Origin of the sequence: Methanohalophilus sp. DAL1 (genome assembly GCF_001683555.1) — an archaeon.
GTDB lineage: Archaea > Halobacteriota > Methanosarcinia > Methanosarcinales > Methanosarcinaceae > Methanohalophilus > Methanohalophilus euhalobius.
Window position 1 is genome coordinate 1 of the sequence record NZ_MAFX01000002.1, and the last position, 57,038, is coordinate 57,038.

At 40.6% G+C, this 57,038-nt stretch carries 63 protein-coding genes and 2 pseudogenes; 29 read left to right on the forward strand and 36 right to left on the reverse strand.

The features are described from left to right. Window positions 1-193, forward strand: a pseudogene (locus A9957_RS00360) (ISH3 family transposase); the annotation flags it as partial. Between the two features lie 240 nt (window positions 194-433). On the opposite strand, the gene A9957_RS00365 reads toward A9957_RS00360, so the two are convergent. Both A9957_RS00365 and A9957_RS00370 read right to left on the reverse strand, forming a co-directional pair. Beyond that, window positions 434-775, reverse strand: coding sequence for a hypothetical protein (locus A9957_RS00365; protein ID WP_096711314.1), 342 nt, complete (start codon window positions 773-775; stop codon window positions 434-436). A 257-nt stretch (window positions 776-1,032) separates the two neighbouring features. Then, window positions 1,033-1,173 carry a hypothetical protein gene (locus A9957_RS00370; protein WP_013037521.1) on the reverse strand — a complete coding sequence of 47 codons (141 nt, stop codon included), beginning with the start codon at window positions 1,171-1,173 and terminating at the stop codon, window positions 1,033-1,035. Between the two features lie 303 nt (window positions 1,174-1,476). Between A9957_RS00370 and A9957_RS00375 the strand changes: the two genes are divergently transcribed. The 3 genes from A9957_RS00375 to A9957_RS00385 all read left to right on the forward strand — a co-directional run bounded on the left by A9957_RS00375 (window position 1,477) and on the right by A9957_RS00385 (window position 2,907). After that, on the forward strand, window positions 1,477-1,788 hold the full coding sequence (locus tag A9957_RS00375; protein WP_105460193.1) for a cupin domain-containing protein: 312 nt from the start codon (window positions 1,477-1,479) through the stop codon (window positions 1,786-1,788). A gap of 30 nt (window positions 1,789-1,818) precedes the next feature. Then, entirely contained in the window at window positions 1,819-2,439 is a 621-nt protein-coding gene (locus A9957_RS00380) for a GTP-binding protein (RefSeq protein ID WP_292342815.1), read from the forward strand. A gap of 84 nt (window positions 2,440-2,523) precedes the next feature. Further along, window positions 2,524-2,907, forward strand: coding sequence for a hypothetical protein (locus A9957_RS00385; RefSeq protein WP_096711311.1), 384 nt, complete (start codon window positions 2,524-2,526; stop codon window positions 2,905-2,907). 44 nt (window positions 2,908-2,951) lie between these two features. On the opposite strand, the gene cysS is transcribed toward A9957_RS00385, so the two are convergent. Together cysS and rtcA are read right to left on the reverse strand one after the other, a co-directional pair. Continuing rightward, the gene (cysS, locus tag A9957_RS00390; protein ID WP_292342816.1) at window positions 2,952-4,367 is read right to left on the reverse strand and encodes a cysteine--tRNA ligase; all 1,416 of its coding nucleotides are present in this window, start codon (window positions 4,365-4,367) and stop codon (window positions 2,952-2,954) included. Between the two features lie 60 nt (window positions 4,368-4,427). After that, window positions 4,428-5,483, reverse strand: a complete 1,056-nt coding sequence (gene rtcA / locus A9957_RS00395; RefSeq protein WP_105460190.1) for an RNA 3'-terminal phosphate cyclase — start codon at window positions 5,481-5,483, stop codon at window positions 4,428-4,430. Window positions 5,484-5,596: 113 nt separating this feature from the next. Here rtcA and A9957_RS00400 point away from each other — a divergent pair, with 113 nt between their 5' ends. Then, window positions 5,597-5,806, forward strand: a complete 210-nt coding sequence (locus A9957_RS00400; RefSeq protein WP_096711308.1) for a DUF1059 domain-containing protein — start codon at window positions 5,597-5,599, stop codon at window positions 5,804-5,806. 66 nt (window positions 5,807-5,872) lie between these two features. Then, a complete protein-coding gene (locus tag A9957_RS00405) occupies window positions 5,873-6,172 on the forward strand; it encodes a carboxymuconolactone decarboxylase family protein (RefSeq protein WP_096711307.1) in 300 nt (99 codons plus the stop codon). Between the two features lie 117 nt (window positions 6,173-6,289). Here the strand turns inward: A9957_RS00405 and A9957_RS10620 are convergent, their stop codons facing one another. Both A9957_RS10620 and A9957_RS00415 read right to left on the reverse strand, forming a co-directional pair. Continuing rightward, on the reverse strand, window positions 6,290-6,439 hold the full coding sequence (locus A9957_RS10620; protein ID WP_241646002.1) for a hypothetical protein: 150 nt from the start codon (window positions 6,437-6,439) through the stop codon (window positions 6,290-6,292). A 62-nt stretch (window positions 6,440-6,501) separates the two neighbouring features. Next, window positions 6,502-7,305 (reverse strand): hypothetical protein, encoded by an 804-nt coding sequence (locus A9957_RS00415; protein ID WP_128754602.1) that lies wholly within the window; start codon window positions 7,303-7,305, stop codon window positions 6,502-6,504. 220 nt (window positions 7,306-7,525) lie between these two features. On the opposite strand from A9957_RS00415, the gene A9957_RS00420 reads away from it, so the two are divergent. The 8 genes from A9957_RS00420 (at window position 7,526) to A9957_RS00455 (ending at window position 18,915) form a co-directional block, all read left to right on the forward strand. Next, a complete protein-coding gene (locus A9957_RS00420) occupies window positions 7,526-10,282 on the forward strand; it encodes a DEAD/DEAH box helicase family protein (protein ID WP_096711305.1) in 2,757 nt (918 codons plus the stop codon). A gap of 39 nt (window positions 10,283-10,321) precedes the next feature. Continuing rightward, entirely contained in the window at window positions 10,322-11,806 is a 1,485-nt protein-coding gene (locus tag A9957_RS00425) for a hypothetical protein (RefSeq protein WP_132130882.1), read from the forward strand. Beyond that, window positions 11,784-13,772, forward strand: coding sequence for a restriction endonuclease subunit S (locus tag A9957_RS00430; RefSeq protein ID WP_096711303.1), 1,989 nt, complete (start codon window positions 11,784-11,786; stop codon window positions 13,770-13,772). Before A9957_RS00425 ends, A9957_RS00430 begins: the two co-directional genes overlap by 23 nt. Window positions 13,773-13,799: 27 nt before the next feature. Beyond that, on the forward strand, window positions 13,800-16,034 hold the full coding sequence (locus A9957_RS00435; protein WP_096711302.1) for a DUF262 domain-containing protein: 2,235 nt from the start codon (window positions 13,800-13,802) through the stop codon (window positions 16,032-16,034). A gap of 30 nt (window positions 16,035-16,064) precedes the next feature. Then, window positions 16,065-17,600: a class I SAM-dependent DNA methyltransferase gene (locus A9957_RS00440; RefSeq protein ID WP_096711301.1), complete on the forward strand. Its 1,536-nt coding sequence runs from the start codon at window positions 16,065-16,067 to the stop codon at window positions 17,598-17,600. A gap of 263 nt (window positions 17,601-17,863) precedes the next feature. After that, entirely contained in the window at window positions 17,864-18,052 is a 189-nt protein-coding gene (locus A9957_RS00445; RefSeq protein ID WP_206631055.1) for a hypothetical protein, read from the forward strand. After that, complete coding sequence (locus A9957_RS00450; protein WP_206631056.1) at window positions 18,039-18,281, forward strand: C-GCAxxG-C-C family protein; 243 nt, start codon at window positions 18,039-18,041, stop codon at window positions 18,279-18,281. The genes A9957_RS00445 and A9957_RS00450 overlap by 14 nt, the downstream gene beginning before the upstream one ends. A gap of 196 nt (window positions 18,282-18,477) precedes the next feature. After that, window positions 18,478-18,915 (forward strand): universal stress protein, encoded by a 438-nt coding sequence (locus A9957_RS00455; protein ID WP_096711300.1) that lies wholly within the window; start codon window positions 18,478-18,480, stop codon window positions 18,913-18,915. A 319-nt stretch (window positions 18,916-19,234) separates the two neighbouring features. On the opposite strand, the gene A9957_RS00460 is transcribed toward A9957_RS00455, so the two are convergent. From A9957_RS00460 to A9957_RS00470, 3 genes are all read right to left on the reverse strand, one after another. Continuing rightward, on the reverse strand, window positions 19,235-19,471 hold the full coding sequence (locus A9957_RS00460; protein ID WP_096711299.1) for an amphi-Trp domain-containing protein: 237 nt from the start codon (window positions 19,469-19,471) through the stop codon (window positions 19,235-19,237). A gap of 574 nt (window positions 19,472-20,045) precedes the next feature. After that, a complete protein-coding gene (gene polX / locus A9957_RS00465) occupies window positions 20,046-21,758 on the reverse strand; it encodes a DNA polymerase/3'-5' exonuclease PolX (RefSeq protein ID WP_096711298.1) in 1,713 nt (570 codons plus the stop codon). A gap of 79 nt (window positions 21,759-21,837) precedes the next feature. Then, on the reverse strand, window positions 21,838-23,442 hold the full coding sequence (locus A9957_RS00470) for an ATP-dependent DNA ligase (protein ID WP_241646005.1): 1,605 nt from the start codon (window positions 23,440-23,442) through the stop codon (window positions 21,838-21,840). Between the two features lie 254 nt (window positions 23,443-23,696). Here A9957_RS00470 and A9957_RS00475 point away from each other — a divergent pair, with 254 nt between their 5' ends. From A9957_RS00475 to A9957_RS00485, 3 genes are all read left to right on the forward strand, one after another. Beyond that, a complete protein-coding gene (locus tag A9957_RS00475; protein ID WP_096711297.1) occupies window positions 23,697-24,041 on the forward strand; it encodes a PRC-barrel domain-containing protein in 345 nt (114 codons plus the stop codon). Between the two features lie 627 nt (window positions 24,042-24,668). After that, window positions 24,669-25,004 carry a hypothetical protein gene (locus A9957_RS00480; protein ID WP_096711296.1) on the forward strand — a complete coding sequence of 112 codons (336 nt, stop codon included), beginning with the start codon at window positions 24,669-24,671 and terminating at the stop codon, window positions 25,002-25,004. A 210-nt stretch (window positions 25,005-25,214) separates the two neighbouring features. Continuing rightward, entirely contained in the window at window positions 25,215-25,361 is a 147-nt protein-coding gene (locus A9957_RS00485; RefSeq protein WP_164909061.1) for a hypothetical protein, read from the forward strand. Between the two features lie 35 nt (window positions 25,362-25,396). On the opposite strand, the gene A9957_RS00490 is transcribed toward A9957_RS00485, so the two are convergent. From A9957_RS00490 to A9957_RS00500, 3 genes are read right to left on the reverse strand one after another with little or no spacing between them, the layout of a single operon-like run. Then, window positions 25,397-26,443, reverse strand: coding sequence for a succinylglutamate desuccinylase/aspartoacylase family protein (locus A9957_RS00490; RefSeq protein WP_096711295.1), 1,047 nt, complete (start codon window positions 26,441-26,443; stop codon window positions 25,397-25,399). Window positions 26,444-26,446: 3 nt separating this feature from the next. Next, the gene (gene rimK, locus A9957_RS00495; RefSeq protein WP_096711294.1) at window positions 26,447-27,352 is read right to left on the reverse strand and encodes a 30S ribosomal protein S6--L-glutamate ligase; all 906 of its coding nucleotides are present in this window, start codon (window positions 27,350-27,352) and stop codon (window positions 26,447-26,449) included. Further along, entirely contained in the window at window positions 27,349-27,840 is a 492-nt protein-coding gene (locus A9957_RS00500) for a RimK/LysX family protein (RefSeq protein WP_096711293.1), read from the reverse strand. Before A9957_RS00500 ends, rimK begins: the two co-directional genes overlap by 4 nt. A 311-nt stretch (window positions 27,841-28,151) precedes the next feature. On the opposite strand from A9957_RS00500, the gene A9957_RS00505 reads away from it, so the two are divergent. Beyond that, a complete protein-coding gene (locus A9957_RS00505) occupies window positions 28,152-28,487 on the forward strand; it encodes a hypothetical protein (RefSeq protein WP_096711292.1) in 336 nt (111 codons plus the stop codon). A 304-nt stretch (window positions 28,488-28,791) separates the two neighbouring features. Here the strand turns inward: A9957_RS00505 and A9957_RS00510 are convergent, their stop codons facing one another. The 4 genes from A9957_RS00510 to A9957_RS00525 form a co-directional block, all read right to left on the reverse strand. Continuing rightward, complete coding sequence (locus A9957_RS00510) at window positions 28,792-28,983, reverse strand: TRAM domain-containing protein (RefSeq protein ID WP_013037550.1); 192 nt, start codon at window positions 28,981-28,983, stop codon at window positions 28,792-28,794. A gap of 223 nt (window positions 28,984-29,206) precedes the next feature. Beyond that, on the reverse strand, window positions 29,207-30,502 hold the full coding sequence (locus A9957_RS00515) for a DEAD/DEAH box helicase (protein ID WP_105460218.1): 1,296 nt from the start codon (window positions 30,500-30,502) through the stop codon (window positions 29,207-29,209). A gap of 317 nt (window positions 30,503-30,819) precedes the next feature. Then, window positions 30,820-31,602 (reverse strand): TrkA C-terminal domain-containing protein, encoded by a 783-nt coding sequence (locus A9957_RS00520; RefSeq protein ID WP_096711291.1) that lies wholly within the window; start codon window positions 31,600-31,602, stop codon window positions 30,820-30,822. 133 nt (window positions 31,603-31,735) lie between these two features. Next, window positions 31,736-31,897, reverse strand: a complete 162-nt coding sequence (locus A9957_RS00525) for a hypothetical protein (protein WP_164909062.1) — start codon at window positions 31,895-31,897, stop codon at window positions 31,736-31,738. Between the two features lie 443 nt (window positions 31,898-32,340). Between A9957_RS00525 and A9957_RS00530 the strand changes: the two genes are divergently transcribed. After that, window positions 32,341-33,090 carry an amidohydrolase family protein gene (locus tag A9957_RS00530; protein WP_292342817.1) on the forward strand — a complete coding sequence of 250 codons (750 nt, stop codon included), beginning with the start codon at window positions 32,341-32,343 and terminating at the stop codon, window positions 33,088-33,090. An 85-nt stretch (window positions 33,091-33,175) separates the two neighbouring features. Then, the gene (locus A9957_RS00535; RefSeq protein ID WP_164909064.1) at window positions 33,176-33,328 is read left to right on the forward strand and encodes a hypothetical protein; all 153 of its coding nucleotides are present in this window, start codon (window positions 33,176-33,178) and stop codon (window positions 33,326-33,328) included. Between the two features lie 88 nt (window positions 33,329-33,416). Here A9957_RS00535 and mdh read toward each other — a convergent pair whose 3' ends face one another. Next, window positions 33,417-34,340 (reverse strand): malate dehydrogenase, encoded by a 924-nt coding sequence (mdh, locus tag A9957_RS00540; protein ID WP_096711289.1) that lies wholly within the window; start codon window positions 34,338-34,340, stop codon window positions 33,417-33,419. Between the two features lie 184 nt (window positions 34,341-34,524). Here mdh and A9957_RS00545 point away from each other — a divergent pair, with 184 nt between their 5' ends. Together A9957_RS00545 and A9957_RS00550 are read left to right on the forward strand one after the other, a co-directional pair. Further along, window positions 34,525-35,769, forward strand: coding sequence for a GntP family permease (locus A9957_RS00545; protein ID WP_096711288.1), 1,245 nt, complete (start codon window positions 34,525-34,527; stop codon window positions 35,767-35,769). Window positions 35,770-35,810: 41 nt separating this feature from the next. Then, entirely contained in the window at window positions 35,811-36,332 is a 522-nt protein-coding gene (locus A9957_RS00550) for an O-acetyl-ADP-ribose deacetylase (RefSeq protein ID WP_096711287.1), read from the forward strand. Between the two features lie 335 nt (window positions 36,333-36,667). Here A9957_RS00550 and A9957_RS10555 read toward each other — a convergent pair whose 3' ends face one another. From A9957_RS10555 to A9957_RS00560, 3 genes are all read right to left on the reverse strand, one after another. Beyond that, complete coding sequence (locus A9957_RS10555) at window positions 36,668-36,838, reverse strand: hypothetical protein (RefSeq protein WP_363093901.1); 171 nt, start codon at window positions 36,836-36,838, stop codon at window positions 36,668-36,670. Beyond that, window positions 36,765-36,977 (reverse strand): hypothetical protein, encoded by a 213-nt coding sequence (locus A9957_RS00555; RefSeq protein ID WP_292342820.1) that lies wholly within the window; start codon window positions 36,975-36,977, stop codon window positions 36,765-36,767. The genes A9957_RS10555 and A9957_RS00555 overlap by 74 nt, the downstream gene beginning before the upstream one ends. 325 nt (window positions 36,978-37,302) lie before the next feature. After that, window positions 37,303-38,475: a glycosyltransferase family 4 protein gene (locus A9957_RS00560; protein ID WP_096711286.1), complete on the reverse strand. Its 1,173-nt coding sequence runs from the start codon at window positions 38,473-38,475 to the stop codon at window positions 37,303-37,305. Between the two features lie 158 nt (window positions 38,476-38,633). On the opposite strand from A9957_RS00560, the gene A9957_RS00565 reads away from it, so the two are divergent. Next, on the forward strand, window positions 38,634-40,571 hold the full coding sequence (locus A9957_RS00565) for a glycoside hydrolase family 15 protein (RefSeq protein ID WP_096711285.1): 1,938 nt from the start codon (window positions 38,634-38,636) through the stop codon (window positions 40,569-40,571). Window positions 40,572-41,094: 523 nt separating this feature from the next. Then, the gene (locus A9957_RS00570; protein ID WP_292342822.1) at window positions 41,095-41,379 is read left to right on the forward strand and encodes a metallophosphoesterase family protein; all 285 of its coding nucleotides are present in this window, start codon (window positions 41,095-41,097) and stop codon (window positions 41,377-41,379) included. Between the two features lies 1 nt (window position 41,380). Here the strand turns inward: A9957_RS00570 and A9957_RS00575 are convergent, their stop codons facing one another. Then, the gene (locus A9957_RS00575; protein WP_394328851.1) at window positions 41,381-42,535 is read right to left on the reverse strand and encodes an ISH3 family transposase; all 1,155 of its coding nucleotides are present in this window, start codon (window positions 42,533-42,535) and stop codon (window positions 41,381-41,383) included. A gap of 80 nt (window positions 42,536-42,615) precedes the next feature. On the opposite strand from A9957_RS00575, the gene A9957_RS00580 reads away from it, so the two are divergent. From A9957_RS00580 to A9957_RS00600, 5 genes are all read left to right on the forward strand, one after another. Further along, the gene (locus A9957_RS00580; RefSeq protein WP_292342825.1) at window positions 42,616-42,858 is read left to right on the forward strand and encodes a metallophosphoesterase family protein; all 243 of its coding nucleotides are present in this window, start codon (window positions 42,616-42,618) and stop codon (window positions 42,856-42,858) included. A 220-nt stretch (window positions 42,859-43,078) separates the two neighbouring features. Beyond that, a complete protein-coding gene (locus A9957_RS00585) occupies window positions 43,079-43,201 on the forward strand; it encodes a symporter small accessory protein (protein ID WP_013037568.1) in 123 nt (40 codons plus the stop codon). Then, window positions 43,192-44,790: a sodium:solute symporter gene (locus tag A9957_RS00590; RefSeq protein ID WP_096711283.1), complete on the forward strand. Its 1,599-nt coding sequence runs from the start codon at window positions 43,192-43,194 to the stop codon at window positions 44,788-44,790. Before A9957_RS00585 ends, A9957_RS00590 begins: the two co-directional genes overlap by 10 nt. Before the next feature lie 89 nt (window positions 44,791-44,879). Next, the gene (locus tag A9957_RS00595; RefSeq protein WP_292342828.1) at window positions 44,880-45,629 is read left to right on the forward strand and encodes a DUF1638 domain-containing protein; all 750 of its coding nucleotides are present in this window, start codon (window positions 44,880-44,882) and stop codon (window positions 45,627-45,629) included. Between the two features lie 32 nt (window positions 45,630-45,661). Continuing rightward, a complete protein-coding gene (locus tag A9957_RS00600) occupies window positions 45,662-46,138 on the forward strand; it encodes an adenylyltransferase/cytidyltransferase family protein (RefSeq protein WP_164909069.1) in 477 nt (158 codons plus the stop codon). Here the strand turns inward: A9957_RS00600 and A9957_RS00605 are convergent. From A9957_RS00605 to A9957_RS00675, 15 genes and pseudogenes are all read right to left on the reverse strand, one after another. After that, window positions 46,133-47,275, reverse strand: a complete 1,143-nt coding sequence (locus A9957_RS00605) for a pyridoxal phosphate-dependent aminotransferase (protein ID WP_096711281.1) — start codon at window positions 47,273-47,275, stop codon at window positions 46,133-46,135. The genes A9957_RS00600 and A9957_RS00605 overlap by 6 nt on opposite strands. Before the next feature lie 21 nt (window positions 47,276-47,296). After that, window positions 47,297-47,701 carry a 6,7-dimethyl-8-ribityllumazine synthase gene (ribH, locus tag A9957_RS00610; protein ID WP_105460176.1) on the reverse strand — a complete coding sequence of 135 codons (405 nt, stop codon included), beginning with the start codon at window positions 47,699-47,701 and terminating at the stop codon, window positions 47,297-47,299. Window positions 47,702-47,764: 63 nt separating this feature from the next. Beyond that, window positions 47,765-48,229 carry a riboflavin synthase gene (gene ribC / locus A9957_RS00615; protein WP_105460175.1) on the reverse strand — a complete coding sequence of 155 codons (465 nt, stop codon included), beginning with the start codon at window positions 48,227-48,229 and terminating at the stop codon, window positions 47,765-47,767. 6 nt (window positions 48,230-48,235) lie between these two features. Continuing rightward, the gene (locus A9957_RS00620; RefSeq protein ID WP_128754609.1) at window positions 48,236-49,381 is read right to left on the reverse strand and encodes an alanine--glyoxylate aminotransferase family protein; all 1,146 of its coding nucleotides are present in this window, start codon (window positions 49,379-49,381) and stop codon (window positions 48,236-48,238) included. Between the two features lie 87 nt (window positions 49,382-49,468). Then, entirely contained in the window at window positions 49,469-50,026 is a 558-nt protein-coding gene (locus A9957_RS00625; RefSeq protein ID WP_096711277.1) for a CBS domain-containing protein, read from the reverse strand. Between the two features lie 44 nt (window positions 50,027-50,070). Next, complete coding sequence (locus tag A9957_RS00630; RefSeq protein WP_096711276.1) at window positions 50,071-51,027, reverse strand: calcium/sodium antiporter; 957 nt, start codon at window positions 51,025-51,027, stop codon at window positions 50,071-50,073. A gap of 59 nt (window positions 51,028-51,086) precedes the next feature. Then, window positions 51,087-51,524 carry a universal stress protein gene (locus tag A9957_RS00635; RefSeq protein ID WP_164909066.1) on the reverse strand — a complete coding sequence of 146 codons (438 nt, stop codon included), beginning with the start codon at window positions 51,522-51,524 and terminating at the stop codon, window positions 51,087-51,089. A gap of 16 nt (window positions 51,525-51,540) precedes the next feature. Next, a complete protein-coding gene (locus tag A9957_RS00640; protein ID WP_096711274.1) occupies window positions 51,541-52,065 on the reverse strand; it encodes a VIT1/CCC1 transporter family protein in 525 nt (174 codons plus the stop codon). A gap of 95 nt (window positions 52,066-52,160) precedes the next feature. Then, the gene (locus A9957_RS00645) at window positions 52,161-52,583 is read right to left on the reverse strand and encodes a response regulator (RefSeq protein ID WP_292342830.1); all 423 of its coding nucleotides are present in this window, start codon (window positions 52,581-52,583) and stop codon (window positions 52,161-52,163) included. Window positions 52,584-52,713: 130 nt separating this feature from the next. After that, the gene (locus A9957_RS00650) at window positions 52,714-53,184 is read right to left on the reverse strand and encodes a class II SORL domain-containing protein (protein ID WP_096711272.1); all 471 of its coding nucleotides are present in this window, start codon (window positions 53,182-53,184) and stop codon (window positions 52,714-52,716) included. Window positions 53,185-53,236: 52 nt separating this feature from the next. Further along, window positions 53,237-53,488, reverse strand: a complete 252-nt coding sequence (locus A9957_RS00655) for a hypothetical protein (protein WP_096711271.1) — start codon at window positions 53,486-53,488, stop codon at window positions 53,237-53,239. 12 nt (window positions 53,489-53,500) lie between these two features. Then, complete coding sequence (locus A9957_RS00660) at window positions 53,501-53,788, reverse strand: monomethylamine transporter (RefSeq protein WP_105460170.1); 288 nt, start codon at window positions 53,786-53,788, stop codon at window positions 53,501-53,503. A 13-nt stretch (window positions 53,789-53,801) separates the two neighbouring features. Next, entirely contained in the window at window positions 53,802-55,187 is a 1,386-nt protein-coding gene (locus tag A9957_RS00665; protein WP_292342832.1) for an APC family permease, read from the reverse strand. Between the two features lie 181 nt (window positions 55,188-55,368). Continuing rightward, window positions 55,369-56,745, reverse strand: a pseudogene (locus A9957_RS00670) (monomethylamine:corrinoid methyltransferase). An 18-nt stretch (window positions 56,746-56,763) separates the two neighbouring features. Next, window positions 56,764-57,038 (reverse strand): cobalamin-dependent protein (locus A9957_RS00675; RefSeq protein ID WP_292342833.1); only part of this gene is annotated, 275 nt, incomplete at its 5' end.

A 57,038-nucleotide genomic window follows, 5' to 3' on the forward strand; every position in this document is an offset into this window, starting at 1 on the left:
TTTCTTTACAATATTATCGTTCCTGCTCAGAAATGTATGGATATATCTCCAGAAAAAGCATTTTACAATCGTAAAACCAGGTCCAATAACCATTGATGAAGACAAGTTCAGGTTTGCCAGATTTATTCTGTTTGTTGAAGAATGGCTTAGGAGAAAGTTAAGGATTCAGCTAGTAGTGCAGTGTTTAAGGTAATTCAATAGGGGTAGGAACAAGATGGAGGGAAAATTAGAGAACTACTGACATTGAATATCAGACATTATATACCATACACTCAAAGTTACCTGATATTTTGATTCAAGCGTTAGATTGTAAGTCAAAACTTGCAGAGAGCAATATCTAATATATAGGACGCATGAGAAACAGTCACATTCAAGGAAAAGAATAATTTATTCACCAGTAAAATGGTGAATAATCGAATAGCCAAGACAGCAGTTATTTATCGCCTTTCCTCAGGCTTTTCATTTTTTCAAGTTCCCCCTCAAGTTCCCGAATCTTCATTTCATCTATCGAATCCGCATAATCTGCAAGTTCCTTATCGGCTGTCTGAAGCGTGTTGTGCAGTTTTTCCACTACATTCTTCTCCAGATTCAACCTCTGTTTTCTGGTCTCGCTAACAAGCTCCTCGACAAGTACCTTGCCTTCTTCCTTGCTTATGGCACCTTCCTTGACCCTTGCCTTTACAAATTCCCTTATTCGCTCTTCGGACATAGCTGCCAATCCTGCACCAATCAATGCAGTTGCGCCTAAAAGACCCATCTTCTTTATCTTTTCCATGTATAATACCCCATTACTGATCAGATAGGATTCACAATCGGCATGAGTTAAAGTCAACCAGTAAGTCAATCTACTATATTTGAAACCAGGGACAAAACCACCACCTGTCTTAAGATGACCGAATGCCGATTCAGAAATTCACAACTCCCCGATTTATGTTTCCCTTCCAGATAATAATAGGTACAACTAAATATATATTTGTTGGGTCTTAAAGAAGAGACTACAGTCTAATTTTATAAATGTCCATTGTATTTATTTCAGGAAGAAGATTCTTCCTGATTATTGAATACCTGATTGCCCAGTTCAGTTACATCATAGGTATCCGTTTCAGGATTGTATTTTAACAAACCATCCTTTGCCATTTTGTCCAACATGGACTTCATTATATCGTCTGTCATTGTTTTAACCTTTCACTCATTTTTAGATAATATCCACAAAACCCGCATCTATCATAGACATTAAGGCAAAATTAATACATGTTGTCAGAGTATATTTAATATATTATTGCAGGGGAAACTAAATGAACGAATTTGGGTACTATGGTTATGGTTACCATACTGTGGTGGGTATGTTTGTATTTGTCCTGATTATAATAGGTATCGGTTTATTGATCAAATGGCACATCGGGAAAAATAAATAAAAATACAGAGATAAGTTTGCAATTGCCTAAAATATAAATTGTGATAATAAGAGGTGAAACAATGGACAAAGGATTTTCAAAAGATTTGAATGAATTGATGCAATTTCCCACAGAGGGAATCTTCAGTACAGTACTGGCAAAATCAGACACCTATAATTACACACTTATGTGTCTTGCAGGTGGAACTGATATTGATGAACATACATCCACAAAAACAGGAGTGGTCCAGGTCCTGAAAGGAAAGGGTGTCTTCCGTTTATATGGAAATGAAATCGAAATGGAAGAAGGTACATTCATTTTCATGCCTGCAAATGCACCTCACTCCCTTCAAGCCCAAGAAGACCTCGCAGTACTTCTGTGCCTGACTAAGTAAATAAATTACATGGATTAAAGGTGTGGTTGTATGAAGATAATTATCATAAATGGTTTTCCAGGAAGCGGGAAAACGACCACAATAAAGGAAATGGCTAAGAGTTTTGCGGATAAGGGGAAAAAGGTTGTTATAATATTTACCGAGGAAGGAAGAGTCCGTTATAATGATATCAAAAACACAAATATAATCACAAAAGAAGTGCTAAACGCCTGCGTTCCCTGCAGTCTCAGGTTCAATCTGGAAAGCACTTTAAAAAATGCAACCCGTGAATCAAATCCTGATTTTGTGATAATCGAACTTCTATCAACTGCATCCTCGTCCCAGATAAAAGCAAGCCTGGAACCGATGAATATTCCGGATATGTCTTTTGCTCCTGTTGTAAATATTGTAGATCCTAAAACTTTCATCACTGATATTAGTAAATTGCCCAAATTTGCCATCGACAGGATTAAAGAGGCTGACATAATCTGTTTGAACAAAACAGAATCTGCAAAAGATGAAAATATCAGAAATGTAAAAGATTTTCTCCGTAATGCTAACCCTGATTCAACCATACTGGGAATTTCTGCACATAAACCTGATGAAGAATTTAGATCTTTCACGGATCAATTGCTAAATAACGATGGAAGAATGCGGGATATGAAATCGTGAAATGACTGTATTATGATTACATGGAAGAGAGACAGCACCGGTATCTGAAAATGGTTAAATAATTGAATTGGTTAACAGGTAACAATGAAATTCATAAAATCAATTGTTGCTATTTTCGTCCTTTCTGCAATACTACTTACCAGTGGATGTGCAGACGACACAAATCGATCAATAGTCCAATCCGGTGTTGTAGAAATCAAAGGGGACAATATCAAGGAAACCGTACAGTATGACGAGGAAAATATCGATCTGTACATAAATGGTGATTCAATCAATGTTGTGGTGGAATGGGGCACCAGGGTTGATAATGCCACTATTACCGGCAACAATATAGAAGTTCTATTCAAAGATGGAGCAAGTATTGAGGAAATTTATCTGAGCGGGTCACGCATAACCGTCATGGTACCAAAAGCCCAGTATCCGGTTGTACACAGGGAAGGCAATGATGTGGCAGTGGTATACTATTAATCCACTTTTCCACCCTCAAGACAGAAGTGCAAATAATCTTTTTATCAGCACTTTTGTCTCTTTACATTAGGCCCTTCACAGGTATCCTGCACAACAAATCCCGCTTGCACAATTTTATCCCTTAAAGCATCTGCTGTTTCCCAATCCCTCTCATTTCGGGCCTGCTCACGTATCTTTACAAGCTCCATAATCTTTTCTGGAACTTCCTCACCTTCTTGTGCAAAAAGGCCAAGGGTATCTGCAAACTTCCTGTAGAGGGAAAGAAGTTTTTCAAGTACATCCTTATTCCTGCCGGCTTCAAGATACTGGTTGGAAACACGGGATAATTCATGATAAACTGCAATTGCTTTCGGGATGTTCATATCATCTTCCAGAGCGTTCCTGAAATCATCTTCAAGATTGTCAGGCAGGTCTATCACTTCCTGATCAGAAGGATATTCATTATCATCTGCGCTCTTTATAGCGAACTTCAGATTTTCCAGTGTTTCCCTGAGTTTGAAATAGCTGTTTTGTGCATGCCGGGCAAAGGAGTCGGAAAAATCCAGTTTCTTTCTGTAATGCACGGACATAAACATGAAGCGCACAACTTCTCCCCCATATTTGTCAACCAGTTTTGGGAGAGTGAAAACATTACCCTTTGACTTACTCATTTTCTCGCTGTCAACTATCAGGTGTTCCCCGTGTATCCAGTACCTTACAAAGGGTTTATCTGTAGCCCCTTCAGACTGGGCAATTTCATTCTCATGATGGGGAAATATCAGGTCCACTCCACCTGTATGAATATCAAGGGAAGGTCCAAAATGATTCATTGACATTACCGAGCATTCAGTATGCCATCCGGGCCGGATCTTACCCCAGGGACTTTCATAGTAAATACCCCTTTCAATCTCTTCCTGTGTGGATGCTTTCAGCAAAACAAAATCCCGGGGATTATCCTTATCGTATTCATCGACATCAACCGATGCTCCCATCTTAATTGAATTGAAATTCAGTTTTGAAAGCTTACCATAATCCGGAAAAGCCGAAATCCTGTAATACACCGAACCCTCCTTTTCATAGGCAAGCCCTTTTTCCATCAGTATTTGTGCCAGCTCTATCATTCCATCCACATTTTCAGTGGCCCTGGGATAAGCAGAGGCTAGTTTTATGTTTAGCATATCAAGTCCGCAGAAAAATTCTTCAGTATATTTTTCTGTAAATTCCTTCAGGGACATTCCCGCTTTCTTTGAATCCCGGATAGTCTTATCATCGATATCTGTTATATTCATTACAAGATTCACAGAGTAGCCCAAATACTTCAGGATACGTACCAGATTATCAGTCATTAAAAAGGTTCGGTAATTACCTATATGCGGAATATTATACACCGTAGGACCACATGCATATATTGTAACTTCATCTTCCTTTAAAGGTTTGAAAACTTCCTTTTTCCTTGTTAAAGTATTATACAATTGTAACATTCAAACAACCACCTGTTACACTAATTTACGCCTTCCTATTTTAATCAATACATTTAACTTTCAGCTATTTGATGGCTGCACCCACACTACCCATAAATTTTGCTCTTTAAATACCGAAAATTTGACATTCAGGAATCTGTTCACAATATCCATGTTTGTTCTGGCATGACTGGTTACAGATGTTGCTTTAAAGCGCGATTGACCATTGGCCAGTGCCATATAGGGGATCACTTGATCGCACATAAATTCATCAACTGTTGCACCTGCTCTAATGCATCGTGAAAGATTTTTTGCAGCATCGATTCCTACTTTCTCAGCTTTGACACCACGCTCCCCGAGACTATCCATCCCGATAGTAGAATTTTCAAAAACAGCCCAGAGGGTTACTCCTGATCCGGTGGAATAAGAGGGTGAATATTGGGCATCAATATTTATTGGTACCTCATATCTCTGCGCAAGATAATCCTGTATGGCATCAACTTCCCTTGCAGATACATCTGCCCTTTCGAGGTCCGAGGACGAATGGGCAACTCCTTTTATATCCAGCAGTTTTCCTCTTTCATAAAGATCAATGGCTTTAATGCAATCTTTCGGTGGTACTACCTTGACCAAAACCTGAGCTCCTCCACGAGGATAGTAACCCTCCCTGAGAATCCGGATAGTCACATGAAAACCCATCATTGAAAGAATGGGACAGAGAGCATGCTGTATATAAGCAAGAGACGGACTCCATTTTCCATAGGTGGCACCTCCATGAATAGAGACCTGTACATCTTGATCTGCTATGGTTATCGGAATCAGAAGGGCCTGCAGGACAAGGCCGATTGAACCTGCTGTAGGAATTTCTATTTTTATGTGATTGGATATTATAGGACCGGGCACAAACTCAATCTCCGTTGAACTTACCGATACTCCCCTCACTTCTGCATTACACAACTGTGCAACCGCCATAATTGCGGCCACATGCTGGGCTCGCAAACCCGGGACATACCTTTGTGCACGAATATTGATGATTTTCACAGGTAACCCTGTAACCGCAGAAAGAGCTACAGAGGTCCTTATGATCTGTCCACCACCTTCTCCAGTGGAACCATCTACTAAGATAGGATCAGACATAGAAATTAATTATACTTCTTTATTTAATATTTTACCTGACGCTCCTCTTCTGTATAACCAAAAATGGTTTATAGGATAATTAATGTTTTTTTTAAATAGAGGAGGGCACAGGAATGAAAATAGTCAAATGCAGGGACTTGGGTTTCAAATGTAATTTAATGGCTACAGGAACCAAACAGGAAGATGTAGAAAAAAAGATGCTTGACCACATCAAGCAAGTCCATGGAGAAGAACTGGAAAAGATGTCTGAAGATGAGATTAAGGAGATAAAGTACCGGATATCAACCCTCACCGGACGAGGGTGTGGATGTGGTGCACTATAAATTAATTATCTGAATTAATCAATCCGTATTACAATACTTATATTCAAAATAACTGGAGCAATCAAAATGACAGGTAATCCCCTCAATACTATAAAGAAAGCAGATCCAGATCTGTTTGGTTTAATCGAGCAAGGCGGTGAATTGACATTCTCCGAAGAAGGCATACCCTTACAATATAAATTCCTGATTGCAATGGCACTTGATGCATCGAAAGGAGCTGAGAACGGAGTCAGAAACCTAGCAACACAGGCAATCAATGCCGGAGCTACAAAGGAAGAAGTGATGCAGGCAGTACGAATAGCCAATTATGTTTCAGGAGTAGGAAGTGTACATATTGCTGCAAATGCATTGAAGGATATTGTCTGAGATTGCAGGCAATAATCCTTCAATATATTTTTTGGTCAATTACAGGGCCTTTAAATATTCAATCAGGTCGTTGAGACCCTTTTCGGACATGTCTCAGCGCGGCATCGTATAATCCAGTCATTCCCCCGACGGATCAATTCCTTGTTTAATAGCCGTCTTGATGGTTTCATCAGTATAAACGGAATGAACTTCATGTTCATCCTCATTGTGCGCATCAGCAGTCAATGCTTCATAGGTGATATCAGGAGGCACTGCAGTACCCATCATTATCGGCACACCACCTTTTCCATCAACACCATGGCAACTTACACAGCTGCCACCATGTACGCTTAACCAGCGAGGACCAGCCTGAAATGATATTCTTTGTCCATCTTCATTAAAACCGTATTAAGGTCCAGGCCTGATTCAAGAAGATCGTTTTGGATGTCTTCAAGTTTTAATCGCATTATAAGGTAACTTTTCCTTGCCTTAAAACTTACAAAAATATCTGCCAAACCGTCTTTTGTCAAACCAATATAGTATTTGTTATATTTGAGTTCAAAAGTGGGATCGATCTCTTTGATTAAGTGAAGTAAACGATCTGCCAGTTCCACTGTTTCTTTAGATCCTTTATTTTCCCAATAATATCTATCTACAACTTCAGTTACTTCTTCATCTTCATCGATAAGGTCAAGTTCAAATTCATCCAGTATCTTTGTGAAAGTCAGAGCAATGCCGGCAGTGTTTTCCACTTCATAAGCATTCATCTGGATGGCAATAATAGGTATGTTGCCGTTAAAGAGCTGGATTACATTAAAAAAGCGACTTGTAATATCCTCGGCTATAATCACAGCACAATGGTCATATTGTGGATATTTCTTTCTTTCATTATCCCAGTATTCGATAGTCCTGATTATGTGAGATTCATCTGTTTTACCTAATTGAATTTCAACTTCATATCTTTTTAAAGAATCAGGGTCCTGAAGCAATAGATCAAGCCTGCCAGCACCTCGATGATTGCGTTCTATATCTTTTAGAATCAAATCTCCAAGGCCCAGTATTGAAGGATCGGAAGATATTTGCTCCTGTATCCATTTTTCATTTATACGAGGATTTCGTTTTAATGATGTTTTTTTAAGGTTTATTAACCGCACACCGACCACACCCCAATAAATTACTATGGTATAGATATGTGGAAGGCAAGATATAAAAATTATTTTTAATCAAAATTCTGAACATGTCCAACAAAAACAGCATAAAATCATTAAACTTTTAATTAACAAACATATTATAGATAAATACAATGATCCAGACCAATTCACAATTAATTTCCATATCCTAAAGAAATAAGTTTACTTCAGCGAGATCAAACGCATGAGCCACAACCAAAAACCCGAACAGGTAGCTAGAGATCTTATAGATAAGAAGTTGAATGATTCTGGTTGGGCTGTACAGGCTAAGAATCAGCTTGATTGGAACGCTTCAACCGGTGTTGCGATAAAGGAATACCAGACCGAGGTGGGCCCTGCAGATTATGTACTTTTTGTGGATCAAAAACCTGTTGGAGTTATCGAGGCCAAAAAGGAAGAGGAGGGGCACCACCTCACTGTTGTTGAAGAGCAGTCAGCTGAATATGCTACGAGCAAGTTGAAGTACCTCAATAATGAACCACTCCCTTTTGTGTATGAAAGTACGGGGAAAGTTACAAGATATACTGATTACCGGGACCCAAAACCAAGGTCCAGGCCTGCTTTCTCATTCCATCGCCCGGAAACATTTCTACATTATCTCAAACAGGAGAAGAGTTTAAAGGAAAGACTCCTTGAAATGCCCGATTTTAAAACAGATGGATTACGTGATTGCCAGATTCGGGCCATTTACAATCTTGAAGAATCTTTTAAAAAAAACCGTCCCCGTGCTCTGGTGCAGATGGCTACAGGATCGGGAAAAACCTATACTGCCATTACGTTCATTTACAGATTGTTGAAGTTTGCCGATGCTAAAAAAATACTTTTCCTTGTGGATACACGTAATCTGGGAGAACAGGCTGAACAGGAATTCATGGCCTATGTACCCAATGATGATAACCGCAAATTTACCGAACTTTACAATGTGCAGCGCTTGACTTCCAATTATATTTCCTCGGATAGCCAGGTTTGCATCTCCACTATACAGCGACTTTATTCTATACTGAAGGATGAAGAACTGGACGAGGAATCAGAAGAGGAAAATCCGGCTGAAAAAGAGTGGAAATCGAAAGAGCCCCTGCCGGTTGTATATAATGAGAATGTCCCCATAGAAGAATTTGATTTCGTGGTTATCGATGAGTGCCATCGCTCCATATACAATCTGTGGCAGCAGGTTCTCGATTACTTTGATGCATTCCTGATCGGCCTGACGGCTACACCGGATAAACGTACCTTTGCTTTTTTCAATGAGAATGTGGTGAGCGAGTACAGCCATGAGGAAGCCGTGGCAGATGGAGTGAATGTGGGTTATGAGGTTTATACGATTGAGACCGAGATCACTAAAAACGGAGCAGAGATCAAGGCCGAGGAGTTTGTCGATAAACGGGAGAAATTGTCCCGCAAAAAACGCTGGGAGCAGCTTGATGAGGATTTCACATATACTTCAAATAAGCTGGACCGGGATGTGGTTAATCCCAGCCAGATACGAAATGTAATTCGCACTTTCAAGAATAAACTTCCCGAGATTTTCCCGGGCAGAAAAGAGGTACCCAAGACCCTGATATTTGCAAAGACGGACAGTCATGCGGATGATATTATTCAGGTCGTCCGGGAAGAGTTCGGAGAGGGGAATGCTTTCTGCAAGAAGGTGACGTACAAGGTGGATGAGGACCCAAAATCCGTCCTGTCCCAGTTCAGGAATGATTACAATCCCAGAATAGCGGTTACGGTGGATATGATTGCTACCGGCACGGATGTCAAACCGCTGGAATGTCTTATGTTCATGAGGGATGTGAAGAGCCGTAATTATTTCGAGCAGATGAAGGGACGCGGTACACGCACCCTGGATTTTGATGATTTGCAGAAGGTGACTCCCTCGTCAATCTCGGCCAAGACACATTTTGTGATCGTGGATGCTGTGGGTGTTACCAGGTCCATGAAGACCGACAGCAGGTCTCTGGAGCGCAAGAAGGGCACACCTATGAAGGATCTGCTTGGAGCGGTCACCTTCGGAGCAGAGGATGAGGATGTGTATGTTTCCCTGGCCAACCGGCTGGCCAGATTGGAAAAACAGATTACACCACAGGAGCGGGAAACCTTTGCCGAGAAGACCGGCGGGAAAGAAATCAATGAGGCCATTAAGGATTTGCTCAATGCCCACAACCCGGATGTAATCGAGGCAAAGACGCAAACGATTCAGACAGAAGAGCCGGAAATTTCTGAAGATGAAGCCAGAAAGAAGGCCCGGGGGAATTTATTCAGCACTGCAAGAGCTACCTTTACCGGCCAGTTGAATGAGTATCTGGAAAATGTGCGCAAAGTACATGAGCAGATCATCGATACTGTAAATACGGATACGGTCCTGAGAGCGGAGTGGGATGAGGATGCTGTGATCAGGGCTGATGAAGTGGTGAGTGATTTCAAGGCCTATCTGGAGGCAAACCGGGAGGAGATCACTGCCCTGCAGATTTTCTATAACCAGCCCTATCAGCGCAGGGATGTCACTTTCAGGATGATCAAGGAAGTGCTGGAAAAACTAAAAGCTGAGAAGCCCTACCTGGCTCCGTTGAGAGTCTGGCAGGCCTACGAACAGCTGGAAGAGGTCAACGGGAATTCCCCGAAGAACGAACTCACAGCCCTGATCTCCCTGATCCGCAGGGTTACCGAGATCGACCCGGTACTGACTTCCTATGACTTAACCGTAAGCAGGAATTTCCAGAACTGGGTATTCGATAAGCAGGCCGGTACCCTGAAATTCAATGAGGACCAGATGGGCTGGCTGCGAATGATCAGGGATTACGTGGCCACCAGTTTCCATCTGGAAATAGACGACTTGGACTATGCCCCGTTTGATGCACTGGGAGGACGTGGCCGGATGTACCAGCTCTTCGGGAATGAGATGAACACGATGATAGATGAATTGAATGAGGCACTGGCGATTTGAGCTCTTATAATCTTTCAATAAATGAATTTGTGTGATGGCATGAAAATTCTATATGACACTAATATTTTGATTCCCATACAGGACCCGAAAATTCTTTCTCCAGATCTACAAGAGTTACTTGCACTAATCAGAGAACATAGTCATCAAGAAGTAATTCATCCTGCTTCTCTCAAGGATATAGAAAATGATAATGACGCTGAAAGAAGAGAGATGATTCTATCAAAACTTCGTGGTTATCCAATACTACCATCACCACCTCTGCCAGATGATTCATTTGTATCTTTAGTAGGAACACCTTCAAATTCACATGACATAAATGATAACGAAATACTGTATTCACTTTATAAAAATCTCGTAGATTTTATTATTACAGAAGACAAAGGAATAAGGAGGAAAGCATTCCGACTGGATGTTGACCATCGCGTTTTTTCGATCTCTTCAGCACTTGACTATTTCAAAAGATTATATAAAAGACATGAACCCAAACATACATTATTAAAACAATTATATGCTCATGAAATAGACATTAATCAACCCTTTTTTAATTCCCTAAAAAGAGATTATACCGATTTTCAGCAGTGGTGGACGGAAAAATGTGTGAAACAAAGTCGTAAATGTTGGATATATGAAGAGGAAGGAGAAATAAAGGGATTTCTGATGCTCAAAGAGGAAACTGAAGCAATAGACACCTCTCCTCCTCAACCTATAAAACCTCGGGTCAAAATAACAACTTTAAAGGTAGATTTGTCCGGTTCTAAAATGGGAGAACTGTTCCTAAAATTAGCATTTCAATACTGTATAAATAACAATTTCTTTGAGATATACCTCACCCATTTTGAAACAAACGATGATCCTCTAGTATATGTAATTGGAAATTATGGTTTTGAGAACATTGGAAAGAGAACCTGCAATGGTGAAGATGTATATTTGAAAAAATTTAAAGTGGAAGACACAAGCTTAGAGCCTCTTACGATTGCTAATAGATATTATCCATGTTTTAAAGATGATGAAAGCATCAAAAAATTTATCGTTCCAATCAAACCAGAATATCATGACACTCTTTTTCCTGATTATTCCAGAAGACAGTTGACTTTTGATGACTATACAGAAATAAACGTTCCTGGAAATGCAATTAAAAAAGCCTATTTATCGTCCTCAAGAATAACAAAAATAACTCCGGGAAGTATAGTTCTGTTCTATCGCTCTAAAGATCAAAAAGCAATTACGGCTATAGGTGTGGTCGACCAAGATCCAATTAGAACAACAGATCCCACAGAACTGAAAAGAATTGTGGGCAAAAGAAGCGTTTATTCCGATGAGGAACTCATGGGATGGGCAAAGGAAAACGTTTTTGTGATTCCATTTAAACACCATTTTTACTTGCCAAATCCCTTAAGCTTAAGCTATTTGAAGGAAAAAGATATTCTTAAGAGCCACCCTCAATCAATAACAGAAATAAACCATGAACAATATGTAGCCCTAAAAAGTGGTGGCAAACTCGATGAACGTTTTACTGTCAATTAAACCAGAATATGTTGATGAAATTCTAAAAGGAAAAAAGAAATTCGAGTTTCGAAAGTCCATTTTTAAAAGAAGAGACATCACCAAAGTCTTCATATATTCCAGTTCACCGATTAAAAAAATTGTTGCATCATTTGAAATTGCCGGCATTATCGAAGATTATCCAAAAAATATATGGGATCAATGTCATGAATATGGAGGTATTGCCAAAAATGATTTTTTTGACTATTTTAAGAATTCAGAAATTGGTTATGCAATCAAGATTAGCCATCTCCATGAATTCTCCGAACCAATCAATCCCTATCTGCTAAAAAAGGACTTTAGACCACCTCAATCTTATTATTATCTGCCTTTAGACTATTTCAGAGATTACGAGCCGGTGTTAATGGAATCTGGTAAGGAGTATCGCACTGATATGGACATTAAATTGGATACGCAAAAAAACATGCTGAATAAGAATATTTTAAAATCTGAGGAGAAGTACGGATGGAAAACAGTTCGTTTAGGCGATTTTGCCATATATCAAAAAGGGAAAAAACCAAAAAACCAACAATCAGAAGCGTCTGATGTATTCAAATATCCATATATCGATATCAGGGCTTTTGATAAAGGGGAAATAAAATATTATACTGATGGCGAGAATTGTGTAATATGTGAAGAAGATGACCTCTTAATGGTTTGGGATGGATCCCGTAGTGGCTATGTTGGAAAGGCAATAAAAGGTGCATTGGGTAGCACCTTAATGCGTCTCAAGTTCCATGCTACAGAAAATAAGTTTGCTTATTATTTTTTGAAATCTAAATATCTTGAAATAAATACAAAACCAAAGGGAACAGGAACGCCTCATGTTGATCCTACGATTCTTTGGAATTATCAATATCCCCTACCACCCCTACCCGAACAGCGCACCATCGTCTCCAAAATAGAGCAACTCTTCAGCGAACTGGACAACGGCATCGCCAACCTCAAAAAGGCACAGGAGCAGCTCAAAGTGTACCGGCAGGCGGTGCTGAAGAAGGCATTTGAGGGAGAACTTACGAAGCAGTGGCGACAGCAGCAGACCGACCTGCCGGATGCGGAAGAATTGCTGGAGCAGATTCAGAAGGAGAGGGAAGAAAGCTACAACCGGAAACTGGATGAATGGAAAACGGCTGTTAAAGAGTGGGAAAATAAAGGGAAAAAAGGGAAAAAACCTTCCAAACCAAAAAAAGTCAAAGGAGGTAACTTTCTTTCAGATAATGAATTAGAGAAATTGCCAATAATTCCTAAAGAATGGAAATGGATAAAAGTGGGTGAAATTACTGAATCGATGAAAAATGGAATTTATAAACAAAAGTCGTTCTATTCTGAAGAAGGAACTGCATGTCTTAGGATGTACAATATCGAAAATGGAATAATTGAGTGGTTTGATATTAAAAGAATTATACTCACAGAAAATGAAAAAAATGAGTATGGGTTAAATGCTGGCGATTTATTGGTAAATCGAGTGAATAGTAGAGAGTTAGTAGGGAAGACTGCAGTAATTCCAGAAAACATGGAATTTTCAGTCTATGAAAGTAAAAATATTAGATTGAGATTAAATTCAAAAATCAATTCAAAACTCGTAAATTATTGGTTTTTCCTTTCAGCAAATCATTACTTCAATAGAAATGCTCAACAAACAGTTGGTATGGCATCAATAAATCAAAGTCAATTAAGCAATTTTGAATATCCACTTTGTCCTTTTTTAGAACAACAAGCCATCGTCAGCGAAATCGAAACCCGCCTATCGGTATGCGATAAAGTCGAACAGGACATCGAAGAGAATCTGGAAAAGGCAGAAGCATTGCGCCAGAGCATCCTGAAAAAGGCCTTTGAGGGGAAACTGCTCAACCAGCAGGAACTGGAAGAAGTGCACAATGCACCAGACTGGGAGCCTGCCGAAGTGCTGCTGGAGAAGGTGCAGGCGGAGAAAGCCGGTGCGAAATAAAGCAATAAAACCAAGTGAGAGATTAATATGAAGAATGTAGAGAAAGCAGAAAAAGTCCATTTAGGAAGCCTCATAGACCAACTTAAAAAGGGACATTATATTATTCCTGATTTTCAACGTGATTTCGAGTGGGAACCATGGGATGTTCTTTCACTTGTTCGCTCAATATTCATGGATTATTATATTGGAACCTTATTGTTGTGGAAAGGAAGCAAAGAAAATTACGAGATATTGAGCTGTGAACCGATTTATGGATTTGAAGGAAGTAATGACCCACAACACATAATTTTGGATGGACAACAACGTTTGACAGCTATCTACTATGCTTTCTTTAATCCGGGAAAACCCTTCCCTAGAAGAAAAAACCCAATCGTTTATTTCCTTAACATAAACAAATTACTAAATGAAGAATACGAAGAAGCTTTTTTCTATGACACATCATCAAAAAAATATACTAATATTCTTCAAAATAAGGAAGAACAATATAAACATCATTTATTCCCTCTTTCTGAAATGAAAGAAGGTACATGGGGAACAGGTGACTGGATAAAAGGTTATCGTGATTATTGGACCAACCAGCTCGAAAATGTAGATGCCGAAAATGAATTAAAACGGGATCAATATGCAGTTTATGTTAAAAATGCACGAGAATTTAAAGATATAATAGAGGAATTATTCAACCAGTATTTTATCAGTTACATTGAACTTGATCGTGATATTGATATTGCCAAAGTTTGCGATATATTTACTCAGATAAACAGTAAAGGTGTAAAACTCGATATTTTTGATCTATTGAATGCCATCCTTAGACCCAAAGAGATCTATTTAAAGCAAATGTGGAAACAGGCAGAAGAAGAATTACAATTCACCAAACCTAAAAAAATGAAAATTTACATTTTGCAGGTAATGTCTATATTGGAACAATATTATTGCTCGGCAAAATATCTCTATTACATGGTACCTGGAGCAACTAAAACAATTAAGAAACCAGATCGTACAAAAGATGAAATCGTACTCATACCAGATGAAGAAACTTTCAAGCAAAAATGGTCCCGTTCGGTTGATGCGATAAAGAAGACTATAACTATTTTAAAAAATCCACGTGAATATGGGGCAATCAATCCTTATTTTGTTCCTTATCCATCTATAATTCCGGCTTTTGCAGCCATTAAAGCTTTTGTCGAGGAAAGTGATGGAAAAAATAAACTTGATATGCAAGCAAAAATCAGGAAATGGTATTGGGCTTCAATCTTCACAAACCGTTATTCAAGTAGCGTTGAATCAATATCTGCAAAAGATTTTCAAGATCTCAAAAAGTGGTTTAACAATGAAGACGATAAACCCGAAGTAATAAAGGAGTTTTTTAGCACATATAAAAATATAGACTTATTAAACGATAATCCTAAAGGATCTGCTATATATAATGCAATTTTTAATCTTTTTATCATCAATGGAGCAAGAGATTGGTCTACTTTTGAATTACCAGAATATGAATCCCTTGATGATCATCACATTGTTCCAGCTTCGGTTTTCAAGGATGAAAATGTTCCAACCATAAACCGTATTCTAAACCGTACTCCGCTATCACCTACAACAAATAGGCATATTATAAACAACAGGATGCCTAATGAATATTTAAAAGAAATGTTTGATAACAATGATAATGAAAAAGTCTATGATGTTCTCGCTTCCCATTTGATAAGTAAAAAGGCTGTAAGTATTTTATTGAGAAAGCCATTCACAAAAAGTGATTTGGATGATTTTTTGAGAGAAAGACAAAACACTATTATTAATGCAATAGAAAATCAATTGATAAAAGAAAAAATTAATGTCCCCATATCTTTGAAAGAATTGGATAATGAGATAGAGAGCATCGAGAATTCTTTAAGAAGTTTTATCGTTAATTCTTTTGAAGATTCACATAAAGCATATCAGAAGAATACACCCGGGCATATACAAGAAAAAGTTGAGAAAAGGATTGAAAGTGAGAAAAGGAAAAACCCTCATTTATCAGATAATGATTTTAATCTATTTTCTAAACGAATAATGTATTTTGACCTCTTTGAATATTACGATATAATGGCATCTAAATTAAACTGGCCACATTTTGAACCTTACTTCAAGAATAAAAATCAATTGCAAACCAGATTCAAGCAACTATCAACACTTAGAAATGCGATAAGGCATAGCAGAGAGGTAAGTCCAATAGAAAGACATGATGGCGAAGCTGCAATTGCATGGTTTAAAGGAATTTTAAAGTAAATCTGTAAATGCATCATCAAAGGTCCAACAATGTCAGAAAACACATCATCCATCGTATCCAAGGTATGGAGCTTCTGCAACGTCCTGCGTGACGGCGGAGTCAGTTACGGAGATTATCTCGAGCAATTGACCTATCTTATTTTCCTGAAGATGGCCAGCGAGTATAACAAGCCGCCCTACAACCGGGATATCGGGATTCCGGAAGAATACTCGTGGGAAGAATTGAAACAGAAACGCGGGGCAGAACTGGACACCCATTACAGGAAGCTGCTTGAGGAAATGGGGAAAAAGCCCGGCATGCTCGGCCAGATATTCCTCAAAGCCCAGAACAAAATCAGTGACCCGGCAATGCTGTACAAGGTCATTGACATGATCGATAAGGAAAGCTGGGTCATGATGGGTGTGGATACCAAGGGTGAGATATACGAAGGGCTCTTGCAGAAAAATGCAGAAGATACCAAAAGCGGTGCAGGCCAGTATTTCACACCCCGTCCTCTCATCAAGGTCATGGTGGAATGCCTGCAACCCGAACCCCTCAAAACCATAGGTGATCCCTGCTGTGGTACCGGTGGGTTCTTCCTGGCAGCCTATGACTTCCTCAAGAACCGGGAAGGAGGATTGAATCAGGAACAGAATCGTTTCCTGAAAGATCAGACCTTCTCAGGCAACGAAATTGTGGCCGGAACACGCAGGCTTGCACTGATGAACCTCTTCCTTCACAACATCGGTGAGATCGACGGTGAACCGATGATCGACAACACCGATGCACTGATTGCCGACGCAGGGAAACGCTACGACTACGTTCTCACCAATCCTCCCTTCGGTAAGAAGAGCAGCATGACTTTCACAAACGAAGTAGGGGAAATTGAAAAGCAGGACCTCACCTATAACAGGCAGGACTTCTGGGTCACCACAAGTAACAAGCAGCTCAACTTCTTGCAACATATCCGCACCATGTTGAAAGCCGGAGGTAAGGCAGCAGTGGTCCTTCCGGACAACGTTTTGTTCGAAGGCGGGGTTGGTGAAACCGTACGCAAGAAACTTCTTGAAACCACCGACCTGCACACCATACTGCGACTGCCTACAGGCATTTTCTATGCAAACGGTGTAAAAGCAAACGTGCTTTTCTTTGAAGCAAAAAAGGCTGCTAAAGATCCCTGGACAAAAGAAGTATGGATTTACGATTATCGTACCAATGTACATCATACGCTGAAAAAGAACCCGATGAAATACTCCGATCTTGAAGATTTCATCAGGTGCTACAACCCGGAGAACCGTTTCAACCGGGAAGAAACGTGGAGTGAAGACAATCCAGAGGGACGTTTCCGTAGATTCACCTACGATGAAATTATAGCACGCGACAAAACCAACCTGGATATATTCTGGCTCAAGGATGAAAGTCTGGCCGACCTTGACAATTTGCCTGAACCGGATATTCTGGCAAATGAAATTGTTGAGAATCTGGAATCTGCCCTTGAAAGTTTTCAGGAGATTATGACTACGGTTAATGTGCAGAATGAAAAATCAGATGAATGGGAACCTGCGGGAGATTTGAAGATAGAATAAGACGAATGTGATTTGAGTTCAATTATAAGAACTGTATTTAGCCTTTGTAGAAATCCTCGATATTCACACGATTATCAAGATTTGTTGGCTGTTAATTTAGACATAATTTCTACAGAATTGGTATTTTATCATGCTACAATTATCCTATTGAATACCCAGCATTTTGGAAATTGTATTTGGTTACACTAACCAAACAACTCAACACTGAAAGGAAAATATATATCCACAGCGAGGACAACATTATTTGGTAAAGGGGGTATTTTATGGTCGAAAATGAGCAGGAAATTCTAGACAGGGCTTACGATAAAGGTTTTGAGTACGAAAGAAAATATGGTTACTGCTCTCAAACAGTTCTTTCCGCAATTCAGGATATTTTTGGTGGAATCGATGATGAAGTGATCCAGGCGTCCCACTCCCTTGCTGGCGGAGGCTCACTGGATGGATTCATCTAAATTATCAAGGATAGTTAGAGAAGAATTCATTGATGAATATGGTAGTATCATCTGTAATGATATCCAAAAAGAAGTATTTGGGAAGTCCTACAATCTGTGGGATCCCCAAGAATTTGAAGCTTTTGAAGAAGCTGGAGGGCATGATGATAAATGCCCAAGTGTAACGGGAAATGCAGCGAAATGGACGGCAAAAGTCTTGCTGGATGAAGGCATTGAACCAACCCTGTGAAAGGATACCAATCATAGAATTCATTTTGGATTATACACATTATTGTCATCCGGTGTATAGAAAAAACTCATTTATAACTATAAAGAAAATATAAAATATACTATATTAATATTTAATTTATATTAACAGTTCTATCAGTGTTTTGACCATAAACTATATAAGTCTATTTCTCTGTATAATAAACGGGGGTATTATAATGAGTGAGAAAATTGAAAACATATTAATCGCCACTGATGGATCTGAGAATGTAAAGAATGCGGTAGATTGGGGTATAGATCTTGCAAAATCAACCGATGCAAAGGTCAAGGCCCTATTTGTCATACCGCCAGTAGGTGTTTCTGCTGCAGTTCGCGGAGAAAGCTGGGCTGAAGGAACGCGTACCCATTTAGAAAAAGAAGGCAGGGATGCCACTGACTATGTTGTTGAAGTGGGTAAAGCAGCTGGAGTCGAAGTAGAACCAGTTACCATTGAAGATTACCCTTCTGAGGGGATTGTAAACTTTGCTAAGGAAAACAATACAGATCTCATCGTAATGGGGACACTGGGTGCAACAGGTCTAACCCAGCTCTTATTGGGAAGTGTAGCAGAAAATGTCGTACGTCATGCGAAAACGTCTGTGATGGTCGTCCCATAAGACAACCAAACTATAAATAATTCAAAGATGGAACATTTCCATCTTACTATTTTTTCATGATCAACTAAATAGACTCACCTTTTAAAGCAATATTAAAGCAAGAAACCTTAAACTATACCGGGAATATATAAGAAAGTTCAAAACTCCTCGTTCCGCTACTTATATCCCAAAAAATCACATAGATATAGGGATGGGTAGGGTATAATGCAGGATGAAAATTGTTTTATTCACCATCAGATCACAATGAAAGGAATTTATAGCATCTGATGTAGTTTATTTCCTTGTTCATCAATATACAATAATATTATATGTAATCTTTTCAAAGTACTATTATCTTTTTATTTTTCCATTTTATTTCTATTTCAATATCTTTTTGGCCTTTTTCAATTTTGAAACCGTATTCTACGTCCATGTTGCCATCGGGTATCTCAACATATTCTTGTCCGATCTCTATTTTTCCAGCCTCAATTTGGTTCTTAAACTCATCCAAAAATCCAATAAGTTCCTGTTTATTGTATGAATAATTCTTTTCAATTTCCTTTTCTGGTTCTGTCATATTTTGAAGAATCAGTATATGATATTTAACATAACCTGATATATAGTATAGTTGATAAGAAGAGTCGGGAAATTAATCCTCGCTGTTGCACTTAAAAGATAAAACCTGATATATTGAAAAATATGAGTGTTATTGGGGATGGGTGTACAAGAAAAAGGAATTACCGTCACAAGCCTCGTTAACCCCCCATCGAAGACATATATTGTATATGCATTTATCTATTGTCGATTTTAATTAAAGTCTAAACATACATAAAAATCAATTAAAATGTTATTGAAAATTTCTAATTGCATACAATATTTCTGGCCATTTTGTATATATATAAAGACCACATTTATCAATTTGGAGTGAGAGGAAAGGCAATTCTCACCACAACCAGTCGTAATAGGGATTGCGACTGAAAAGAGGAGTGGGGTATGAGTTGAGAGCATTGGGAAAAGGCCCCTTTGCTCTCAAATCCTCTTTACACTTTGACTGATAGAAGGACTTGAAATGTATTTTTATCATTGCCTTCTTTAACAATAATCCTAACATCCCTGCCCGTAAAATGGCATTTGGAAAAGTTTTGGAACTTTCAGCCAATTAATCGTTTCAGTTTTTTCAGTGAATAGGTGTTCGCAATATCATCCTTTGTAAGCCATCCTCGGCATGCTTGTCCGATACCGTATTTCATGAAATCCAGTTGTGCAGAGGAATGACTGTCGCTGCTTATGCAAAACTTGAGGTCATATTCTTTGGCCTGTAAAATCAGGTTGTCGTTAAGGTCAAGCCTTTCGGGCTGGCTGTTTATTTCCATAAGTTTACCGTTTTCTGCCGCGGTTTCGAAGATTTGGTCAAGGTCAACATCATATGCTTCCCGAATACCGATCTTGCGGCTTGTAGGATGTCCCAGCACATGCAGGAATTCATTTTGCAGGGCCGTAGTTATCCTTTCAGTCATTTTCTTTTTGGAAGACTTATAACCGGAATGAATAGATCCCACGACAATATCCATTTCCTCAAGAATGTCATCCGGACAATCCAAACTTCCATCAGAAAGGATATCCACTTCAATACCTTTCAGGATATCTATATCAAAATCCTCGCGGAGGCTATCTATTTCCTTCCACTGATCTTTTACCTTATCGGTCCCTAAACCACCGGCAATCTTGCGGGATCTGGAATGATCAGTGATACCAATATACTCATATCCCAATTTATCGGCCTGTGTGATCATAGAATTGAGGCTATCCGTACCGTCACTGTAAGAGGTATGGACATGCAGATCACCCCTGATATCTTCTAATTTCACCAGTGAAGGAAGTGTATTTTTTGCACATTCCAGCTCTCCCCTGTTTTCCCGCAGTTGTGGCGGAATGAAATTTAGACCTAATTTTCCGTAGATCCTATCTTCTTTTTTTCCTTCAATCTTTTTTTTGGAATCCTCTTTAAACAATCCATATTCAGAAAGCTTATAGCCTTTCGAGAGGGCAAGATTTCTCAGTTCGATGTTATGATCCTTTGAACCTGTAAAATACTGTAATGCTGCTCCATAACTACTTTCAGGAACCACTCTCAAATCTACATGACCGCCGTTTTGCAATATTATTGTACTGCGTGTCTTACCCCGGGATTCAACCTCGTCCACATTTTCAAAATTAACAAAGGCATCCATGACTTCTTCAGGATCCGAAGCAACAACCAGTATATCAATATCCCCGATCGTTTCCTTCATCCGCCGCAGAGATCCAGCGTAATCTATTTTTTTCAGGGTAGTGTTTTCTTCCATATAAGCTATAATTTCTTCAGCCAAATCCATTGCTTTTGGTAAAAGCATGCGTTCATGGCTTTTTTCGTATTGGGAAATTGCTTTATCCAGATTTTCTTCAGTCTTTTTTCCAAACCCTTCAAGTTTGCGGATCTCCTGATTTTTAATTGCCTCTTTCAGATCGGGTATTGATTGTATGTCAAGTTCATCCATGAGTTTTTTTGCCTTTTTAGGACCAAGCCCTCTAATCTTTATTATATTACTAGCACCCCTGGGAGTTTGCTTTTTTATCTTTCTAAATTCTTCCACAGACCCGGTCTCAATATATTCAACAATGTGGTCTGCAATACGGCTCCCAACACCGGGAATATTTTCCAATCCTTCCCTGCCCTTTTTTGAGTAGAGCCCTGAGATGTCTTCCCTCATATCCCCTATTTTTCTGGCTGCTTTGCGGTATGCACGAGGTTTCCACTCTACTTCTTTATATTCAAATATATCCGCAATCTCATAGAGCAGTTTGGCTATTTCCCGATTGATCATTTCAGATGTTTCACCTCTTCAACTGTAGTTGCATTCTCTGGGCCTTTGTCATACCTTATTCTAAGGAAACGTGGAAACCTCATGCATATCCATTCCCTGAATTTTCCTGACCTGATGTATGGGAGGGACTAGAAGTAATCTCCGAACCAATTACTTCGATGACAACAGCTGGTTCAATATATTTATCTGGTTGCATATTACTGTCTACCAAAATGTTGACAGGTTGTTTTTCAACGGCATATTTTTCTAGAAGATCGTTGATTTCCGCAAAGTCTTCATCTTTGAAACCCGTACCCACTTTAGCCAGAGTTTCATACCTTTTTTCGCTTTTATTGAGCACAGCACATAACAATGCTCCAAATGAACCTTTGCGCCTCCCTTTACCATGATAACTTCCAACAATCACCAGGTCAAAGGTTTCTCTTACGTCTTCAATATATTCCTTTTTCCACTTAACCCACAACCAACCTCTTTTTCCCGGCCTGTAAGTGGATTTAGCCTTTACTGACTTAATAATTATGCCTTCCATCCCCTTCTCCACACAAGCATCGAAAAAACGCTGTATCCGGGAGAAATCTGCACTCACAACCCGACCTGCAAGTTTTACTTTTTCTGTCTCTACGAGATTTTCTTCCAAAACTTGTCTTCTTTCAGGATAAGACCTATTCATCAGGGATTTACCATCGAGATATATAACATCAAAGAAAAAAACGGCAACAGGGATTTTTTCCACATATTCCTTGACATGATACTTTCGCCTGCGCTGCATAAGCTCCTGGAAAGGAAGGAACTCCCCTTGCCTATAGGCAACTATTTCTCCATCTAAGACAACTTTTTCAGCTTTTACACTTTCGCGAACAGCCTCAATGACATCAGGAAACTGTGCAGAAATATCAGTTAGCCGCCTTGAGAACGCCTTTATATTATCTCTGTCCACATGTACCTGAACCCTTTCTCCATCATATTTTTCCTCGGCTGCCATGGTTGCAGAGAATTTCTCATTCAGCCCCTCCATAGTATCTACCCTGCTGGCTAGCATCATTTGGACAGGCCTGCCAATCTTAATGGAAAACTTACCCAGTGAACTCATCCCGTGCTTTGCCAGAGACTCGCCAAGCTGACCGATATCAGTACATATATTGTATGTATCTTCCACTTTGGCTGTATTATTCCGGCTACCTGTAAAGGCCAGAGCCAGAGCTTCCAGAAGAAATTTCTCACCAAAACCCAGCCTCAGATTTCCCCGTGCAATACGCATAATATATCTGGATTCCAAAGGCCTGGCCTGTGACAGGACTTCTGCGAGTAGATTTATCTTTCTTTTTTGGCTACCCTTTCCCGAAACGTCCCTTATCTGCACAAAATGCTGAAAAACATACTTGAGTGTAAGTGAACTTCGCTGTCTATCATTAAGATCAGAAGCCACATCCCCCAGATCTCCTTGATTCTCAAATGCAATCTCTACTTTTTCCATATCCACATCATAGGCCTGGGAGATGGCTTGTATACCATATTTATCTCCAATTCCCAAATCAATTTTTTCAAAACGGGGACCTATTGTACCCAGTGCAAGATATGCGGTTATTTTCACCTCTGCCGGCTCAAGTCTTTGAAAATGCTCTGCCAGCAATTCAATTATTTTCTTATGAGATGTAGAATTATCTAATTTTTCATAAAGTTTCACAAGTTTCCGAAATGACTACATGCCCTCCCCACCTTAAAAGATCCTGTATAAATTTGTGTTTACTACCAGAAATAGCTTTAGATGGCCCATATAGGCGATACTTTTAACAACCATCAAAAAAGAAGAATGTATGGAAGGTATGGGGGCTGATTTGTAGCTGTGGTGAAAGAATTTGTTTCATTCTGGTTTAACCGCAGGTATAAGAAATCAGAATATCCTGTTCGCATGCCTTTCATTTAATAGGAGTGGGAAAAATGAATGGAAGTGCACCTAAATTTTTGTCAGCAAGTACAATCGAAAAAGACAAAGTAGAAGATTTAAACGGTGAAGACATTGGCCATATAGAAGAACTGATGATTGACCTTGACTTTGGTACGGTTGCCTATGCAGCCCTTTCCTTCAAAGACAAGTTATTTGCAGTTCCCTGGGAAGCATTATCTCTGAAAGAAGGAAAGCACAGGTTTGTATTTCATCACGACAGGTCTCTGCTTGAAGAATCGGAAGGATTTGATAAAGATAATTGGCCTTTGTCCAATGAGCGCAAATGGCTGACGGATGTCTATGCAAAATATGGATTTGCTCCTTACTGGGAGAAATAATCTCCCAGTTAAGTTTTATATTGGATAGTGCTTCTCACACTACACTTTGTTTTCCTATCAAAAATCCAGTGTACCAATAATACGTGCAATACTGTAATTTTGTATATCTGCATAATCTACCCTCAACTCCCATATTGATGTGGGTGGCACAGCTATTTAGGAATTTTGTGGCATAGAGGACCTGCAATAATTACAACTACAAACGTGTTGAAATAAGGATCGTACCATATGGCTAGCCTAAATTATTATTAATGATTCTCATTGACACACTCTCTATTTATGGAATGAAAAGCAATAATTTTTTAGCCTTATGATTTGCAATGTAGTTTATGATATGATAAAATAGGGAACAGTACAATCAATCCAAATAACTAGCACTTTAATTTATATCTGTACTGTGAACTTCAGATAATAGTAGAACAAATATCCATGATTATACATGTAATAGAAATTAACTTAAATTTTAATAGTAATTCGATTTGAACTGATAAATAACAGCAATAACAAAATATATGTTGTTAGTTTGCTAAATTGTTCATGAATAATATTGTTCATAATTAATAAATCCGGATTTTTTTATATAGATGCGAATCCTAGTGTATAATTAGGAAGTATCCGTGGAAAATCATGATCCAAAAAAGCAAAACCTCCGGAAAGGGCACGTTTAAAAGCCACCCAGCATGTTATCTTACAGCAAAAGCAGGAATGTTACTGGTAGCATCTATATTTTTCTGGCACATATTTACAAATACAGGTCTAAAAATGGTTCAGACCTTGGGATCTGCTGGTATCATAATCGAGCCGACCATGTTCGGTGAAATGTTCCAGTATCCGATATACGCAGCAATAGGACTCTGTGCATGGGCATTGATAATAATTGCACTGGCATCCACCCCAATAATATTCAATAGTCGGTTTTTCTCATACAGGAAAAATATTCCTACAATTCATCCAGGGAATTAAACCAATCCCGGCAATAAATATTTCTCTATTTTAATTTCAGTATTAGTTTTACCATTTTCCATTTAGAAAAACAGCTATCTCATCCTTATTCCTTCTGCTACACAGACATTGGATTTATACTATACAAACTGCCAACATAACAATTCATACACTTTCTAAATTTTGAAAGTTATAAATTGATTTTCTAAAAAATATTCATCAAGAGGTACTGTGAACGTAAATGTACCTACCCTTATCAACTTCACTGTCCAGCCAGATACTCCCACCATGCATTTCTACATATTTTTTAACAAGGGCAGGCCCAGACCGGCCTCTCTCAATGATGAACATACCATTAAAACGGTAATCAATACCTGATAAAAAAGAAAATAGACTTTTTTAGATCCAAACAATCATGCCAGAGAATTGTTCTTATCTGCTATTTCATCGTTAAGAGGATCAATTTCATCATGATATGATTCTATGTAATTAGAAACCTCTTCAGCTTCTGGATATCTGGCGATATGATATATAGCATCCCCTTCATGAACCAGCGGCAGATTTGTCTTTCCGATCACAATCCCAAAAATTGAACACATAACTTTTGTTTCAACCTCACCCAGTGGGTCACCTACATAGGCCAGTAAATCTCCTTTTTTGACCAATGTCCCCAGAGGAGATATTGAACGTAATATTCCGCTTTTAGGAGACCTGACCCATTGGGTCGATTTAGAAATCACAGTCTTGTAACCTTTCTTTTTTCTGGCCCTTGTTCTCATACCTAAATGATGCATAACTCCAAGTATACCCCTTACACCTGCTCGAATTGCGACCTCATCAAAACGAAGTGCTTCACCTGCTTCATATAATAGAAATGGTATATTTTTCTCACGAGCAGCTTCACGCAGAGAGCCGTCACGCAATTCAGTATTGATTATGACCGGTACGCCAAAAGCACGGGCTAAAGCTTCTGTTTCTGTATCATCTAACAGACATGCACGTATCTGAGGTAAATTTTCCCGGGCAACAGCTCCTGTATGAAGATCAATTATATGACTGCAATGTTCTACTACTTCGGCCATCAAGATATTTGCCAGTCTGGATGCCATTGAACCTTTTTTAGAACCCGGAAAAGAGCGGTTCAGATCTCGCCTATCAGGTAAATAACGAGACTGGGAGACAAAACCAAAAACATTTACAATTGGTATGGTTATAAGAGTGCCCTTGAGATTATTGATCGTTTTATGTGCAAGGACACGACGAATAATTTCTACACCGTTGATCTCATCCCCGTGAATAGCAGCACATACGAGTAGGCAGGGGCCAGGTTTGCGTCCATGTATAACATGAACTGGCATTGAAGCCGATGTGTGAGTATAAAAGCTGGGAATCGGTAATTCAATGGATTTCCTTGTTCCTGGCTGGATCGTATTTCCTGCTATTGTTATCGGTGGTTGCATCGATTAACCTTTCCCTTTGGTTCGTGTCTTACCAAATTTACTGTTTTTCTCAATATAATCAATTATCATACCTGCAATATCTTTGCCAGTACTGGATTCTATACCTTCCAAACCTGGACTAGAATTTACTTCCATCACCACAGGTCCATGATTGGAACGTAAAAGATCAACACCTGCAACATTAAGTCCCATTATTTTTGCAGCACGTACAGCCGTTGAACGCTCTTCAGGTGTGATTCTGATAGTAGTTGCTGTTCCTCCCCTATGTATATTTGAACGGAATTCACCTTCTGGCCCCTGTCTTTTCATGGATGCCACAACTTTACCCCCAACAACAAAACAGCGTATATCGGCTCCCTTGGATTCCTTTATGTATTCCTGCACCAGGATATTTGCATTTACACCCATAAATCCTTCAATAATACTTTCTGCAGCTTTTTGTGTTTCTGCAAGCACTACACCTATACCCTGAGTACCTTCAAGAATTTTAACAACAAGTGGAGCACCACCAACCATTTTTACCATGTCTTTTACATCATCGGGTTTGCTTGCATACACAGTCACAGGCAAACCTATACCCCTGCGGGAGAGTAACTGTAAGGAGCGTAGTTTGTCCCTGGAACGGGTAAGTGCAACTGATTCATTCAAAGGAAAAACACCCATCATCTCAAATTGTCGCAAAACTGCAGCACCATAGAATGTAACAGATGCACCTATACGGGGAATTACCGCATCAAAATCGTTCAATTCCTCGCCTTTATAGTGAATGGAAGGTTTGTGAGAAGTAATATTCATGTAAGCGCGCAGTACATCTATAACCTGAATTGTATGCCCTTTCTTTTCTGCTGCTTCAATTAAACGACGAGTTGAGTAAAGTTTCTTATTCCTTGACAATAAAGCAATCTTCATTCGTTTACCTCAGGTTTTATCCCATATAGTTCGTATAATGTTTTTGTATCCAGTTTCCCACACATAAATGATGCAGTCGGATTTACCATTGCTCTTTTCTTAAGTGCATTACGCCCCAGTAACATCTTGAAACGCATAGTATCCCGGCCCGTAAGCGTTAGTTCAATGGGATATATATAAGTGTCAAAAACAACAGGTGTTTCGATGACGTAACGCATCTCCCTATGACCTCCAGAATCGGTCACCTGACGTCTATCCTTAAGAGGTGCGTTACATTCAATATAGAAATTTAAGTTTTTTTGAATGGGATGAACCAGAAATCGAACCATATCAATATTATTCTCTCTGTAAATCTCGATATCAAACGCATGAAGTGAAGATGTTCTGGCGCCTGTATCTACTTTCGCTTTTATGGCATGCAGTCCTAATTCGGGTAGTGCAACCCACTCCCTCCATCCAAGCATCAAGCCCTGTTCTTTTTTAGTCATAAGACATCTTCACTGTGAACTTTTTTGACATATCATTCTAAGTAAAAAGGACCTATTCCTTAGCAAAGTGGTGTTTACGCAAATGATACATCTATTTTCATAACTTTAAGAAGCAAATCCAACTTAGAGTATATATATGTTTTTGCAAGATTTTTATTGACTTCAAAATATACTTAACTTAACATGGTGCCTAAATTATGCTTTATCCACAGAAATGTTCATGAATAATATTGTTCATAATTAATGGGTCCGGATTTTTTTATATAGATGCGAATCCTGATGTGTGCTATAGTAAGTACCTATGGAAAATCATGATTCGAAAAAACAAACTCTCCAAAACGGGCATTTTCAGAAGCCATCCAGCATTTTATCTTACATCAAAAGCGGGAATATTGTCAGCAGCATCTATATTCTTCTGGCAAATGTTCACACACACAGGTATCAAAATGATCCATACCCTGGAAACTGTGGATATCATAATAGATCCGGCTATGTTCGGGGACCTGTTCCAGTATCCAGTATATGCAGCAATCGGACTCTGCACATGGGCATTGATAATAATTGCACTGGCAGCCACGCCTATAATTCTTAACAGTCGGCTTTTCTCATACAGGAAAAATATTCCTGCCATTCATCCCGGAAATTAAATTAATCTCCGGGAAAATTTTGAAAATCAGATTTTTGATAAAATTTTCCATATAGCAGTGAATTCTAAACATAGATAATTTCTCGTCCTATTTCCTGCTTTTTGAAGAATACATTGTTATAATAAATTGAATGTTAACTAAACCCAACCAAAGTCCCACTAACTTCACGAGGAAGCCTATAGAACATAATTAAAATTAACTTAAGCGGTATTCAAATACCAAACTACAGAATTGGAATTGGAATTGAAATAAAAATAGGGATTTGGGAAATACCCAAATCTTTTTTTTTGCAAAATCAGAAGATTTAAACTACTTCACCGAATGCGAATTTACGCATTACTTTGGTGACTTTAACAGTGACTTCATCGCCGACTTCGGTGTTTGGAACAAAGATGACAAAGCCGCTAACTCTTGCAATGCCGTCTCCTTCTCTTGCGATATCTTCGATGGTCACTTCATAACTTTCGCCAGCTTCTACTGGTGCACTTGAATCCATGTTGTTAAACAAATATTACACGTCCTTTCTAATGAAGCTTAAAACAGATAATTAACTAGTTGGAAAACATAGGAAAATAGTAAATACGGTAAAAGTAAAAACGTATAAACCTAATATTTATCGCAGTAGCCTTAATCTCTTGAAAGCAATCACAATACGATGTTATGGTATATATACCTTTTGAATAGGGAGGTGTGAAAAATAAAATCTCCCTGTGGCTGGATTACTTCTTCTCTTCCGATAACAGAATTTTCACAAGGGCAGCTGCAACATCCACTGAAGCATAATCTTCTTCCAGTAAATTTTCGACCCAGTGCTCATATTTGCCAATGTGCCCATCATCGATTATCTTCTTGACGTTTTGTGACAGCATTTCAGCCCTGATATCTTCAACATCACTCTGGGAAGGAACATTTTTCCTTGTGATCTTTGCCTTTGTGTGTTTTTGTATATTTTTGATCTTACGGATGTCCTTACCGGAAGCAAAGGTTATTGCAACTCCTTCTTTGCCTGCCCTACCGGTTCTGCCTATCCTGTGGACATATGATTCCTCATCCTGAGGAATGTCATAATTGAAAACAGCCTCAATGTTCTCCACATCGATACCACGGGCAGCAACATCGGTTGCAACGAGTGTCTCAATTTCCCCTTTCCTGAAATTGGACATGACACGTTCCCTTTGTGCTTGTCTCATATCACCATGCAGTCCATCTACAAGATAACCTCGTGCTTTGAGAGTTTCAACCTGTTTATCGACATTTTTCTTGGTATTACAGAAAACAAGAGATGACTTGAAATTGTAAATATCTATCAAACGACACAAAACTTCGGTCTTTGCATTGCTTTTGACTTCGAAATAGAATTGTTCAATCTGGGGAACCGTTAATTCCTTATGAACAGTCTTTACCATCTGGGGATTTTGCTGGTATTTCTTTGTGAGTTTAATAATTGGCTGTGGCATCGTAGCAGAAAATAGAACTGTCTGCTTTTGGCTAGGCACGCGACTGAGAATAAATTCAATATCCTCCCTGAAACCCATATCAAGCATTTCATCAGCTTCATCAAGAACCAGCATTTTAACACCATCAAGTTTCAGTGTCTTCCTCTGGATATGGTCCAGAACTCTCCCGGGAGTACCAATTACAATGTGTACGCCTCTTCTCAGGGCCTTTATCTGCCTGTCTATTGGTTGACCACCGTAAACCGGTAACATTTTGGTATTCTGGTACTTGGCAAGGTTGCTCATCTCCTCAGCAACCTGATTTGCCAGTTCTCTGGTTGGACAGAGGACCACTACCTGGACCTTCTTACTTTTGACATCCAGCATTTCAAGAGCAGGTATCCCAAAGGCAGCAGTTTTACCGGTACCGGTCTGCGCCTGTCCTATTACATCCTTACCTTCCATAAGATAGGGAATAGATTGAGACTGAATAGGAGTGGGTTCCTCAAAACCCATGTCTTCAACTGCACGTTCAATATTTTTCGATAGATTCAAATCTTTAAAAGTTAATGATTCCATGGTAAAATTCCTTTTATATTCTGCTATCACAGTATCCTGAAAAATTGCCTGACACAGAATAGGTGCCTGTATAGGCATCTTTGGGGATAATGATGATTAATTAAATGTACTTGTTCTAAATGTTTCTTTAAACAAAAAGAGGCATGATCCATAACAACGGCAAGTATATAAAGGTTGTCGGTAAGCAAAGGATTTCATAAAATGGTTTTAATGAAACTGTATATATTTAGTGGTTCTTTACAACGAGCCTATACTGAAATTGCCAAATAAGCCCAATCTAAAAGCAAAAAATAGAAAAGTATATCAAAGAAAAATAATCAAATATCCGCAGACTCACTTTGCTTACTGCCTGTTTCCTGTTCTTCCACCACGTCCCTCTGCTGTGCCACTGCTTCGGCGTGTGCAACCGCGCCGCGAAGTCCTTTACGTCTTCTGTCCAGGGAGCGCAAAGATTCGCCTCTGCCGTATAGCAGGAGTACATCATTAACTTCAATACGTGTGGATGCTACAGGGGCTCCAATGTATTTACCGCCGGGTTTTTGGATACCAAGAATCAGTACTCCCTCATCCACAAGGTTCAACTCATTCAGGACTTTGCCGGCCAGCCAATCTTCAGAGCCAACTTCCAGTTCTGAAACCTGATAATCCCCACCCAGGTAAATTAGGCTTGCAGAATCCGATGTCTGGATATCAGTCCATCTGGTAAGAGAAAAAGTGATAACACGGCTGAGAAATCGATCGGCTTTTTTGCTACGGGTAATGATTAAAATCACTAGCATACCAAGTGTAATGACAACGATATAACTTAGCAGTGTATCAGACGAGGGACTCAGGAAAACAAGGACTACAGAGGCCATCAGGGTTATTATTCCGGCATTTCCCACAAGCATAAGCAACATCAGTATCCTGCGCCTTACAGGATGATTCATCATTTTTTCAGATTCCGTGGTAGTAAATCCCGCACCTGTAAGTGCAGACCTTGCCTGAAAGCGTGCGACTTCACGGGAAAGACCGGTTAGGGTTAATGCAATCGTGGCTATACGATTGATAAAAAGAGATAAAATAATTACTGCAAAAACCGTAATAAATGCCGCTATCATTTAGAAGTTTGCTCCTAGTGTCCTATTGGACCTGAAACCATTTATCATTTTCTGAGTTAATGGAATGACAAAATAAACAAAAACAATAGGAGAGGAGGAAAATTAGGCAATTCGGTGAATTGCCCTTTAATGATCAGCTGATAAGGTTGGCATAAGCGGCCAATCTGTACAGAGAAAACAATCCGAATGCCAGAATAACCATCATGAAAACCATTTCATAAATGGTCATGCTACGGTTTGCTTGTCTGGTAAGATCACTTTTCTCATGTATAGATTCATTTTGGTAAATTTCCATTTACTAACCTCCGTTTATCTATTATTCACATATATTGTGATGTTTAATCATTACAAATATCTATAATGATTTATCATTAATAAACCTTTCTGCCCACTATAAACCACACCCAAAATTTGCCGGCATCCGCAAATAAATATTGTGAAAAACTCGCATCTATGCCATTTTAATATAATCTAATCCTTCTGTACTCCATAATAGGCAATATATTATGTACAAAGCCCCATCAATTCGACAAAGGCTTAAGAAAAGACAGCAGCAAGCAAATCTTTGTGTCGAGTATGTATATCTGCAATAAATTAAAACAGTTATTCATGAAAAAATGTGGAAAATATCGGATCAATGATGCACATTGCCATTATGGAACAAATTCAATCTTTATGACAATGGCGCTACGGCCCACCACCAGAATCAGCAATAACATACAAAGGCTGCAGGAGAACATGGATCGGAACAATGTTGAAAACTGTGTTCTTTTTGCACAACCCGAACCGTCAAACACTTTCGGGCATTTCTGGAAAGGCCTGTTCTACCATCTCAAAAATAAATCCCCAGACCCTGATGAACCATACTCTGGTTGGAAGATAGATTATACCAGAGCAAACGAAGAAATATGGTCAATTGATGATGACCGGGTCGCTTTTATACCGTTTATAGCTGCAAATGATAGTGCCGAAAATATTGCAAAATATGAAGATGAAAACGAAAAACCTCCTGCAGGGATAAAGTATTATGGAATCTATGGAAATATGCCTGATGATTCAATTCTGAGTTATATGAATGAAAACTGTATGAACCTCCTTTTACACATCCCGATGGCGTGTAGTAAAGACCCTTGTAGATTACTGGATAAAGTGGAACAATATCCGGATATTAATTTTCAGCTTGCACATCTAGGGGATGGTATCCCTGAAATTATAAAAGCAGTTAATGATCTTGACAATCTCTATCTGGATACGGCAATGTCAAACCATGAAGCATACAGGTACATGTATAAAGAACATGGCACGACTACTGAGGATATAATAACCGGCCAGCCTGAAGGAAAAGTCCTTTTTGGTTCAGATGAACCCTGGGGAAACCTTCAGGAACAACTCCAAACCATACTTAAACTACAGGAAGAGGGAACTCTTTCAACAAAGGATGTTGACAGAGTGTTGTACAAAAATGCAGCACATTTATGGGATTTCTGAACTGCAGGATAACTTCAAGTAATAGCAATCCCAAACTGTTATCGCATTGTTTGATTTGATTATGATCTTTTTAAGGAGGATAAATATGTCAAAAAAGATGTGCTCCTGGAAAAAAGATGATATAAAGAAAATACAAAGGAATTTAAAAAAACTTATTAATAATCCTTCATATTACTGCAATAAATATGGCAGGGTTGTAAAGGATGACAAAAACCTCTGCAAGGCCAAAAAACTATAAACTGGCCTTGAAATGGTAGCATTAATCTCCCGCATTATTCTTCTCTGTACCGTTTTCTCCTACAAAAACTTCTCCAAACAGCGAATTATCATATATTCAGATATTCGATGCTTCCCTTTATGCTTGCTGAAGATTCCTTTAGTGCCTGTTTCTGCTCTTCTGTCAGTTCCAGCTCTATTATCCCTTCAATGCCATCACAACCAATTTTGGCAGGTACACCGAAATATATTCCTTTCTGGCCGTATTCCCCCTCCAGATAAGCAGAAACAGGTAAGATTCTCTTTTCATCCCTCAGGATTGATTCAACCATCTGGACTATGGCAGCAGAGGGTGCATAAAAGGCACTACCCTGTTTGAGAAGAGCAACGATTTCAGCACCACCATGAATAGTACGTTCTACAAGTCCTGCAATGACATTTTCTCCAAGCAATTCTGGCAGAGGCGTCCCGAATACTGAAGAATGCTGGGGAAGGGGAAGCATCTGATCCCCATGACCACCTATCACCATTGCTTCAACATCTCTTTTGGAGCAGGCAAGCTCATCGGCAATAAAACTGGCAAAACGTCCTGTATCAAGTATTCCACTCATTCCAAACACACGATTTGGTTCAAAACCGGTGACTTCCAGGGCTACATAAGTCATTACATCAAGAGGATTGGTAACAGCAATAACAATAGAATTAGGTGCATATTCTTTGATGTTCTCACAAACATCTTTCATGATTTTAGTATTGATATTTATCAGATCAGCCCGGCTCATACCGGGTTTCCTTGCAGCACCGGCAGTTATGATCACTATGTTCGAACCGACGATATCCGCATAGTCATTACTACCCTTGATTTTAGTATCATATCCTACTATGGCTCCTGCTTGCATCAGGTCCAGGGCTTTTCCCTGTGGTAAACCTTCAACTATATCCACAAGGACAATGCTACCGAACTCCATTTCGGCAAGTCTCTGCACAGTAGTTGCACCAACATTCCCTGCTCCTATTACTGAGATTTTAGTCATGGCAAAAGCACCTTTGATGCGATTGTTTTAAGAGGATATCAAATTAGAATTTTTTATAATTAAACCTATTCTTTTGCTACTTAAATTGCTGTTCCATATTAGAGGCATTATTGAAAACATTGGTTTAAAATATACAGAAAATATAACTGGAGTTGATATATAGAATGTAAATTAACCAAAAACGGTGAAAAATGTGCAAGACATCCTGATTTTCACGATAACCATAGTATTAATTACAATTCTTCTCTGGAAGATTAGATTGCCACCTTTCCTTGTACTAACAGGTGCAGCCCTTTTTTATGGCATATTCAGCGGAATGCAGCAAAACGCAATCGCAATGGCAACACAGGGTGCAGGCAGGGTATTTGCACTCCTTGCAATTCCTATATTTTCAGGGTCATTAATTGCCCTGGTAATAAGACAGGAAAATTTTGCGCAGCGGATTGTCTCGGATATGCAAAAAATATCCGCACGACCCACCCTTACATCAGGAATTGCAGGTTACCTGTTATCCATCCCCCTCATGTGTTGCCTGACAGCTTATGTAGTAATGGTCCCTCTTGTTGAAAACCTGAAAGTAAACTCCGAGATCAGGAAGAAATGTTATTACGCTACTGCAATTGGAAGTACACTTTCTTTTGTCCTTCTGTACCCACTTCCTGTAATATACAGTATTACAAGAAGTCTCAATTTTAATGTTGATGCTGGCTTCAACCTGGCTGCAATCACTATATCTGTAATTCTCTTTATCTTTGGATACCTGCTTATATCAAAAAGAGGAGAACACAAAGATACATGGAAAGAAAGAGAATTGTCAGCAAATGAGTCACCTATTGGATGGGTCCCCTTAATACTGCCCATTGTTTTCCTGGCAATTGGGCATTTTTTACCGGGAGCTTCCCTGCTGGCGGATATCAATCTTGCCATTATTCTTGCAGCCAGTTTTTCCCTTTTACTGGTAAAAAAAGAAAATCTGGATATCGTTTTTGAAAAGGGCACCCGCAATGCCGGTATGATATTACTGGACCTCTGCGGTGCCGGGGCGCTTGGAGGAGTAATTGCTGCAAGTTCATTTGCAGAAAATGTCTATAATCTTATCGGACACATAATACCTGCTCTTTTCATCCCGTTTATTTTCGCCGCGATAATACAGACTGCGCAGGGCTCCAGGGCTGTCACTGCAATAATAACATCATCCATACTCGCCTACAGCCCCTATGTTTCAGATGTGGCAACCATTCCCCTGATATTGATGATTTCAGCTGGCACCATGGTGTTTTCCTACGTTACAGATCCGTTTTTCTGGCTGATCCAGAGAACCACGGGCGATGATGTGAAAACCGTAGTATCGAACTATACCATTCCACTTGCCATACTGGGGATATTACTACTCACTTCAGTCTTACTGATTGATTATTTCCTGTTCTGAAGTGACAACAAATATTAACCAATAAACAAAGACCAAAGATTATGGGTCAGAGAATAATCAGGATAATTAAAGGTGACATCACAGAACAGGAAGTTGATGCCATTGTGAATGCGGCCAACAATTCCCTGCTTGGCGGAGGAGGGGTTGATGGAGCAATACACAAAGCTGCAGGACCTAAACTGCTGGATGAATGCAGGACACTGAATGGTTGTGCAACAGGTGAAGCAAAAATCACGCATGGCTATAATCTGCCGGCAAAATGGGTCATACACACAGTGGGACCTGTATGGCACGGCGGAAACAATGAGGAGGACAGAATGCTGGCCAAATGTTACAGTAATTGCCTTAAGCTGGCGGCAGAGGAAGGGATTAAAACTATTGCTTTTCCCGCAATAAGTACAGGAGTCTACCATTTTCCTATACCCAGGGCAGCTGAAATAGCGATAAATGAAGTAATCGATTTTCTGCAAGAAACCCCGGTTTTTGATAGGATTCTATTTGTATGTTTTAATGATGAAACTTTCAGTAACTTCAACAGGCTACTTAATGAGGATAAAAAATGAGTAGAAGATAAAAATAATAGGACTTATGGCAGATTTACCTTCAATATAACTGGGGATAATGTCAGCTACAATTGAAACATCTTTAACCTCTAGGGGATTTGGAGACATTGATGATTGGATTTTCAGATAGAACAGTGGATTGGACTTTCAGATCGGAAAGTCAACATAAAGCATTATATAAAGGAAAGTTGTACAAATGACAGGGACAAGGAGCCTAACACAAGTAGCCTATTATCAAACAGAAATCCGCCAATGCCAGTCAAAATGCAATCAATAAGGAAGAAATACTCACACTCAAAGCAAATGAATCATTATTAATTGCATCTGATAGTGGCTTAAATATCCTCAGAAGGAATACTTATTATAGCTGCAAAGATGGCACATACTGCTAGACATACTATAATTACAATGAAATTGTCTTGAGACAAATATTCAGTTAGAAAGTAAACTATTATAAAAGTAAATGTACTTACAAAAATAATTGTATTCAGAGCTATTTTTCTCATATGCTTTATCACTGTTTGCCAATTCTGTAATTTCCTCTGAGAATTTACTGTCAACTTCAGCTAAAGATATGTCATCACCTTGTGCCTTGTTCAATATATCTCCCCTTATTTTAAAAATAGTTAGAGAACAAGCAGCCAATCAAGCCACCCATAACCTTTTCCACGAAGCGTAATTTCCAGAACATACACATTCAGTATTTAGCTAATTATCTTGCGTTTATTGTGCAGTTTCAGTTCCTCTGTAATTCGATGATGGTTGCTTGTTGTGATGTTTCTCTGTCCGTTTTGTACATTTTCACTCAGAGATGCTTGTGTGACTATCATATCTGGTTCGACATTAGGTGCGAGTGGGAGAGATTTATCTGGGTTTCAGATGCAACATAGAAAGAGTGAATCTAGAGGCACATGTGTGGATCGAATCCATGATAGGTTAACATTGAGTGCATCAAGAGCAGACTCTGGTTTTAATTAAGCACCTGCTGGTATACCTCTCCAGTCTTCTTTGCTATATTTTGCCAGTCAAAGTATGATATAACCTTCTCACGCCCTCTTTTCCCCATCAGGCACCTCTTTTCTGGATCATGATATAATCTATCAATCGCTTCTGCGATACTTGCACAGCTTTCCGGCTCTACCAGAACCCCGGTCCGGTTGTGGTCAATGATGTCTGGTATCCCTCCGACTCGTGTCCCAATGCACGCGGTTTCACATGCCATGGCTTCAATGAGCACAATACCGAAAGGCTCGTAGATGCTTGGCAGCACGAACACATCGGAGAGAGAGTATAATTTAATGAGTTCATGCTTGTCCACATGCGGAAGGCAGAGGATATGCTTGTCATGATATATATCCGGCTGGCCGACCATTACCAGCATTATTTCTGGAATATCTTTCTGGAGCCTTCGCACGGCATCAACCAAATACATCACGCCCTTTTGTGAGTCATTCCTTCCAACAAACAGCACAACGAATCGGTTATCAAGTTTGTATTTTCTTTTGATGTCATCCGCATTCTGGTGTTTGAATGTCTCACTATCCACCCCGTTTGGAATAATTGTAATCTTATCATGTTCGATTCCAAATGTTTGCTCCAGTTCTTCTTGTATGGACTTTGATACTGCAATGAACCTGTCCACCATGCCCACCACATTTGACTCCATCATAACACTCAGCCCGTCTGGCTTCGTTCTGTTGATATCTATACTGTGAGCTGTCATCACCAGTGGCAGCTGGGTGCTCTCCTTTGATAATGTAGTAGCTAACTGGATCAACCCACCATGCGAATGTAACAGATCCAGACTGCCACCTGAAAACTGTTTCTTCACCATCGCAGCCACATTGATGTTGGTCTGTATCTTTTTATATGCTGCACTGAAATTATTAGATGCCTGATAATGAAGTTCTGTTGGTCCGTGTACCCATAAATTTCTGATCAACTGTTCGTTCGATTCCTGTACATTGGATGTAAACACATGTACCTGATTATTTCCGATTGCAAGACTTCTGGTTACCTCACCTACATGGATACCCACTCCACCATAAAAATTTGGTGGATATTCATAAGAAAGGATACCTATGTTGACACCAGAGTCGGGTTTCCTTAGACTGAAAACCGTAATTATGCCCCCACACTTCATTCCGTTATAATATCACAGCCAATTGGATATTGTTGACCCTTTAAATTAGAATCCCGATAATTTAATGGCGCCATTTCTCGTTTCCCATCAAGCAGGAAACTACTTTAGCTCATGATGTACATTTATACGTGAGAATATGTATTAAAGGTGATGCTAAAATGCCTAAACCACTCGTTGTTGGAAACGGATCACTGCTGGTGAACCTGGATATAAATGCAAGCATCCGGGACATGTACTTTCCCCATATAGGATATGAGAACCATGTGAATGGTCGACATTGTAGAGTAGGGGTAGAAGTGGATGGGAAAAATCTTGGTATGGTCTCTCTGATAGGGGATGATTGGAGCCACAAACTTGGTTACCAGAAAGATCGGTTGGTAACTGATACCTACTATCGCAATGATCGTCTTGAAGTTGAGTTGAGGTTCAACGAATGTGTACACCCTCATGAGAATATATTTATTCGAAATATAGCAATAACCAATACAGACGCCATAGATGTAGACATGAAGCTACTTTTCAGCCATGATATTTCCCTTTACGAGAATCCGAATGGTGATACGGCTATCTTTGACCCTGCATTGCAATCCATAATACATTATAAGGACTCGCGCTACTTCCTTATTAGTGGTTCACCATACTTTGACCAGTATGAAGTACGTCCAAAAGGGACAGATGAATCTGGTGCTATCAAGTCTGGAGAGCTTAACATGAACTCCATTCAGGTAGGGGCAGTGAAGAGTTTCATCCGTTTTTCCCGGCATCTGGCCGCGGGGGAAACAAAAATAATATATTACTGGATTGCAGCAGGAAAAACTTTCTTTGAAGTCAAGCGGCTCAATGAACTTGTCCTGAATACAACGCCTGAAAAGATGATAAGTGAAGCAGGGCAGTACTATTATTCATGGGTGAACAAAGAAAAGTACGATATGTTTGATCTTCCACCAAAAGTAGTAGATTTATTCAAACACAGTCTGCTTATTATAAAGTCGCAAATTGATTACGATGGCGCGATCATAGCTGCCAATGACAGTGATATTCTTGAAAGGTTCAACATGGATTCATACAGTTACATGTGGCCGCGAGACAGTGCATTTGTCGCTATGGCGCTGGACATAACGCGCTACTCCGGGACTGTGCAAAAATTCTTTAAATACTGCCGGGGACTGCTCCATGATCACGGATATTTCCTGCAAAAATACAATCCTACGGGTACTCTTGCAAGTGGTTGGATGCCTTGGATAACACCTGATGGGCATATCCAACTTCCGATACAGGAAGATAGCACAGCACTTATTATCGTGGCTTTGTGGAATCATTATAAAATGACAAGATCTATCGAGAATATCGATTCGGTCTATCACTCAATGATAATACCAGCTGCCGAGTTCATGACCAAGTACAGGTATTCTTCTACAGGACTCCCAAAACCCAGTTATAATCTGTGGGAGGAGAAAAGAGCGGTCCACAGTTATACATGTTCGACAGTTTATGCGGGACTCATATGTGCTGCCAAGTTTGCAGCAATGTATGGAGACAATAACCTCGCAGAGAGCTACAACACGGCTGCCATGGAAATAAAACGGGGGATCGAGAATCACCTGTATGATAAGGAACTGGGAAGGTTCCTGCGAAGCATCAACCCTAGGGATGTGACCGTAGATGCCAGTCTCTACGCCGTATCCCAGTTTGGGGTGCTCCCCCCGGACGATGCCAGGGTGGTTAGCACTATGAAAAGTATAGAAAGCATACTCTCGGTGAAGACTGAGGTAGGAGGCATCGCTCGCTTCTATAAGGATAAATATCAGGAAGTTGCGCAATACGATCCAGAGATAATACCAGGTAATCCTTGGTTCATATGTACCTTATGGGTAGCACAATGGCATATACAGGTGGCAAAGAGCATCAACGACCTGCAAAACACAAGGGAGATAATACTGTGGGTCACAGATAGAGCCACAGATACCGGTCTGCTGGCAGAGCAGCTGAATCCGTTTGATGGGAGTCCTTTAAGTGTGAGTCCTCTAACCTGGGCACATGCCACATTTGTACTAACTGTCATGGCCTTTGTCAAAAAAGCAAGATCACTGGAGTAACGATAGAGTTAAGCATCGATTTCCGATTAAAATAACTAACTTATCATTACTTTTGGCTGTCAAAGTTGGGTTCAATTCGTGCCCTTCCACTCAATTGAAAACTAATTAATCTTACTTTTTCAAAGAACAAAAATAACATTATTCCAATGACCAATTACTTTCAAAAACATAGAAGATGCATACATATAAAATATTCAAAAGTTATTTGTCCTAGGAATTCGTATGGTAATATTGCAGATAAAGATTGCCTGCTCTATATTTTGGGATATATGAGCGGTTGGGGAGTGGGGTACTAAAATCGATTTTATGCCCGCTCATTAATGAGCCAAACAGGAGTATAGCCATATATATAGATTGTGATTTTATTTCATCGGTTATAAGGCTGATATATTAAAGAGATAGGACCCATTCATAGACTACGCACACGGCACGATAAGTAATGTCATGCTGTAGTTGTAATTTCATGAAATCAGGCAAAATATTGTAGGAGTTGATGATCTTAACACGAAAATATTTGGGAATTATGGCTGATTCCCACGATAATCTGGATATGATACGCAAAGCTGTGGACTTCTTCAACGAAAAACAGGTCTCAGCTGTGCTCCATGCGGGGGATCTCGTATCACCCTTCAACGTAAAAGGATTCACTGAACTGGAGGCACCTCTTCACCTTGTATTTGGAAATAATGAGGGAGACAGAATCACCATAAAAGAATGGTTTGTAAAACAGGGAGCAAACGTGTGTGGTGATTTTGGCACATTCAGTAGTTCTCTAATTTTCGTTCCATCTTGGCCCTACCACTATTAAATTACCTTAAACACTGCACTACTAGCTGAATCCTTAACTTTCTCCTAAGCCATTCTTCAACAAACAAAATAAACCTGGCAAACCTGAACTTGTCTTCATCAATGGTTATTGGACCTGGTTTTACGATTGTAAAATGTTTTTTCTGGAGATATAGCCATACATTTCTGAGCAGGAATGATACTATTGTAAAGAAATATCTGAAAGTTACATCTTTTGTTGATGTCCTTGGTTTAACAATATTTCTCATCCTGTAAGATGATTCGATAGCAAATCGTCTTCTGTAGACATTACTAACCTTCCTTGGAGGCCACTTAACTCCATAAACAACAAACCCAAGGTTTTCACATCCGTATTTTCCTCTTTTACCTTTCAAATACTTCACATCAACTATAATATTCAGTTGAACTTCTTGTTTTTGGGCATTCTTCATTACATAATCTGCAGACCTTGCTTTTCTCCCGTTGAGCAGTTGCTTGATTGCGTTTCCCCTTTTTACTACTGGTGTAATGTGGGATATCTCCTTGTCCTGTAAGAACTCAAACACATCAACTGAATAGAACTCTCGATCCAGACAAAGGACCTTGATATTGAAATCCAGTTCTTCGATAAGGTCTATGAAATAAGTGAGGTAATCAACCTTCGTTTTATTCCTTTCAACAGGAAGAACTGCAAGAGTATATCTCTCGTTCTTGTTTATGATGGACAGTGATACATATGAATAAAAAGAGTTTGTTGATTTCTTGGCCTGACTACGTATCACGTAGTCTTGGTTGAATGAATCAACTTTTCCATAATATGGATCATTTGTAAAATCGATAGCAAACTCATACTTTTTCTCTGGTTTTAGAGTACCGACAGAACTGTGGAGAAGAATATTCTCATTTGCCTGGATAAGTTCTTCAAGACTTAGTTTCCTGAGATGATATCTCAAAGATGTTTCACAAGGGATCTCTTGATAGTGTTTTGATGCAGAATGAACTGAACTCTTGTCCACTGCCATACACATGGCAGTATAAAATAGATCTTTAGAGCTAAGTGAACCGTTTATCCTGATGTCGATATTCTCTAGGAGTGGTTTAAGAGCAGCATCAATACACTGTTTTGGTCTTAATTCGAACTTGTCACAGGTCCTTGAATTGGATGGTAGAAATGACATATGGCGGCGTTCTCGCCGCATATAAAGCTATCGGGGTGTGTTGTTAAGTTCAGGTGCTCAAAATTAGCTGAGTACTGACATTGGATATAGAGGATCTGCATATTGCCCTGCTACATGGCATAAACGAAGAAGAAATTGAGGCTCTTGCTGCATCCGGTAATTTTGATCTCATTGTCAGGGGACATACCCATCAGGCAGGCAGCCACATGATAGGCAACACACGAGTGATAAATCCTGGGGAGACTGCCGGAGTACTTACGGGAAAAGCTACTGTTGCACTTGTAGATCCTCTTACAAAGGAAACCGAGATAATTGAACTCTAAAAGAAGGGAGGAGGCGTGGTCTGACAACAACGCCCTTTAGGGTCTGCAAAACAGACATAGTATTACAAAAAACATCTATTGTAATACTTAATTTTACTTTTTTGCTATTTTTCAATAAATAACTTTTGGTCCGTTAGTTAAATCCCTGTTTACTCTGTTCATTTCGAAAAGTTCAAGTATGTTACTTGCTAACACCCCTCAGTATAAAAGAGGTGTAAAATTGTTGGGCATAGAGGACCCCTACATATGGAGTGCATATGTTCTGTGCATAATAAGTGCCATCGCCTGCATGGCATATGGAATTGCAAAATGGAATGAAGAGGAGGAAGAGGATTGCCTGTAAGTCCGGTCGTTCTTGGTGTAATCGTTCTGGTCTATCTGATGATAGTCTTCTATTGCGGATGGATTGCATACAAGCGCACAAAAGAAGTTGACGATTACATGCTGGCGGGGCGGAAAGTGCATCCGTACATACTGGCCCTATCCTATGGAGCGGCATTTGTCAGTACCTCGGCAATCGTTGGTTTTGGAGGAGTTTCCGCAACTTTAGGAATGGGAACACTGTGGCTTGTCTTCATGAACATCGTGGTGGGAATCTTTGTGGCCTTTGTCCTTTTCGGATCACGCACACGGCGTATAGGTGTGAACCTGGGAGCTGTCACATTCCCTGAACTGCTGGGCAAACGTTTCAACTCAAAATTCATACAGGGTTTTTCAGGTGCTTTGATAGGAGTGTTCATGCCCCTTTATGCAGGGATTGTACTAATCGGAGGAGCCCGGTTCATGGAAACATCCCTGGGAATCAATTATGACGTGGCAGTATTTATCCTCACTATTATTGTTGCAGCCTATGTGATCACAGGAGGTTTACTGGCAGTGATGTACACAGACGCCATGCAGGGAACCCTGATGCTTGGGGGCATGACAATACTGCTTATACTAACCTATGCTAACCTCGGTGGAATCACGGAAGCTCACCAGGCCCTCACCGACATGTCATCCATGGTGCCGGCAGGTTTAGTCGCAGGTGGACATACTGGATGGACATCAATGCCTGCATTTGGCACACCGATATGGTGGACTATGGTATCTACAATTATACTCGGCGTGGGAATCGGTGTACTGGCACAACCACAGCTGGCCGTGCGATTCATGACAGTAGATAGCAAAAAATCCCTCAACAGGGCAGTATTTGCCGGCGGGCCTTTTATCCTCATGATGGCAGGAGTTGCCTATATAGTCGGTGCCCTTTCCAATGTGTATTTCCTCGATACACAAGGCCAGCTTGCATTGGATGTAGCAGGCGGTAATATGGACCGCATTATCCCAGAGTACATAAACAGTGCCACACCGGACCTTTTCGTTGCAATATTCATGGTAACCCTGCTGGCGGCTGCTATGTCAACCCTCAGTTCCCAATATCACACAATGGGAACTGCTATTGGTCATGACTTCTACAAAGAGTTCCTCAAAGGTGGTAAATCCGGAAAGACCATATCCGTAACCAGACTGGGAATCGCTGTTACAATCATATTGAGTGTTATCCTTGCCTACATGCTGCCAATCAGCATTATTGCCCGTGGTACAGCTATTTTCTTTGGTCTGTGCGCGGCTGCCTTCCTGCCCGCCTATGCAGGAGCACTGTTCTGGCCGCGTATGACCAGGGAAGGAGCGATTGCAAGTCTTCTCGCAGGGACATTCAGCAGCCTTTTCTGGCTGGCTTTTGTCCATGCAAAGGAAGCGGCTCCCCTGGGAATATCACAGGCTATTTTTGGAATGGAAACCCTGCTCACCGGCACCTGGACCGTTGTGGACCCGATCCTTGTTGCCACACCGATTGCAGCCATTACCGCCGTAGTAGTAAGCCTTGCTACCAAACCAATGCCAGAAGAACACCTCGACAGATGTTACAGGGGATACATCAAAAGATAAGACCAAAAGGCGCAATCTTTAAATCCTTTCCCTTTTCTATTTTATACAGGTGATTTAACCTGTCAACTCTAACAATAATAGCCTGCAGAATGTTCGAAGATGAGATAGCATATCTCATAGAAGAGGATAATTCGGTAGACAATGTGATCATAGTCGAAAATGATGAATCTTATGGTATCAGGGACAAACTCAACAAAGCAGGAGTGGATGTTGAAACAAAAACCATGGTGAATTTGCTGAATAACCCATTGCCTGATAACCAATTCAATATAGTTATCCAGATACTTGAATTTGCCCTGCATGCAATCCCAAAAAATCTCAAGGACGAGGTGTACACAAATACCAAGAGATTGACACCCATCTCCGATGGTATCTTACTTTTTTACGGATTGTGTGGCAATGTACTGTCAGACATAGAGCAGGATTTTGCCGATCATCCCTGTCCGGTGGGAATACTAAGAGAAAATAACGGGGAAACAATCGATGACTGTATTGGTGCCGTGCTTGGCGGCAGACAGAAATATCTTGACACCCTCAAGAGTTTCAAAGGAGAGGGGACTTTTATCCTGACCCCCATGTGGGCAGCTAACTGGAGGGATATGCTCGTTTCTTCAGGATTTAGCAAAGATAAAAACGACATTGAAACATCGAGATATGTCTTTAATGAAATAGGTTACAAGCATGTAGCAAAGCTTGACACCGGGATTAATTACGAAGAGGATTTCCATCAAAGAGTCGATGAGTTCGCGGATTTATTTGACTTTGATATACTGCATGTGCCGGCAAACCTGAACACATTAAAGCAGTGCTACAGCAATTTCAAAAAGGAGTTATATTGACCGAAAAGTATCCGGGCCTTTTCCATAAAGTTATTAAAGGTAATTCCTATTCATTAGCGGACAATAAATCAGGTGATGAATTGACACGCATACTTGCAACAGGAACCTTTGATATACTTCACCCGGGTCATCTCTACTATTTGGAACAGGCCCGGAAGTATGGCAGTGAACTATATGTCCTTGTTGCACGGGACTCAACAATTGAACATAAGCCTAAACCCATAGTTCCTGAAAAACAGCGGCTTGAAATGGTTAAAGCTTTAAAGGTTGTGGACCATGCCCTGCTGGGAAGCGAAGAAGATATGTTCAAACCCCTCGAAGAGGTACAACCGGATATTATCGTACTGGGCCACGACCAGGTATTCGATGAAAAAGAACTCGAAGATAAACTTCAAAAAAGAGGATTCAAGACAAAGGTAGTTCGCCTCGGAAAGCCCCGGCAATGTCCCCTTTGCAGCAGTGGCAGAATTATAAAAAGAATCCTGGAAAGAAAGAGAACAGAATTATAAAAGGCAATTCTCAATCCTTTCAAGAGCTTCTCTTATCCTTTCCTGTGAAATGGCATATGAAAGCCTCATGAAATTGTTACCACTTGGGCCAAAAGCCGAACCGGGAGTAGCAGCAACGTGGGCATCTGAAAGTAATTTCTCAGCAATCTCTTCACCATCCCCATACTCGCTTACATCCGCAAATGCATAGAATGCACCCCTGGGACGGCTGCAATGTATACCGATATCATTCAACCCATCTACAAGGATATCGCGACGTTGCCTGAATTCGGCTACCATGTCCTCAACAGGTTGCTGGTCACCTTCCAGTGCCTCAATGGCACCATATTGAGCAAACGTTGTAGCACTGCTGACAGAATGTGACTGGATTTTCTGGAAATCATGGAGGAAAGCTTCATTGGCAGCGACATAACCTAGCCTCCAGCCTGTCATCGCATATGATTTGGAAAAGCCATTTACAGTAATAGTGCGGTCCTGCATCCCTTCCATAGCACCGATACTGTAGTGTTTTTCATCATAAAGTATCTTCTCATAAATCTCATCGGAGAGAACCAGCAGATTATGATCAATGGCAAGGTCTGCTATTTCCTTTAATTTGTCCTTGCCAAATACACCACCTGAGGGATTGCAAGGGGAATTGACAACTATCAGGCGAGTTTTATCTGTAATGTGATCTCCAATATCATAAGGAAGAAAGCCATTTTCCGGATCTGTAGACACCCATTTAGGATTTGCTCCTGCAAATTTGATACATGGTTCATAGGAAACCCAGGCAGGGTCGAACAGGACAGCCTCATCGCCATCATCAAGTACAGACATCATAACTTCGAAGATTGCCTGTTTGGCTCCCGGTGTAACCATCACATTGGATGCATCCAAATTCAGATTGTTCTCTGTTTGTAATTTTTTGGCTATAGCTTCGCGCAGCGGTTTGATACCCGCAGAGGGAGAATAATGAGTTTCTCCGCTATAAAGCGCCTTGCATGCAGCATCACTGATGTGGCCGGGAGTATCAAAATCAGGTTCACCCAGACTGAAACTAATTACATCAATGCCGTCATGCTTGAGCTTATTTGCTATATTTGCTATACGGATTGTCGGGGATTCAGCCACTCGGGCCAATCTTGAAGATGCCATTAATAGTCCCTATGAATAGATTTAGAGACGCCTGATAAGTTTTACCGCAGCCTCTACAGCCCTCTTGGCATAATCGACCCTCTGGTGAGCCTCCATGCGACTCATACCGGGGCCCGCGATTCCCAGAGTGACAGGCTTGTTGTATTCCAGAGAAAGGTCGGTAATCTTTCTTGAGGCATGCTGGACCACTATCTCATCATGACCTGTAGCACCTTCTATTACCGAACCAATGGTTACAACTGCGTCAATATCATCTTTTTCACAAAGTTTCTTGATTGCAAGCGGCATATCGTAAACCCCGGGCACAAGAATGGTATCTGTCACTTCCGCGCCCAGGAATTTCGCATGTTCTATACCAAGTAATTCCATCTGGTAGGTAAGATCCCTGTTAAACTCCGCTACCACAAATCCCAGTCTGATTGTCATTATATTGTTCTCCAATGCAGATTTTGCTTCCTAATCATACTTATAAATTATAAAATCAAATCCTCATCCACGCAGGCTTCCTACATCCTCAAAACCCTGCCTCTGACCTGTACCTGCCTGTTTTACAAGTTTCTCTGGCTTAAAGAGAAGATCCACGACATTACGGGAATGCTCACGAGCACGGTTCTCCATGAGGAAAGCAAGCTCCTTCTCATCCTTGCCTTCATCTTCGTGAACAAAAACTTCTATTATATGAGTATTTGTCATAAGCTGGGCCTGAATGATACCCGTGGAAGCCTCATGTGCACACATTTTATCTTTTTGCGCAGCACCGGGCATTCCAAGGGCCATAACTATTTCGCAGCCCTGCTCCTCGATAAGCTTTTTAGAAGCCACCGGCAGGTCCTTTATACCCGGAACTGTGATCCGAATTATACGGGCTGAAACATACTGCTTGATCTCATCCACAGCAGCACTGCCCATATCAAAACGTGCAAACGTCGTGTCTACAATACCTATGGTTTTCATGATATCTCATTTACACAATACTTCAATTGCAGCTTCTGTTGCAGGACCCAGGTCTGAAACCACTCCCCTCTTCTTGAATACTACCTCAATCTGCTGGAGAGTACTGAGAATATCCCTGTAACTTACATTGCCCATATTTCCAATACGGAAAATCTTGCCCTTAAGATGGGCCTGTCCGCCTGCAATTGTAATTCCGGATTTCATCATTTCTTTTTTAAGGGTTTCGCTGTCCATACCCGCCGGGGCCTTCATTGCCGAGACAGTGTTGGAATATGCACTGTATTCATTGAGCTGCGGGAACATCTCGATACCCATTGCATCCATCGCCGCACGCACAGCAGCTGCACCCTTATGATGCCTTTCTATCCTGGCATCCATCCCCTCTTCTTCAATTATATGAAGGGATTCCTGCAGTGCGTAGAAAAGAGGAATGGCAGGTGTGTAAGGAGTTTGTGTTTTTTCCTTGTCAGCACTCTTTTTACAGGCTTTGAGATCAAGATAATAAGGAAGGCTTTCTTTTTCCATTGCGTCAAATGCAGCTTCACTTACAGAAAGCATGGAAAGACCTGGTGGTGCACCAATACATTTCTGGGAACCAACCACTGCTACATCAACTCCCCAATCATCTATAAATACATTATCTCCACCCAGGGAGGTTACGCCATCCATTACAAACAGGGACCCATATTTCTTTGCCAGCTTGCCGACCTGTTCTGCAGGATTCAGTATACCTGTGGAGGTTTCGTTGTGAACCATGGTAACGGCCTTTGCTCCTTCCTGAAGTTGTGCTTCAAGCATATCCAGGTCCACGGAAGAACCCCATTCAAATTCCAGGGGAACGACAGAACCGTATCTGGATGCAATATCCTTGAAACGCTCTCCGAATTTACCATTCTCAATGGAGATTATCCTGTCATCTTTGTCTGCGATACAACCTACAGCAGCTTCCATAGAAGCGGTACCTGAACCACTTAACACAAAAATATCATTTTCTGTCTCGAAAACGTCAGCAAGAATACGACGACAGTCATCATATATTCCAGAAAATTGTGCTCCACGATGATTGATCATCGGTTTGGACATTGCCCTGAGAACCCTGGGGGGTACTGGTACCGGGCCCGGCATCATTAATAAATTATCTTCAAGGTCCATAGACTTTCCTCTAATAGTTTTTTAACTAATCCACACCTAATGTAGCGCTAATATTTAACTGTAGTTAAACAGTCAGAATTAACAAAATTATCCATGTAGCAACTTAATTATGTCGTGCTTGGTGATAAATCCGATAGCAACTCCCTTTTCAAGCACCAGAACTGCAGGATAGCGCTCCAGCAGTGTAGATACAATACCAATATCAGCCTCAGGAGAAACTGCCGGAAAAGATTCACCCATCATATCCCCTACTTTCATTTTGGATATCACGGCGGTTTTTTTCTCAGCCATTGACTTGACAAACGTGTCCTCTGAAATACTGCCTACAGGCACACCATTATCAATCACAGGAACCTGAGAATAACCATGCTCCTGCATGATACTGACTGCATGGTCCACCGACTCATCGGAAGATACAAAAACCACAAGGGTATGCATGATGTTCCTGACACATATCTTTTCTTTTTCAGATTGGTCAAAAGCATCAAATATTTTTCTCAAGGTCGATAGCCTCGGATCAACATCACCCGCCTCTATTCTTGCTATAAGGGGCTGGCTGACACCGGCTCTTTTTGCCAGGCCGCTCTGTGTAAGTCCTAGCTCTATTCTTTGCTGCTTAATGGATTGGGCAGTTGGCAGTATCATTTAGTACTATTGATGTGAATTTTATTATTTAAGCAATTGCTTATTTATTGCATATAGAAAAAGAAAAGACCTCCCACGTATGCAATATAAGTGGCTAAGATAACAGCCCCCTCCCAGCGCGCAAGCTTGCGACCTGTCAATCCAAAAAATACAATCATTCCCATAATTAACAACATTGCAGGAAAATCATAGTACAGGGATTGATTCTGTATCGGAAGTTCACTGATAAGGGAAGAAGCACCCAATATAAGTGCTATGTCCATCGTATTTGCCCCAAGTATGTTACCGACGGCCAGGTCATTATGTCCCTTACGAGTAGCTGAAATAGCAGTTATCAGTTCAGGAAGGGATGTCCCAAATGCTACAAGGGTCAATCCGATTATCATTTCGGGAACACCAAGCCACATAGCAATGTCAGTACCGGAATCAATCAGGATACGACTGCCACCCACCACAAGAGCAGCACCAAGAACAAAAAAAACCACATCTTTTGAAATCGAATTGGATATTTCGCCAAGTTCTTCATTAACTTCTTCATTTGTCCCAAAGAGCAGCGATTGAAGTCTGTAATTGTAATAGAGAAAAACAACAAAAACTACCAGTAAAAGTATACCATCAACAGGTGTGAGCATGCCGTCAATGGATACTACAATCAGCAGCAAAGCCGATACAATCATAAATGCACCCCTTTTTAAAAAAGAGGAATCCTCTACAGGAATCGAGCGTAAGACTATTACCCCTCCGAGGATCAGGCCAGCATTGCATATAGCAGAGCCTACAGCGTTACCAACTGTCAGACCTGTATGGCCCAGATAGGCAGCATATGCAGAAACAGCAAATTCCGGTGCAGTCGTTGCGAAACTAACAATAGTCGCTCCTATAATCATTTTAGGAATGCCACTTTTTTGGGATATTGAGACTGCAGACTCGGTAAACCAGTCAGCACCTTTTGTAATAAAGATCAGACCTACTATAAAAAGAGGTAAAGTATATTGCTGCATTTTTGGGATCAGCGCAATATGGTTAATAGAGAATATAAAACTTAACCGATTAAAATTTTTCAGTCACCCGCAGTAATAACAAGTACAGGCCCTATATCGGCAGCAATCAACCATCGTGTGAGACTTCCAAAAGGATCGCTACGCAATGATTCTGTCCCCATTACAGTAAGATCAACCTTGTTTTCCTTTGCAATATTGATAATTTCACGACCCGGATTCCTGCCTCTAACAACCCGGATATGGAACTCTATGCCATGTATTTCAGATTGCTTTGCCGCATATTCCAGATTGGCTTCTATATTCTTAGTAATCAGATCGACAAGTTTTTCTTGAAACTCATCCGGGAATGATTTTAAGTTGTCTGGCTCTTCCACATATATTACAATAATGCGTCCATTTTCCATAGAAGCAATATGCAATGCATTGTCTATCACTTTTTGGGAAAGTTTCGTTTCATCAATTGGCACCAGAATGTTACGATACGTTATGTCTTTCATTTTACCATCATCCATCTCATGTAAGTCCAAAAGCAGTTACAACAATTACGACAAGTATCCCAAGCCCGACCATTCGGACAGAATGTAGTATCAGGTTCTGCCGGGCTATTTTGCCGGAAAACATTCCAAGAGCAGCCAAGACAATTATACTTAATCCAACTGAGACCTCCAGTGCATAATTTTCCAGAAATACAAACGGCAATATCGGCACAAGAGAACCAATGAGACTGGAACCGCCATGTGCTAGAGTATCATACAATATTTTGTTGCGGGTTTCTTTTTCAAGACTTGTAGATTCGAGATTGCGTAAGAGAGGTTTTTCAAGATCAGCAAGATGGCCATACTCTACCGCACTTTCTGCAAGGTAAGAACCAAGCCCATTGGTCATTGCAAGAGCAAGCGCACCTCCCAGAGCAGCATTTATTATGAGGTCAGGGTTAGAAGAAACATTCGAAGCACCAATGACAACACCAAGTACTGCCAGTACTCCATCAATACTGCCAAGGATAATATATCTACTCTGATCGAATTTTGGTTTCATTTAAGACACTCAACATTTTATGAGCACGTATCAGGACATAGGTATATGATTACAAAAAATATAACAATTTTGCATACAGGGTTCGATTTGTTCTTTCATTCTGACAAAGCACAGGAATCAGAAAAATCCAAAGCCTCAGAAGAAGATTGATTTTCGGACAAAGCCTCTTCTATCATATTACGCAGCTGTGAGTCATCAAAGGGTTTCATTATAGTTCCCACTGGTTTGAGTTCATGGACACGCTTTAAAATGGCTTTGTCAGAGATACCGGTAAGGAAAATAAAATGAGGAGCCAATTTCTGTTTGATTACTTTGGCAGCTTCAATTCCGTCTATATTGCCTTTGAGAACAATATCCATCAAAATCAAATCAGGTTTCAAATGTGATGCCATATTTATAGCAGTTTGCCCATCTGCCACAATTCCACAAACAGTATAGCCCATCTCTTCCAGTTTGAGTTTTATGCCCATTGCAACGATCATTTCATCCTCAACTACCAATATGCCCCCGGATTTCATGATTATTCCTCGGTTTGCTAATTTATAAAAAAATATATGAAGTAAATTTTTAGATAGCCATTTGTTTTTTGTTGCAATAAAATAAAAAAAGTACCGGCAAGACCGGTATCTTAATCCCAAATATAGATTATCAAGCTTTCCAGCTGCATTTTTTGCCTGGTTTTTGTTTTGAGGACATAACTTCCACTTCCATGGAAGATTCCCAGAGGCCATGGACATTACAACTTTCAATTGCTTTAAAATCCGTAATCACAGAAGTCAGACCACAATCTCCACAAACATTTACACCCCTTATGTGACAGACCTCAAATTCTTTTTCACCAATTAGCTCCTCATGAGGAGTTACGTTAAATGTAGCTTCTGCTTTTTCTGCAGATGGCCCCAGCTCCACCCTGCCTATCTTCTGATCTGCAAGATAGAGGTCTATCCATTCGATGTAGTGGTTCTCTTCCATTACATGTGGTTCAATTCCTACAGAAACCGTTACTTCATAGGTACCACCTGCTGTCATCATTGACGGTCCTTCGATTACCGGTATATGTTTCTTTTCAGTTTCCGTTGGATTATCCTTATCTTTTAAACGGTTAATATTATCAGTCATCGTATCACCTACCCATTAATTAAAAAATAAGTTGCCAGCACTGCTGACAACTTCAGAACCTGTAATTCTTAACCGAGTGGAAAAGTACCACGGCAAAGAACACCAGAATTACAGCGACCAGGCTGAAATAAGACACCGGATCCCAGATAAATTTCATGCCTCCTGACTCCCCCCAGCCTACAAGGACGGTACCTTGCAGGACAACAGGCAGTACAACACAGATACCTGCCACTATAAAAATAAACAAGATGTCAAATATCTGCATGAATACGCTTCTTTCCTTTCCCCTGCTAGTAACTGCCATATTTAATCCTCCTCAGTCATAATACCTGAATGTATACATATGCTCCTTTATAGAACTATACACCCTTAGACATGCAGCGGTTCCTATACCCAGTACCAGCAGTAAGAACAGCGCATAAACCGGGAATATACTTGAAAGTTCAGGCGTGCTGTCCCATACAGTGGTAATTATAGTATAGAAGATGAATGACTCTGAGAAGAACAAAATACCCATCAAAACCACCACAACAAGAGCGTCCTGCCGCAGTTTGCTCATGTATCTTACAGAATCAACATTTTCCTCTTTTTGTTTATCTTCCAAGATCATTACCTCCTTATGTCCTCACAGGCTCGGGCCAACCCATCTCTTCGCCCCAGTCATGGCTAACTTCTAGACTCCGATATCTCCGGTTGAAATAGAAATATGCAATCGCATAGAACAGCAGGGCAAATATCAGATTATACCTGTATCCCCACTGCAGGGTTGACATGATCACAAGTGCCAGGAATATTGTGAAGTATGCAAGCCAGGGTTGCAACGGGCCAACGAATGGACGCACCTTGTTGTTGTGTTGTGGGAACATCTTTCTGAAACGAATCAGGGAGAATGGAATCATCACATAGCACACTAGTCCGGATACTATCGAGAATGTGATAACCTGATCCAGGAAACCACTGAATGCAAATGCGATCGCAATTGGCATAGTGAAAATAACAGCCCTGTAAGGCGTGTTATATTTTGGATGTACAGCAGAGAACCATGGAGTCAGGAATTGGTCCCTTGATAGGGCATACCATGATCTGGATGAGTCACAGATAGTACCGTTGGCACTTGCAAGACATGTAAAGAGAGTACCTATTGCAAGAAGTACTACGAGCAATTGTACACCGCTGTTAGTGGCTGCCTCATAAAGTGGATAGACAGATACACCAAGCTGGTCTGTGGGTATAAGGCCAGAACATACATACAGTGTCATACCGGCTGCAAGCAAAAGAGTGATCATCCCTGCCTGTTGACCCAGAGGCACTGCCCTGGAAGGATGTTTACATTCTTCAGCACTCATAGCCGCTCCTTCTATACCCAGATAGAACCAGGGACCAAATTGCAATGCAGCGAAAATTCCTATCAAGCCGTTTGGAATAGCACCAGATATCAAATTACTTGGATTCCAGACTCCTCCAACACCTGTAATACTCATGGCAAAGAACACAAGAATTGCAATGAATGCAGTAAAACTCAATGCGAAATTAAGGTTGAGCGCTGCCACAACCCCCCTGTAATTCATAAATGTCAAGAATGTGATCACTAAAAGCGTGATCGGGAATACTTGTATCTCCGGCAATATTGATTCTGCAATTGATGCCACAACAATGGAATCTGCGGCTTCCAGAGCGATGTATTCCATATAAACAGCAAGTCCCACCAGTGCCGCTGCACCGGGACCTACAAATAATCTTGCCCAGTCATAAGGTCCTCCCGCAAGTTTGGTAGACGCACCTAGCTCACTTGCACAAAGAGAAACCATCAGATACATTGTACCGGCAACAAGTAATGCCAAAAGGGAACCCAATATACCACCTTTGGCAACCGTAAAGTTCCATCCCATATATTCACCCACCAGCACAATCCCGACACCAAGTGCCCATACATGGTATGGTCTTAGTGTCTTCACAAGACTGGTAGATTCTTCCAAGGGATCATTAGTAATTTCATCGGTCATTCAATATTCCCCCATTATTTTTTCGCTACCTTCATTGCATCAAGCAACATCCAGCCGATCATGGCGAAACATACCAGGTAAATGACGCCGTTAATTATAGTCCAAGTACCCATTTGGATGCCTCCTATTTGTTGTTATAAACAATACATAAAAAAGAGCCATAAAAATGGCTCTTTCACATTCAGAACACCAGACCCAGGTCTTCGAGTTTCTTCTTTGCCCCGTCATAGACCTTGACGTATTCCTCGGTCGGTGTAACGGTTGCAACATCATAACATTCCTGGAAAGTCTTGCCTGCAGGTGCGTTGGCATAATCGCCTTCATAGCTTGCTACAAGTTTATCCAGAATCTGGTTGACAGTATCGATATCCATACCCGCGGTTGCACGTGCGACTTCTCCCATCATACGTGCTTCCATACCGGTAGTCTTGTCAGTGATAACACCCTTTGCGGCTGCAACACCGGACAGGATCTCACGGCCGGATGCAGTATCGGTCATGGACTGGGCTGCAGTCTCAAGCAGGCACATCTCGGTACATGGACCTGCACATGGATAGTACTGGTTACCGGACAGCAGATCTGTGAACTCGGAAATGGTGGCACATGCCCAACCTGCGATCATAAGGGTCTCACGGGTATTGGTGGAGCCCCAGCGAATGTGCACAGGACCATCAAGGTGCCAGCTGGCACTGCTCATTACCATGGAATTAATATGCGTGGCAACGTTGACAATGGCTGTTTCCTCGATACCACCGGCGTAGCCTCCAAAGATAGGCATCTGTTCATCCATGATGATGTCACTGTTACCCTTGTAGTGGGCAATGACAGCGATTGCGTCAAGATCGATCTTGAGTTCGTTCAACTGGGAGACTTCGTGGCTGTCGTTGGAGTTCATACCACCGGCACAGTCTGCACCGATGTTACCCTGTGCGGACAGGGAAGTCTCAGGGCCCTAAACACCCATACCGGGACGACCTGCCATGGAAGCGGCGGTCCTGATCTGACGGGTTTCGGATTTGGATGCAAGAACCTCGTAGGGACTGCCGGGTACAGGAGATTTACCACGGGCAGAGGTCATTACACCGTTGACGATTGTGTCACATTCTTTCTCAAGAGCGTAACTCATGTGCACAGGCATGAAGACATCTTCAGATATTGGGGAACCGGTTGGACCACCCTGTACGATTGGTTTGACCTTGTCACCTACACTACGCTTGCGGCAGTAGACTGCGTCACGACCACTGCCAAGCTGGAATTCCCTGTGCGGATTGTTGATTGCATCCCATATCTCGTCATCTGTGTATTTGACGATACGGTGGGTGTCGGTACACCAGATACCACAGTCCAGAAGCATCTCGAAACCGGCTTTGAACAGCCTTTCCATCTGGTCCTTGTCGGTTGGAATAAATTCCTTACCGAAGTCAAGGTTGTATTTCTGCTTCAGTTCCATTGACTTCATCGGGATGGTCATTAAGTCCCAGTCATCCTGGGTGCATTTCTCACCGGTCTGGGCACGATCATAAAAATCATAGCAAGTTACGGATTTGGTAAATGTCATAAATTAATCCTCCCTGTTTTATTTTTTCATTAAGTCAAGAGCCACGTTTGCTGCTTCTGCTGCGTTTTCTGCTGTTGCGTCAGCACCGAGTTCCTTAATCCAGGAATCTGTGACCGGAGCGCCACCGAACATTACTTTTACAGAGTCACGCAGACCTTCTTCTTCAAGCAGACGCATGACGTCTTTCTGGCCGAGCATGGAAGTGGTCATAAGGGCAGAGCCGGAGAGCAGAAGTTTCTCGCCTTTGTGGGCTGCTACTTCTTCGATGACCTTGTCGTTGGGTACGTCAACAC

Coding starts and splice junctions, on each gene's coding strand:
- A9957_RS00575 (WP_394328851.1), bottom strand. CDS start 42,535: ATGTCATTTCTACCATCCAATTCAAGGACCTGTGACAAGTTCGAATTA.
- A9957_RS00370 (WP_013037521.1), bottom strand. CDS start 1,173: ATGACAGACGATATAATGAAGTCCATGTTGGACAAAATGGCAAAGGAT.
- A9957_RS00435 (WP_096711302.1), top strand. CDS start 13,800: ATGAAGAATGTAGAGAAAGCAGAAAAAGTCCATTTAGGAAGCCTCATA.
- A9957_RS00645 (WP_292342830.1), bottom strand. CDS start 52,583: ATGAAATCCGGGGGCATATTGGTAGTTGAGGATGAAATGATCGTTGCA.
- A9957_RS00570 (WP_292342822.1), top strand. CDS start 41,095: ATGGCTGATTCCCACGATAATCTGGATATGATACGCAAAGCTGTGGAC.
- A9957_RS00530 (WP_292342817.1), top strand. CDS start 32,341: ATGGATCGGAACAATGTTGAAAACTGTGTTCTTTTTGCACAACCCGAA.
- ribH (WP_105460176.1), bottom strand. CDS start 47,701: ATGACAATCAGACTGGGATTTGTGGTAGCGGAGTTTAACAGGGATCTT.
- A9957_RS00385 (WP_096711311.1), top strand. CDS start 2,524: ATGAAATTCATAAAATCAATTGTTGCTATTTTCGTCCTTTCTGCAATA.
- A9957_RS00400 (WP_096711308.1), top strand. CDS start 5,597: ATGAAAATAGTCAAATGCAGGGACTTGGGTTTCAAATGTAATTTAATG.
- A9957_RS00420 (WP_096711305.1), top strand. CDS start 7,526: ATGAGCCACAACCAAAAACCCGAACAGGTAGCTAGAGATCTTATAGAT.
- A9957_RS00635 (WP_164909066.1), bottom strand. CDS start 51,524: ATGAAAGACATAACGTATCGTAACATTCTGGTGCCAATTGATGAAACG.
- A9957_RS00490 (WP_096711295.1), bottom strand. CDS start 26,443: ATGCAACCACCGATAACAATAGCAGGAAATACGATCCAGCCAGGAACA.
- A9957_RS00405 (WP_096711307.1), top strand. CDS start 5,873: ATGACAGGTAATCCCCTCAATACTATAAAGAAAGCAGATCCAGATCTG.
- A9957_RS00630 (WP_096711276.1), bottom strand. CDS start 51,027: ATGCAGCAATATACTTTACCTCTTTTTATAGTAGGTCTGATCTTTATT.
- A9957_RS00480 (WP_096711296.1), top strand. CDS start 24,669: ATGATCCAAAAAAGCAAAACCTCCGGAAAGGGCACGTTTAAAAGCCAC.
- A9957_RS00640 (WP_096711274.1), bottom strand. CDS start 52,065: ATGAAACCAAAATTCGATCAGAGTAGATATATTATCCTTGGCAGTATT.
- A9957_RS00440 (WP_096711301.1), top strand. CDS start 16,065: ATGTCAGAAAACACATCATCCATCGTATCCAAGGTATGGAGCTTCTGC.
- A9957_RS10620 (WP_241646002.1), bottom strand. CDS start 6,439: ATGATGGGTACTGCAGTGCCTCCTGATATCACCTATGAAGCATTGACT.
- A9957_RS00550 (WP_096711287.1), top strand. CDS start 35,811: ATGGGTCAGAGAATAATCAGGATAATTAAAGGTGACATCACAGAACAG.
- mdh (WP_096711289.1), bottom strand. CDS start 34,340: ATGACTAAAATCTCAGTAATAGGAGCAGGGAATGTTGGTGCAACTACT.
- A9957_RS00450 (WP_206631056.1), top strand. CDS start 18,039: ATGGATTCATCTAAATTATCAAGGATAGTTAGAGAAGAATTCATTGAT.
- A9957_RS00595 (WP_292342828.1), top strand. CDS start 44,880: ATGTTCGAAGATGAGATAGCATATCTCATAGAAGAGGATAATTCGGTA.
- ribC (WP_105460175.1), bottom strand. CDS start 48,229: ATGAAAACCATAGGTATTGTAGACACGACGTTTGCACGTTTTGATATG.
- A9957_RS00665 (WP_292342832.1), bottom strand. CDS start 55,187: ATGACCGATGAAATTACTAATGATCCCTTGGAAGAATCTACCAGTCTT.
- A9957_RS00655 (WP_096711271.1), bottom strand. CDS start 53,488: ATGGCAGTTACTAGCAGGGGAAAGGAAAGAAGCGTATTCATGCAGATA.
- A9957_RS00650 (WP_096711272.1), bottom strand. CDS start 53,184: ATGACTGATAATATTAACCGTTTAAAAGATAAGGATAATCCAACGGAA.
- A9957_RS10555 (WP_363093901.1), bottom strand. CDS start 36,838: ATGAGAAAAATAGCTCTGAATACAATTATTTTTGTAAGTACATTTACT.
- A9957_RS00605 (WP_096711281.1), bottom strand. CDS start 47,275: ATGGCATCTTCAAGATTGGCCCGAGTGGCTGAATCCCCGACAATCCGT.
- A9957_RS00430 (WP_096711303.1), top strand. CDS start 11,784: ATGAACGTTTTACTGTCAATTAAACCAGAATATGTTGATGAAATTCTA.
- A9957_RS00475 (WP_096711297.1), top strand. CDS start 23,697: ATGAATGGAAGTGCACCTAAATTTTTGTCAGCAAGTACAATCGAAAAA.
- A9957_RS00565 (WP_096711285.1), top strand. CDS start 38,634: ATGCCTAAACCACTCGTTGTTGGAAACGGATCACTGCTGGTGAACCTG.
- rimK (WP_096711294.1), bottom strand. CDS start 27,352: ATGAAGATTGCTTTATTGTCAAGGAATAAGAAACTTTACTCAACTCGT.
- A9957_RS00520 (WP_096711291.1), bottom strand. CDS start 31,602: ATGATAGCGGCATTTATTACGGTTTTTGCAGTAATTATTTTATCTCTT.
- cysS (WP_292342816.1), bottom strand. CDS start 4,367: ATGTTACAATTGTATAATACTTTAACAAGGAAAAAGGAAGTTTTCAAA.
- A9957_RS00620 (WP_128754609.1), bottom strand. CDS start 49,381: ATGGACCTTGAAGATAATTTATTAATGATGCCGGGCCCGGTACCAGTA.
- rtcA (WP_105460190.1), bottom strand. CDS start 5,483: ATGTCTGATCCTATCTTAGTAGATGGTTCCACTGGAGAAGGTGGTGGA.
- A9957_RS00375 (WP_105460193.1), top strand. CDS start 1,477: ATGGACAAAGGATTTTCAAAAGATTTGAATGAATTGATGCAATTTCCC.
- A9957_RS00515 (WP_105460218.1), bottom strand. CDS start 30,502: ATGGAATCATTAACTTTTAAAGATTTGAATCTATCGAAAAATATTGAA.
- A9957_RS00460 (WP_096711299.1), bottom strand. CDS start 19,471: ATGACAGAACCAGAAAAGGAAATTGAAAAGAATTATTCATACAATAAA.
- A9957_RS00500 (WP_096711293.1), bottom strand. CDS start 27,840: ATGACTAAAAAAGAACAGGGCTTGATGCTTGGATGGAGGGAGTGGGTT.
- A9957_RS00505 (WP_096711292.1), top strand. CDS start 28,152: ATGATTCGAAAAAACAAACTCTCCAAAACGGGCATTTTCAGAAGCCAT.
- A9957_RS00380 (WP_292342815.1), top strand. CDS start 1,819: ATGAAGATAATTATCATAAATGGTTTTCCAGGAAGCGGGAAAACGACC.
- A9957_RS00455 (WP_096711300.1), top strand. CDS start 18,478: ATGAGTGAGAAAATTGAAAACATATTAATCGCCACTGATGGATCTGAG.
- A9957_RS00525 (WP_164909062.1), bottom strand. CDS start 31,897: ATGGAAATTTACCAAAATGAATCTATACATGAGAAAAGTGATCTTACC.
- A9957_RS00445 (WP_206631055.1), top strand. CDS start 17,864: ATGGTCGAAAATGAGCAGGAAATTCTAGACAGGGCTTACGATAAAGGT.
- polX (WP_096711298.1), bottom strand. CDS start 21,758: ATGATCAATCGGGAAATAGCCAAACTGCTCTATGAGATTGCGGATATA.
- A9957_RS00535 (WP_164909064.1), top strand. CDS start 33,176: ATGTCAAAAAAGATGTGCTCCTGGAAAAAAGATGATATAAAGAAAATA.
- A9957_RS00560 (WP_096711286.1), bottom strand. CDS start 38,475: ATGAAGTGTGGGGGCATAATTACGGTTTTCAGTCTAAGGAAACCCGAC.
- A9957_RS00365 (WP_096711314.1), bottom strand. CDS start 775: ATGGAAAAGATAAAGAAGATGGGTCTTTTAGGCGCAACTGCATTGATT.
- A9957_RS00510 (WP_013037550.1), bottom strand. CDS start 28,983: ATGGATTCAAGTGCACCAGTAGAAGCTGGCGAAAGTTATGAAGTGACC.
- A9957_RS00625 (WP_096711277.1), bottom strand. CDS start 50,026: ATGATACTGCCAACTGCCCAATCCATTAAGCAGCAAAGAATAGAGCTA.
- A9957_RS00425 (WP_132130882.1), top strand. CDS start 10,322: ATGAAAATTCTATATGACACTAATATTTTGATTCCCATACAGGACCCG.